Annotated in this window: 46 protein-coding genes and 2 pseudogenes; 33 read left to right on the top strand and 15 right to left on the bottom strand. The window is 64.6% G+C overall.

Annotation, left to right across the window (positions count from 1 at the left end; translation table 11 throughout):
- Window positions 1-619, top strand: a pseudogene (locus tag BraRD5C2_RS07850) (dihydroxy-acid dehydratase); the annotation flags it as partial.
- The gene (locus tag BraRD5C2_RS07845; protein WP_223967712.1) at window positions 606-1,442 is read left to right on the top strand and encodes a tetratricopeptide repeat protein; all 837 of its coding nucleotides are present in this window, start codon (window positions 606-608) and stop codon (window positions 1,440-1,442) included. The pseudogene BraRD5C2_RS07850 and the gene BraRD5C2_RS07845, both read left to right, overlap by 14 nt.
- A 53-nt stretch (window positions 1,443-1,495) precedes the next feature.
- Here the strand turns inward: BraRD5C2_RS07845 and xth are convergent, their stop codons facing one another.
- Window positions 1,496-2,287, bottom strand: a complete 792-nt coding sequence (xth, locus tag BraRD5C2_RS07840; RefSeq protein ID WP_223967711.1) for an exodeoxyribonuclease III — start codon at window positions 2,285-2,287, stop codon at window positions 1,496-1,498.
- Between the two features lie 162 nt (window positions 2,288-2,449).
- Here xth and BraRD5C2_RS07835 point away from each other — a divergent pair, with 162 nt between their 5' ends.
- A complete protein-coding gene (locus BraRD5C2_RS07835) occupies window positions 2,450-3,583 on the top strand; it encodes an efflux RND transporter periplasmic adaptor subunit (protein ID WP_374707970.1) in 1,134 nt (377 codons plus the stop codon).
- A 3-nt stretch (window positions 3,584-3,586) separates the two neighbouring features.
- A complete protein-coding gene (locus BraRD5C2_RS07830) occupies window positions 3,587-6,715 on the top strand; it encodes an efflux RND transporter permease subunit (protein ID WP_223967709.1) in 3,129 nt (1,042 codons plus the stop codon).
- 63 nt (window positions 6,716-6,778) lie between these two features.
- On the opposite strand, the gene erpA is transcribed toward BraRD5C2_RS07830, so the two are convergent.
- The gene (gene erpA, locus BraRD5C2_RS07825) at window positions 6,779-7,108 is read right to left on the bottom strand and encodes an iron-sulfur cluster insertion protein ErpA (RefSeq protein WP_021081206.1); all 330 of its coding nucleotides are present in this window, start codon (window positions 7,106-7,108) and stop codon (window positions 6,779-6,781) included.
- A 138-nt stretch (window positions 7,109-7,246) separates the two neighbouring features.
- Between erpA and BraRD5C2_RS07820 the strand changes: the two genes are divergently transcribed.
- From BraRD5C2_RS07820 to surE, 12 genes and pseudogenes are all read left to right on the top strand, one after another.
- Window positions 7,247-8,455 carry a deoxyguanosinetriphosphate triphosphohydrolase gene (locus BraRD5C2_RS07820; protein WP_223967708.1) on the top strand — a complete coding sequence of 403 codons (1,209 nt, stop codon included), beginning with the start codon at window positions 7,247-7,249 and terminating at the stop codon, window positions 8,453-8,455.
- Between the two features lie 9 nt (window positions 8,456-8,464).
- Window positions 8,465-10,261: an arginine--tRNA ligase gene (argS, locus tag BraRD5C2_RS07815; protein WP_223967707.1), complete on the top strand. Its 1,797-nt coding sequence runs from the start codon at window positions 8,465-8,467 to the stop codon at window positions 10,259-10,261.
- A 118-nt stretch (window positions 10,262-10,379) separates the two neighbouring features.
- Window positions 10,380-11,846: an SPOR domain-containing protein gene (locus BraRD5C2_RS07810; protein WP_223967706.1), complete on the top strand. Its 1,467-nt coding sequence runs from the start codon at window positions 10,380-10,382 to the stop codon at window positions 11,844-11,846.
- A 46-nt stretch (window positions 11,847-11,892) separates the two neighbouring features.
- Window positions 11,893-12,915, top strand: a complete 1,023-nt coding sequence (gene nagZ, locus BraRD5C2_RS07805) for a beta-N-acetylhexosaminidase (protein ID WP_223967705.1) — start codon at window positions 11,893-11,895, stop codon at window positions 12,913-12,915.
- The gene (locus BraRD5C2_RS07800) at window positions 12,912-13,733 is read left to right on the top strand and encodes a segregation and condensation protein A (RefSeq protein WP_097672191.1); all 822 of its coding nucleotides are present in this window, start codon (window positions 12,912-12,914) and stop codon (window positions 13,731-13,733) included. Before nagZ ends, BraRD5C2_RS07800 begins: the two co-directional genes overlap by 4 nt.
- A gap of 22 nt (window positions 13,734-13,755) precedes the next feature.
- A pseudogene (gene scpB, locus BraRD5C2_RS07795) lies at window positions 13,756-14,634 on the top strand (SMC-Scp complex subunit ScpB); the annotation flags it as partial.
- A gap of 192 nt (window positions 14,635-14,826) precedes the next feature.
- Window positions 14,827-15,060 (top strand): twin-arginine translocase TatA/TatE family subunit, encoded by a 234-nt coding sequence (locus BraRD5C2_RS07790; RefSeq protein ID WP_050400528.1) that lies wholly within the window; start codon window positions 14,827-14,829, stop codon window positions 15,058-15,060.
- 159 nt (window positions 15,061-15,219) lie between these two features.
- Window positions 15,220-15,723 carry a Sec-independent protein translocase protein TatB gene (gene tatB / locus BraRD5C2_RS07785; RefSeq protein ID WP_223967704.1) on the top strand — a complete coding sequence of 168 codons (504 nt, stop codon included), beginning with the start codon at window positions 15,220-15,222 and terminating at the stop codon, window positions 15,721-15,723.
- Window positions 15,720-16,526, top strand: a complete 807-nt coding sequence (gene tatC / locus BraRD5C2_RS07780; protein ID WP_223967703.1) for a twin-arginine translocase subunit TatC — start codon at window positions 15,720-15,722, stop codon at window positions 16,524-16,526. Before tatB ends, tatC begins: the two co-directional genes overlap by 4 nt.
- 204 nt (window positions 16,527-16,730) lie before the next feature.
- Entirely contained in the window at window positions 16,731-18,062 is a 1,332-nt protein-coding gene (serS, locus tag BraRD5C2_RS07775) for a serine--tRNA ligase (protein WP_223967702.1), read from the top strand.
- A gap of 13 nt (window positions 18,063-18,075) precedes the next feature.
- Window positions 18,076-18,990, top strand: coding sequence for a hypothetical protein (locus tag BraRD5C2_RS07770; RefSeq protein WP_223967701.1), 915 nt, complete (start codon window positions 18,076-18,078; stop codon window positions 18,988-18,990).
- A 78-nt stretch (window positions 18,991-19,068) separates the two neighbouring features.
- On the top strand, window positions 19,069-19,836 hold the full coding sequence (surE, locus tag BraRD5C2_RS07765) for a 5'/3'-nucleotidase SurE (protein WP_223967700.1): 768 nt from the start codon (window positions 19,069-19,071) through the stop codon (window positions 19,834-19,836).
- A gap of 99 nt (window positions 19,837-19,935) precedes the next feature.
- Here the strand turns inward: surE and BraRD5C2_RS07760 are convergent, their stop codons facing one another.
- The gene (locus tag BraRD5C2_RS07760) at window positions 19,936-20,313 is read right to left on the bottom strand and encodes a response regulator (protein ID WP_223967699.1); all 378 of its coding nucleotides are present in this window, start codon (window positions 20,311-20,313) and stop codon (window positions 19,936-19,938) included.
- A gap of 372 nt (window positions 20,314-20,685) precedes the next feature.
- Here BraRD5C2_RS07760 and BraRD5C2_RS07755 point away from each other — a divergent pair, with 372 nt between their 5' ends.
- Both BraRD5C2_RS07755 and BraRD5C2_RS07750 read left to right on the top strand, forming a co-directional pair.
- The gene (locus BraRD5C2_RS07755; protein ID WP_223967698.1) at window positions 20,686-21,342 is read left to right on the top strand and encodes a protein-L-isoaspartate(D-aspartate) O-methyltransferase; all 657 of its coding nucleotides are present in this window, start codon (window positions 20,686-20,688) and stop codon (window positions 21,340-21,342) included.
- Window positions 21,343-21,452: 110 nt separating this feature from the next.
- Window positions 21,453-22,826, top strand: a complete 1,374-nt coding sequence (locus BraRD5C2_RS07750; protein WP_223967697.1) for a LysM peptidoglycan-binding domain-containing M23 family metallopeptidase — start codon at window positions 21,453-21,455, stop codon at window positions 22,824-22,826.
- An 86-nt stretch (window positions 22,827-22,912) separates the two neighbouring features.
- Here the strand turns inward: BraRD5C2_RS07750 and BraRD5C2_RS07745 are convergent, their stop codons facing one another.
- The 3 genes from BraRD5C2_RS07745 to BraRD5C2_RS07735 all read right to left on the bottom strand — a co-directional run bounded on the left by BraRD5C2_RS07745 (window position 22,913) and on the right by BraRD5C2_RS07735 (window position 26,450).
- Window positions 22,913-24,550: a porin gene (locus tag BraRD5C2_RS07745; protein ID WP_223967696.1), complete on the bottom strand. Its 1,638-nt coding sequence runs from the start codon at window positions 24,548-24,550 to the stop codon at window positions 22,913-22,915.
- A gap of 357 nt (window positions 24,551-24,907) precedes the next feature.
- On the bottom strand, window positions 24,908-25,387 hold the full coding sequence (locus BraRD5C2_RS07740; protein WP_223967695.1) for a hypothetical protein: 480 nt from the start codon (window positions 25,385-25,387) through the stop codon (window positions 24,908-24,910).
- A 79-nt stretch (window positions 25,388-25,466) separates the two neighbouring features.
- Window positions 25,467-26,450, bottom strand: a complete 984-nt coding sequence (locus tag BraRD5C2_RS07735; RefSeq protein ID WP_223967694.1) for an ATP-binding protein — start codon at window positions 26,448-26,450, stop codon at window positions 25,467-25,469.
- A 190-nt stretch (window positions 26,451-26,640) separates the two neighbouring features.
- Between BraRD5C2_RS07735 and yajC the strand changes: the two genes are divergently transcribed.
- The 5 genes from yajC to BraRD5C2_RS07710 are packed head-to-tail and all read left to right on the top strand — an operon-like array spanning window position 26,641 to window position 30,937.
- Window positions 26,641-26,997 (top strand): preprotein translocase subunit YajC, encoded by a 357-nt coding sequence (yajC, locus tag BraRD5C2_RS07730; RefSeq protein WP_050400518.1) that lies wholly within the window; start codon window positions 26,641-26,643, stop codon window positions 26,995-26,997.
- A 40-nt stretch (window positions 26,998-27,037) separates the two neighbouring features.
- Window positions 27,038-28,642 carry a protein translocase subunit SecD gene (gene secD / locus BraRD5C2_RS07725; protein ID WP_223967693.1) on the top strand — a complete coding sequence of 535 codons (1,605 nt, stop codon included), beginning with the start codon at window positions 27,038-27,040 and terminating at the stop codon, window positions 28,640-28,642.
- 10 nt (window positions 28,643-28,652) lie between these two features.
- Complete coding sequence (gene secF, locus BraRD5C2_RS07720) at window positions 28,653-29,687, top strand: protein translocase subunit SecF (RefSeq protein WP_223967692.1); 1,035 nt, start codon at window positions 28,653-28,655, stop codon at window positions 29,685-29,687.
- Between the two features lie 6 nt (window positions 29,688-29,693).
- On the top strand, window positions 29,694-30,077 hold the full coding sequence (locus tag BraRD5C2_RS07715; RefSeq protein WP_223967691.1) for an Mth938-like domain-containing protein: 384 nt from the start codon (window positions 29,694-29,696) through the stop codon (window positions 30,075-30,077).
- Window positions 30,074-30,937: a phytoene/squalene synthase family protein gene (locus tag BraRD5C2_RS07710; protein ID WP_223967690.1), complete on the top strand. Its 864-nt coding sequence runs from the start codon at window positions 30,074-30,076 to the stop codon at window positions 30,935-30,937. Before BraRD5C2_RS07715 ends, BraRD5C2_RS07710 begins: the two co-directional genes overlap by 4 nt.
- Here BraRD5C2_RS07710 and BraRD5C2_RS07705 read toward each other — a convergent pair.
- From BraRD5C2_RS07705 to BraRD5C2_RS07690, 4 genes are all read right to left on the bottom strand, one after another.
- On the bottom strand, window positions 30,934-31,218 hold the full coding sequence (locus tag BraRD5C2_RS07705) for a DUF1488 family protein (protein WP_223967689.1): 285 nt from the start codon (window positions 31,216-31,218) through the stop codon (window positions 30,934-30,936). The genes BraRD5C2_RS07710 and BraRD5C2_RS07705 overlap by 4 nt on opposite strands.
- 75 nt (window positions 31,219-31,293) lie before the next feature.
- Window positions 31,294-32,397, bottom strand: coding sequence for a serine/threonine protein kinase (locus BraRD5C2_RS07700; protein ID WP_223967688.1), 1,104 nt, complete (start codon window positions 32,395-32,397; stop codon window positions 31,294-31,296).
- A gap of 5 nt (window positions 32,398-32,402) precedes the next feature.
- A complete protein-coding gene (gene trmFO, locus BraRD5C2_RS07695) occupies window positions 32,403-33,836 on the bottom strand; it encodes a methylenetetrahydrofolate--tRNA-(uracil(54)-C(5))-methyltransferase (FADH(2)-oxidizing) TrmFO (RefSeq protein ID WP_223967687.1) in 1,434 nt (477 codons plus the stop codon).
- Window positions 33,837-34,052: 216 nt separating this feature from the next.
- Window positions 34,053-34,205, bottom strand: a complete 153-nt coding sequence (locus BraRD5C2_RS07690) for a DUF1127 domain-containing protein (protein WP_016846063.1) — start codon at window positions 34,203-34,205, stop codon at window positions 34,053-34,055.
- Between the two features lie 756 nt (window positions 34,206-34,961).
- Between BraRD5C2_RS07690 and BraRD5C2_RS07685 the strand changes: the two genes are divergently transcribed.
- On the top strand, window positions 34,962-35,237 hold the full coding sequence (locus BraRD5C2_RS07685; RefSeq protein ID WP_374707969.1) for a hypothetical protein: 276 nt from the start codon (window positions 34,962-34,964) through the stop codon (window positions 35,235-35,237).
- 153 nt (window positions 35,238-35,390) lie between these two features.
- Here BraRD5C2_RS07685 and BraRD5C2_RS07680 read toward each other — a convergent pair whose 3' ends face one another.
- The gene (locus BraRD5C2_RS07680; protein ID WP_223967685.1) at window positions 35,391-36,206 is read right to left on the bottom strand and encodes a lytic murein transglycosylase; all 816 of its coding nucleotides are present in this window, start codon (window positions 36,204-36,206) and stop codon (window positions 35,391-35,393) included.
- 233 nt (window positions 36,207-36,439) lie between these two features.
- Entirely contained in the window at window positions 36,440-37,351 is a 912-nt protein-coding gene (locus BraRD5C2_RS07675) for a DUF2189 domain-containing protein (RefSeq protein WP_223967684.1), read from the bottom strand.
- Window positions 37,352-37,639: 288 nt separating this feature from the next.
- Here BraRD5C2_RS07675 and BraRD5C2_RS07670 point away from each other — a divergent pair, with 288 nt between their 5' ends.
- Both BraRD5C2_RS07670 and BraRD5C2_RS07665 read left to right on the top strand, forming a co-directional pair.
- A complete protein-coding gene (locus BraRD5C2_RS07670; protein WP_038387103.1) occupies window positions 37,640-38,053 on the top strand; it encodes a DUF3597 domain-containing protein in 414 nt (137 codons plus the stop codon).
- A 126-nt stretch (window positions 38,054-38,179) separates the two neighbouring features.
- On the top strand, window positions 38,180-38,983 hold the full coding sequence (locus BraRD5C2_RS07665) for a fumarylacetoacetate hydrolase family protein (protein ID WP_223967683.1): 804 nt from the start codon (window positions 38,180-38,182) through the stop codon (window positions 38,981-38,983).
- Between the two features lie 14 nt (window positions 38,984-38,997).
- On the opposite strand, the gene BraRD5C2_RS07660 is transcribed toward BraRD5C2_RS07665, so the two are convergent.
- The gene (locus BraRD5C2_RS07660; RefSeq protein WP_223967682.1) at window positions 38,998-39,270 is read right to left on the bottom strand and encodes a GNAT family N-acetyltransferase; all 273 of its coding nucleotides are present in this window, start codon (window positions 39,268-39,270) and stop codon (window positions 38,998-39,000) included.
- 92 nt (window positions 39,271-39,362) lie between these two features.
- Here BraRD5C2_RS07660 and BraRD5C2_RS07655 point away from each other — a divergent pair, with 92 nt between their 5' ends.
- The 4 genes from BraRD5C2_RS07655 (at window position 39,363) to BraRD5C2_RS07640 (ending at window position 43,620) form a co-directional block, all read left to right on the top strand.
- Entirely contained in the window at window positions 39,363-40,307 is a 945-nt protein-coding gene (locus BraRD5C2_RS07655; protein WP_223967681.1) for a tetratricopeptide repeat protein, read from the top strand.
- 180 nt (window positions 40,308-40,487) lie between these two features.
- Window positions 40,488-40,889, top strand: coding sequence for an SPW repeat protein (locus BraRD5C2_RS07650; RefSeq protein ID WP_223967680.1), 402 nt, complete (start codon window positions 40,488-40,490; stop codon window positions 40,887-40,889).
- A gap of 210 nt (window positions 40,890-41,099) precedes the next feature.
- Window positions 41,100-42,740, top strand: a complete 1,641-nt coding sequence (locus BraRD5C2_RS07645) for an acyl-CoA synthetase (RefSeq protein WP_223967679.1) — start codon at window positions 41,100-41,102, stop codon at window positions 42,738-42,740.
- Between the two features lie 4 nt (window positions 42,741-42,744).
- A complete protein-coding gene (locus BraRD5C2_RS07640) occupies window positions 42,745-43,620 on the top strand; it encodes a DNA-binding protein (RefSeq protein WP_223967678.1) in 876 nt (291 codons plus the stop codon).
- Between the two features lie 248 nt (window positions 43,621-43,868).
- Here BraRD5C2_RS07640 and BraRD5C2_RS07635 read toward each other — a convergent pair whose 3' ends face one another.
- Both BraRD5C2_RS07635 and BraRD5C2_RS07630 read right to left on the bottom strand, forming a co-directional pair.
- Window positions 43,869-44,192, bottom strand: a complete 324-nt coding sequence (locus BraRD5C2_RS07635) for a hypothetical protein (protein ID WP_223967677.1) — start codon at window positions 44,190-44,192, stop codon at window positions 43,869-43,871.
- A 4-nt stretch (window positions 44,193-44,196) separates the two neighbouring features.
- Complete coding sequence (locus tag BraRD5C2_RS07630; protein ID WP_223967676.1) at window positions 44,197-44,799, bottom strand: PaaI family thioesterase; 603 nt, start codon at window positions 44,797-44,799, stop codon at window positions 44,197-44,199.
- Here BraRD5C2_RS07630 and BraRD5C2_RS07625 point away from each other — a divergent pair.
- From BraRD5C2_RS07625 to BraRD5C2_RS07615, 3 genes are all read left to right on the top strand, one after another.
- The gene (locus BraRD5C2_RS07625; protein ID WP_223967675.1) at window positions 44,782-45,549 is read left to right on the top strand and encodes an AAA family ATPase; all 768 of its coding nucleotides are present in this window, start codon (window positions 44,782-44,784) and stop codon (window positions 45,547-45,549) included. The genes BraRD5C2_RS07630 and BraRD5C2_RS07625 overlap by 18 nt on opposite strands.
- A gap of 157 nt (window positions 45,550-45,706) precedes the next feature.
- Window positions 45,707-46,246, top strand: a complete 540-nt coding sequence (locus BraRD5C2_RS07620) for an SRPBCC family protein (protein ID WP_223967674.1) — start codon at window positions 45,707-45,709, stop codon at window positions 46,244-46,246.
- Window positions 46,247-46,248: 2 nt separating this feature from the next.
- Window positions 46,249-47,187 (top strand): YVTN family beta-propeller repeat protein, encoded by a 939-nt coding sequence (locus BraRD5C2_RS07615; RefSeq protein ID WP_223967673.1) that lies wholly within the window; start codon window positions 46,249-46,251, stop codon window positions 47,185-47,187.
- The last annotated feature ends 114 nt before the right edge of the window (window positions 47,188-47,301 follow it).

Here is a 47,301-nt window from a genome sequence, read left to right as displayed (position 1 = left end):
CGGGGCCCCCCCCGCCGACAATCCGATCACCGTGACAGGTGGCGTTGTCGGGCTGAAGGGTAATCTCGCTCCGGAGGGTGCGATCGTGAAGGTCGCGGGAATGTCCAACCTGAGGTTTACCGGTCCGGCCCGGTGCTTCGACCGCGAGGAAGACGCCTTCGAGGCGGTGCAGAAGCGCACCTACAAGGAAGGCGAAGTGATTGTGATCCGCTACGAGGGGCCGAAGGGCGGTCCCGGGATGCGGGAGATGCTGGCGACCACGGCGGCGCTGACCGGGCAGGGGATGGGCGGCAAGATTGCCCTGATCACCGATGGCCGGTTCTCCGGCGCCACCCGTGGCTTCTGCATCGGCCATATTGGACCTGAAGCGGCCGTCGGCGGGCCGATCGGGTTATTGCAGGACGGCGACATCATCGAGATCGATGCGGTCGCCGGCACACTTGACGTAAAATTGAGCGACGCCGAGCTCGCAAATCGTAAGACCAAATGGGCCCCTCGGGCGACTAACCACACGACTGGTGCGCTGTGGAAGTACGCCGAACAAGTGGGGCCGGCGGTGGATGGCGCAGTCACCCATCCGGGTGGCGCGTACGAGAAACAGTGTTATGCGGACGTTTAAGCGTGCGATATTTGCGTTTGCGTTAGGGGCCATCCCGGTGGCGGGCCCCGGATTCGGATTCGACGGCGCCCCGGTCAACCCCCAGGATACCGTTCTTCCGGTGGTCGCGCCGCAGCCCGGCACGACCGGCGCCCTCAAGCGGGCCGCCACGCCGGTTGCCCCTGTGGCGACCTCGCCGACCTCGTCCTTCAGCACGCTGCAGTACCAGGCCGAGGGCGGTCATCCCGTCGCGCAGTGGAAGCTCGGCAAGATGTACGCCGAGGGCGACGGCGTCATCCAGGATGACATGCGCGCCTTCGAGTATTTCAGCCGGATCGCCAATGCGCATGCCGAGGATTCGCCGTCGGCGCCGCAGGCCTCGATCGTGGCCAACGCCTTCGTGGCGCTCGGCCGCTACTATCTGAGCGGCATTCCCAATTCCAAGGTGAAGGCGGACACTGAGCGGGCGCGGGAGATGTTCTCCTATGCGGCGTCCTATTTCGGCAATGCCGACGCCCAGTACGACCTTGCGCGGCTGTACCTGAAGACGCCGGATGCCTCGCGGGACGATTTCCGCTATGGCGCACGCTGGCTCGGCCTTGCCGCTCAGAAGGGCCAGCATCAGGCGCAGGCGCTGCTTGGCCAGATGCTGTTCAACGGCGACCGGCTGCCGCCGCAGCGGGCACGTGGCCTGATGTGGCTGACCCTGGCGCGTGACAGCGCCACGCCCGACGAGGCCTGGATCAAGGAAAGCTACAACCGGGCGATCACCAAGGCGTCCGAAGACGACCGCGCGATGGCGCTGCAGATGCTCGAGCACTGGGTGCAGGGTCGTCGCGACTAGAGGCCGCCGGGATTGATATCCCCCGCGGCCGGCAGTCGCTTGGCCGGCAAGGCTCAGGCGGTCTCGAAATCGAGATCGGCCCAGACCGGAACATGGTCGGACGGCTTCTCCCAGGCGCGGACATAGCTGTCGATCCCGACATCGATCAGCCGATCGCTCGCCTGCGGCGACATCAGCAGATGGTCGATCCGCAGGCCCCAGTTCTTCTGCCAGGCGCCGGCCTGGTAGTCCCAGAACGTGTACTGGCCGGGCTCGTCGTTGACCGCCCGCAGCGCATCGGTGAGGCCGAGGCCGAGCAGCGACTGGAAAGCTTCGCGGGTCGCCGGACGGAACAGGGCATCGTCGACCCAGGCGGCTGGATGGTAGACGTCGCGGGCGGCCGGAATGACGTTGAAGTCGCCGGCCAGGATTAGCGGCTCCTCGGCCTTAAGCCGTTCCCGCGTGTACTCAAGAAGCCGCGACATCCATTTGAGCTTGTACGGATATTTGTCGGTGTTCGCAGGGTTGCCGTTGGGCAGATAAAGGCACGCGACCCGTACCACGCCCTGTTTCAGCGTAACGACGCCTTCGAGGAAGCGGGCGTGGGCGTCCTCGTCGTCGCCGGCGAGGCCCGACTTGGTCTCGTCGAACGGCAGCTTGGACAGCAGCGCGACGCCGTTGAAGGTCTTCTGGCCGTGGGTGACGACATTATATCCGAGCGCCTCGACCTCGAGCCGCGGAAATGCGTCGTCGATGCATTTGATTTCCTGCAGGCAGACGATGTCGGGGGAACACTCCTTCAGCCAGGCGACCAGAAGCTCGATTCGTTGCCGGACCGAATTGACGTTCCACGTAGCGATGCGCATGCAAGTGACCGGATTGAAGCCGCAGGATTTTACTTAGGTGGCATACCATGGGCGGTCCGCCTGTGCTAACCCTCTCCGGAAACAAGGCGTAACAATTGCCGATGGGGGAGTTGCGAAGCGTCCCGGCCCTGAAGGGAAGCGGGCGGCGCATGTACAAGACTTATGAAGAAACATAATTTGGTTCTGACTGTCGCTGTTCTCGGCATTGCGGCCGGGGCGGCTTACATGACCCGCGCTTCATGGATGGGTGGCGGTGCCGCCACCTCGCAGGGGACGGCGCGGCCGCGCGTGGTCTCGGTGGATCTCGCCAAGGCCGAACGCAGATCGGTCCCGGTCGATGTCGACGCGATCGGACAGGTCACGCCGATCTCCAGCGTGGCGCTGAAGTCGCGGCTGGAAACCACCATCGTCTCGGTGCATTTCGAGGACGGCGCCAGGGTCAATGAGGGCGACCTGCTGTTCATGCTCGACGCACGGCAGATCGACGCCCAGATCGAGCAGGCCGAGGGCGTCCTGGCGCGCGACCAGGCCCAGTTCGAGGGCGCGCAGCGCGACCTCCGCCGCTATACCGAACTGGTCGGCAAGGGTGCGACCACGCAGGTCAACCTCGACAACGCAAAAACCCAGTCCGACGTCCTGATCGGCACCATCAAGGCCGACCAATTCGCGCTGGAAAACCTCCGCGTCCAGAAGAGCTACACCGTGATCCGCGCGCCGTTCGCGGGGCGGATCAGCGCCGCTAACGTCAAGGTCGGGAACTTCGTCCGCCCCGCCGACACCCAGCCGCTCGCGGTCATCAACCAGATGGCGCCGGTCTATGTCACCTTTGCCATTCCCCAGCGTGCGCTGGTCGATCTGCGCGACGCCATGGGGAAGGACGAGCCCAAGGTGATCGCGACCATTCCCGGCCACCAGCGCTCCGAGAGCGGCAAGGTCGCGATGGTCGAAAACACCGTCGATGCGACCACCGGCATGGTCACCGTGCGCGGCATCATGAACAATGCGAACGAGACGCTGTGGCCCGGCACCATCGTGCAGACCAAGCTGATTATCCGCAGCGAGGATGCGGTCGTGGTGCCGACGGTCGCAGTCCAGCGCAGCCAAAACGGCAATTTCGTCTTCGTGGTCCAGGACGGCGTCGCCAAGGTCCGGCCGGTCAAGGTCGATCGCACCTTCCAGGGCTCATCGGTGATCTCGGACGGATTGGCCGGCGATGAGAGCATCGTCGTCGACGGCCAGTTGTTGCTGTCAGAGGGATCGCGGGTCGAACTGCGGACGCGCAAGGCCGGAGCCTGATCGATGACGCTCTCCGAGCTCTGCATCCGCCGCCCGGTCATGACGACGCTGATCACGGCGTCGATCATCGCATTCGGCGTGTTCGGCTTCCGCCTGCTGCCGGTCTCGGCGCTGCCCAAGGTGGACTTCCCGACCATCGCGGTCACCGCCACGCTGCCGGGCGCCAGCGCTGACACCATGGCCGCCTCGGTCGCCGGCATCATCGAGCGCCAGCTCTCGACCATTGCCGGCATCTCATCGATGAACTCGAACTCCTCGCAGGGCACGAGCGTCATCACCATCCAGTTCGACCTCAACCGCAACATCGATGCCGCAGCTCTCGACGTGCAGACGGCGTTGACCATCGCACAGCGCCGGCTGCCGATCGAAATGACGATTCCGCCGAGCTTCCGGAAGGTGAACCCGGCGGATTTCCCGGTGCTGTTCGTCTCGCTGGGGTCGGCGACGCTACCGCTGTCGGCGGTCAACGAATATGGCGACATCACGATCGGGCAGGCGTTGTCGCAGCTGCCGGGTGTTGCGCAGGTGCTGATCTACGGCGCGCAGAAGTTTGCGATCCGCGTTCAGGCCGATCCGGAGGCCGCGGCCGCCCGCAGCGTCTCGATGGAAGACATCCGCGCCGCGGTGTCGCGCGCCAATTCCTCGACCCCAGTCGGCACGCTGAACGGGCCCAAGCAGGACGTCGCGCTGCAGGCCTCCGGCCAGATGGACAAGGCGGCCGACTACCGCCAGATCTACGTTGCCTGGCGCAACGGCTCGCCGGTCCGCCTCGACGAGATCGCCAAGGTCTATGACAGCGTCGAGAACGACAAGATCGCGACCTGGATGAACGACGAGCGGGCGATCGTGCTCGCGATCCAGAAGCAGCCCGACGCCAACACCGTGGCGGTGGTGGACGCCGTGCTGGCGAAATTGCCGTCGCTGCGCGCCGCGATCCCGCCCTCGGTGACCATGCAGGTCATGATGGACCGCTCGGTCTCGATCCGGCAGGCGGTCAGCGACGTCGAGGAGACCCTGCTGATCGCGATCGCGCTGGTGATCCTGGTGATCTTCCTGTTCCTGCGCTCGGCGTCGGCGACCTTCATTCCGGCGCTGGCGGTGCCGATCTCGCTGTTCGGCACCTGTGCGGTGATGTACGCGCTGGATTACTCGATCAACAACATGACGCTGCTGGCGCTGACGCTCTCGGTCGGCTTCGTGGTCGACGACGCCATCGTCATGCTGGAGAACATCGTCCGCCATATCGAGCACGGCATGAAGCCGTTCGAGGCGGCGCTGAAGGGCGCCCGCGAGATCGGCTTCACAATCATCTCGATCACCTTCTCGCTGATCGCGGTGTTCATCCCGGTGTTGCTGATGGGCGGCATCGTCGGCCGCGTGTTCCGCGAATTCGCCGTCACGATCTCGGTCGCGATCATCGTGTCCGGCTTCGTGTCGCTGACCTTGACGCCGATGCTGTGCGCCCGCGTGCTGCGCGCGCATGACGCCACCAAGCGGCCGAATATCGTGCTGCGGGCGTTCGAGGCGATGTTCCAGGCCTGGCTGCGCGCCTATGAGTGGGCGCTGGACCGGGTGCTGGCCAAGAAGGCCCTGATGCTACTGGTCACGCTGGCGACGCTCGGCGGCACTGTCTATCTCTACATGATCGTGCCGAAGGGCTTCTTCCCGCAGGAGGACACCGGCTTCCTGATCGGTGTGACGGAAGCCGCGACCGATACCTCGTTTGAAGCGATGAAGGTGCGCCAGCAGGCGTTGGTCGAGGTGATGCGGACCGATCCGGCGATCGATTACATCAATTCGACGGTCGGTTCCGGCGGTCCCAATCCGACCACCAATTACGGCCGCTTGTTCATCGCGCTGAAGCCGCAGAAGACCCGCGACAACGCTGCTGTCGTGATCGGACGGCTGCGCCAGAAGGCGCGCGAGATCCCGGGCATGCAGGCGTTCTTCCAGAGCGTCCAGAACCTCAACATCGGCGGCCGCATCTCCAAGAGCCAGTATCAGTATGTGATGCAGAGCGGCGATACCGAGTCGCTGTACCGCTTAGCGCCCGAGATGCGGGACAAGATCGAGAAGATTCCGGGCCTGCTCGACGTCACCACCGACCTCTACATCAAGAACCCGCAGATGACGGTCGACATCGACCGCGAGAAGGCGGCGGTGTACGGCATCACCGTCGATCAGGTCCGCAACCAGCTCTACAACGCCTACGGTTCGCGCCAGGTCGGCACCATCTACATGCCGTCGAACGACTACCAGATCATCCTGGAGGTGCAGCCGCAGTTCCGCGTCGATCCGTCCGATCTCTCGAAGCTCTACATGAAGACCGCGAACGGCCAGACCATTCCGCTGGATGCGGTGGCGCGGCTGGTGCCGACGGTCGGGCCGCTGCAGATCAACCACCAGGGCCAGCAGCCGGCGGTGACGATCTCGTTCAATCTCGCGCCCGGCGTTTCCCTCGGCTACGCGGTCGACAAGATCACCGAGTTGGAGCAGACCGCGAATCTGCCGCCGACGATTGCGACCGGATTCTCCGGCACCGCGCAGGTGTTCCAGGATTCGCTGCGCGGGCAGGGCGTGCTGATCCTCGCCGCCGTGTTCGCGGCCTTCGTGATTCTCGGCATTCTCTACGAGAGCTTCATCCATCCGATCACGATCATCTCCGGCCTGCCGTCGGCCGGCATCGGCGCGATCCTGACGCTGATGCTGTTCGGGATGGAGCTGTCGGTGATCGCGATGATCGGCATCGTGATGCTGGTCGGCATCGTCAAGAAGAACGCGATCATGATGGTCGACTTCGCACTGGAGCGCCGCCGCGTCGGCCTCAGCGCCGAGCACGCGATCCGCGAGGCGGCGCTGCTGCGTTTCCGTCCGATCATGATGACGACGTTCGCGGCGATCTTCGGCACGCTGCCGATCGCGCTCGGTGCGGGCGCCGGCGCTGAACTGCGTCAGCCGCTCGGCGTCGCGGTGGTCGGCGGCCTCTGCGTGTCGCAGTTGCTGACGCTGTTCATCACGCCGGTGATCTACATCTATCTCGACCGCATCGACCGCAGGTTGCGGCGCAAGCTCGATCCGCAGGCGGAGGCGGGCGGCGACGTCGAGCGCCCGCAGGTGGTCGCGGCGGAATAACTTGGTCTCTGCCGCGAACCGGTTATCGGCTCGCGTCGGGACGGCGCGTCCGGCGAGGAGGCGTCAGATCGAGAAGCTGGTGCCGCAGCCGCAGGACGCGGTGGCGTTCGGATTGACGACGCGGAACGAGGCGCCGATCAGGTCGTCGACGAAGTCGACCTCCGAGCCCGCGAGGAACGGGACCGAGGCGGGGTCGATCAGCACCACGGCGCTGTCGCGCTCGATCACGAGGTCGTCATCGGCCTGGGTGCGCTCGACGTCAAACTTGTACTGGAAACCGGAGCAGCCGCCGCCCTCGACCGAAATGCGCAGCTTGGCACCGTCGCCTTCCTTGCTGAGGATCTGTCCGATCCGGCGGGCGGCCCGTTCGCTGACGGTGATGGCAGCAGTCATGGTCGGTCTCCGAAACCCAATCTGCGCATGATCTGATCGGATCATGCCCGGCGTCATGCCCAATTCATTTGGTCCGCCGCCTCAGTCATAGTTAAGTGCGTCGGACCATGGAATCAAATGGATAAGGACTAAAATACCGTGTCGGTCGGAATGGCTGCCCCCCGCGCGCCTTATGCCTGCGATCCCGACCGCAGCCGCGGCCGGCTTGTCTTGGAGCCGCCGAGCCGGACCCGCAGCCCGTTCCGGCGCGACTGTGACCGGGTGATCCATTCCACCGCGTTCCGCCGCCTCAAGCACAAGACCCAGGTCTTCGTCTTCCACGAGGGCGATCATTATCGCACCAGGCTGACCCACTCGCTGGAAGTCGCGCAGATCGCCCGCGCATTGGCGCGCCAGCTCGGGGTCGACGAGGATCTGACCGAGACGCTGGCGCTGGCGCACGATCTCGGCCATCCGCCGTTCGGGCATGCCGGGGAGCGGGCGCTCGATGACTGCCTCAAGGATGATGGCGGCTTCGACCACAATGCGCAGGCGCTGCGCGTCGTCACCTCGCTGGAACATCGCTACCCCGAATTCGGCGGGCTGAACCTGACCTGGGAGTCGCTCGAGGGCATCGTCAAGCACAACGGCCCGCTGACCGAACGCAACGGCGCACCTAGCGGGCGCTACCTCGACAGCGGACTTCCGATCGGGATCGCCGACTACAACCAGACCTACGATCTCGAGCTCTGGAGCTATGCCTCGCTCGAGGCGCAGATCGCGGCCTTCGCCGACGACATAGCCTATGACGCGCACGATATCGACGACGGCCTGCGCGCCGGGCTGTTTGCGGTCGACGACCTCAAGGAGATGCCGCTGACCGCAGAGATCATCGCCGAGATCGATCGTCATTATCCCGGGCTCGACGAGGTCCGGCGCGGCGCCGAACTGGTGCGTGAGCTGATCTCGCATTTCATCAGCGCGGTTTTCAACGAGGCGACCCGGCGGCTTGCGGCCGCGCAGCCGCAATCGGCCCAGGACGTGCGCCACCACGACGCGCCGCTGATCGCGTTTCCGCCTGAGGTGGCCGAGCAGGAGGCGGCGATCAAGGCATTCCTGTTCCGGCGGATGTATCGCCACCGGCGGGTGATGCTTGTGATGCGGGAGGCGGAGCAGGTGGTCCGCAATCTCTATGAGCGCTACCGGCAATCGCCGGGCGACCTGCCGGCGGAATGGATCGAGGGGAGCGTGCAGGAGACCGGCAGCGCGCGGAACAGGCGGATCGGCAATTTCATTGCCGGGATGACCGACCGTTTTGCCCTGATCGAGCACCAAAGGCTTTTTGACTCGACCCCGGATTTGCGTTAGCGCCCTGCCATGGCCGACACCACTGCACCATCACACCTTTTTGCCGATATGCTGGCGCGCGTGCACGCGATCTGTGCCGCTGTCGCTGCCGAGGACAACTGGCCCGCGGGCATCGACCTCGCCCGCGTCGTGGTCGAGCCGCCGCGCGATGCCAGCCATGGTGACATGGCGACCAATGCCGCGATGGTGCTTGCCAAGGAGGCCAAGGCTAAGCCGCGCGAGCTCGCCGACAAGATCGCCGAGCGGCTGCGCGCCGACGCGCTGGTGGCGTCGGTCGATGTCGCCGGGCCCGGCTTCATCAACCTGACCTTGAAGCCGCAGGTCTGGGCGGACGCGTTGCGCGCCGTGCTGGCCGCCGGCTCAGCCTACGGACGCAGCGACATCGGCAAGGCCGAGAAGGTCAATGTCGAATACGTCTCGGCCAACCCGACCGGGCCGATGCATGTCGGCCATTGCCGCGGCGCCGTGTTCGGCGATGCGCTGTGCAGCCTGCTGCAGTTCGCGGGCTTCGACGTCTGTCGCGAATATTACATCAACGACGCCGGCGCGCAGGTCGACGTGCTCGCGCGCTCTGCGTTCCTGCGTTACCGCGAGGCGCTCGGTGAGGACATCGGCGCGATCCCGGAAGGGCTCTATCCCGGCGATTACCTCGTGCCGGTCGGCGCGGCGCTCGCCAAGGAATACGGCGAGAAGCTGCTCGACAAGACGGAAGCCGCGTGGCTGCCGATCGTGCGCGACAAGGCGATCGTCATGATGATGGAGATGATCAAGGGCGATCTCGCCGCGCTCAACATCCATCACGATGTGTTCTTCTCCGAGCGCTCGCTGATCACATCGGGCAACAACAAGGTCGCCGAGACCATCGATTTCCTGCGCGCCAAGGGCGACATCTACGAGGGCCGCCTGCCGCCGCCGAAGGGCAAGCCGGTCGAGGACTACGAGGATCGCGAGCAGTCGCTGTTCCGCGCCACCGCCTACGGTGACGACGTCGATCGTCCGCTGATCAAGTCGGACGGCTCGTACACCTATTTCGCGTCTGACATCGCCAACCACCGCAACAAGTTCGAGCGCGGCTTCACCAGCATGATCGACGTGTTCGGCGCCGATCACGGCGGCTACATCAAGCGCATGCAGGCGGCCGTGAAGGCGGTCTCCGCTGGCAAGGCCGAGCTCGACGTCAAGATCGTGCAGCTCGTCAAGCTGCTGCGTGACGGCGATCCGGTGAAGATGTCGAAACGCTCCGGCGAATTCGTCACGCTGCGCGAAGTGGTCGACGAGGTCGGCTCGGACGCGGTCCGGTTCATGATGCTGTTCCGCAAGAACGACGCGGTGCTCGATTTCGACCTCGCGAAGGTGATCGAGCAGTCAAAGGACAACGCCGTCTTCTACGTGCAGTACGGTCACGCCCGCGGCCATTCGATCTTCCGCAATGCGCGGGAGGAGGCGGTTCCCGATCTGCCCGAGACCGACGAGGCGCGGCTGGCCTATCTGCGGAACGCTGCGGTCGAGCGGTTGACCGACCCGGCCGAGCTCGAGCTGCTCAGGCGGCTGGCGCTTTATCCACGGATGATCGAGGCTGCGTCGGTGGCACATGAGCCGCACCGAATCGCTTTTTATCTATATGATTTGGCCAGTGAATTTCACGCGCTGTGGACCAAGGGGCGCGATTTGCCCTATTTACGCTTCATTATCAATAATGATGCAGAGATCACGAGGGCGCGACTGGCAATGGTTCAGGGCGTCGTCTCGGTTCTGGCATCGGGCTTAGCTGTTCTAGGCGTCCACGCTCCGACCGAGATGCGGTAGGCAGGGGCATTAGGCCCTCACGAGTGGGGATTTGTGAGGGCATCTGGCAGGGGCCAACTCGTTCGGACCGGCTGTGCCGGCGATCTTGGCGCTGTCCCGAAGGGGATGCATCATCACGATGGCTGATCGATATCAGGACCGACTTTTTTCCACCGACGCGGCACCCAGGGCCGAGAGCGATCCGCTCGCCGAACTGGCTCGGCTGATCGGCCAGACGGATCCATTTGGCGCCGCGAATAAGCCGCCGCCGCGTCCGTTGCAGTCGCGCGCCAACGCGCGGCCGCAACAATATGATGCGCAGTCCGAGGACGAGGACGCGCCGCCCGCGGGCCCGCCGCCCTGGATGCAGCGCGCGCGGCAGGAGACTGTCGCTCCGCCGCCCGTGCAGCACACGGCGTACGAAGAACCCGAACAGGACTACCAGCCGAAGCCGGTGCATCCGCTGCACCGATACGCGGCCCAGCAGGCGCAGCCTTCTGCGCCCGAGCCGGTCGCGACCTATCGGCCGGTCGAGCCCCCCAGGCAACCCGAGGCCTTTGACGACGAGCCGCCCTATCAGAGCGGCGATCAGAGCCACGATCCGTCGCGCTATGACGAAGCGCTCTACGGCCAGCTGGAAGCCGGCGAACAGGATTTGCAGCGCGATCCGTCCTATCCGGACGATCCCTATGCATATGAAGCCGACGAAGAAGAGCCTGAACCGCGCCGACGGAGCAGCGGCCTGATCACGGTCGCTGCGGTGCTGGCGCTTGGCGTGTTCGGCGTCGGTGGCGCGTACGCCTACCGGACCTATGTCGGCTCGCCCCGTAGCGGCGAGCCGCCGATCATCAAGGCCGACAACACGCCGACCAAGGTGATCCCGGCCCAGGCCGATGCGCCGGCCAAGACGCCGGATCGCATGGCAGCGGGTGACGGCACCGAGAAAATCGTGTCGCGTGAAGAGACGCCGGTCGACGTCAATTCGAAGACCGCCGGACCGCGCGTCGTGTTTCCGGCGCTGAATGCGAACACGAATCCGCCGCCGGTGGCCAGTGTGCAGACGGCGCAGCCAGCGCCGGCGCCGATCACCGCGAACGGGACGCTGCCGAACAACGAGCCGCGCAAGGTTCGCACGCTCGCGGTCAAAGGCGATTCGCCCGATGGCACGCAAGCCACGGCCGCCGTGCCGGCGAAACCTCCGACGGCGGCGAAGCCACCGGTGTCGCGTGGTAATCCGGCTGCGGCCAATGCCAGCGTGAACGCGCCAATGTCGCTGGCTCCCGGGCAGACCGACGCGGCTCCGGCCACGCCTCCGACCCGGGTGGCGTCGACCTCGACTGCCTCGGTTGGTGGCGGTGGATATCTGGTTCAGGTGTCGTCGCAGAAGAACGAGGCGGACGCGCAGTCGTCCTATCGGACCCTGCAAGGCAAGTATCGCAGTGTGCTCGGTTCGCAGCCTTTGGTGGTGAAACGCGTCGATCTCGGTGAGAAGGGCGTCTACTACCGCGCCTTTGCCGGCCCGTTCGCGTCGTCGGAAGAGGCGAACCAAGTGTGCCGGAGCCTGATGTCGGCTGGTGGGCCGCAGTGCCTCATCCAAAGAAATTAACTGCCGTTTCCTTGACCCGCGAGCTGCATACGGCCTAATCGGCCGAATGGCGAACCGCGCATTCATCACGGGCGTATCCGGGCTGGTCCTCAACGACGCTGAACGCGAGTTCATTCGCGCCGAGCGGCCATGGGGCTTCATCCTGTTCAAGCGCAACATCGAGAGTCCTGCCCAAGTGGCAGCTCTTGTTAGGGAACTCAGGTCGGCGGCCGGCATGGCCGATGCCCCGGTCCTGATCGACCAGGAGGGTGGCCGGGTGCAGCGGCTCGGCCCGCCGCATTGGCCGGTCTATCCGCCGGGCGCGAGCTTCAGCGCGCTCTACGACATCGATCCGAAGCTAGGCCTGACAGCGGCCCGGCTCAGCTCACGGCTGATTGCGGCCGACCTGATCGACATCGGAATCACCGTCGATTGCCTTCCATTGGCCGACGTTCCGGTGGCCGGCGCGGATGCGGTGATCGGCAACCGGGCCTATGGAACTGAGCCGGACAAGGTCGCGGCGATCGCCCGTGCGGTCACGGACGGGCTGGAACAGGGCGGCGTGCTGCCGGTTCTCAAGCACATTCCCGGCCATGGCCGCGCCACCGCGGACAGCCATTTCCGCCTTCCGACGGTCGATACCGCGAGACTAGAGCTGGAACGGACCGATTTTGCCGCGTTTCGGCCGCTGGCGGACCTGCCGATGGCGATGACCGCACATGTTGTGTTTAGCGCGCTGGACCCCGTCCATCCGGCAACGACTTCTGCGACAATCATCGAACAGGTGATTCGCGGCCTGATCGGGTTCCAGGGTTTGTTGATGAGTGATGACGTGTCGATGAATGCGCTGGCCGGATCAATTGCCGAACGGACCCGCGCCATCGTCAACGCCGGTTGCGACATGGTTCTGCACTGCAACGGCAATATCGACGAAATGCGCGAGGTCGCGCGGGAGACGCCGGAACTGGCCGGCAAGGCGCTTGAGCGGGCCAAGGCTGTGCTCGCCGCGCGGAAGCAGCCTGAGCCGCTCGACCGGCAGGCGGCACGGGCTGAACTGGATGCGTTGTTGGATCGGGTAGGGACGGCATGACCGCTGAAATTCTATCGTTTGAGACCGGGCGGCCGGCCGATCTCGCCGACGGCGAACCGGCGCTGGTGGTCGACGTCGAGGGCTATGAAGGCCCGCTCGACCTGCTGTTGACGTTGGCGCGACAGCAAAAGGTCGATCTGTCGAAGATTTCGATCCTTGCGCTCGCCGACCAATATCTGTCGTTCATCGAGGCCGCGCGCAAAATCCGCCTCGAGCTTGCGGCCGACTATCTGGTGATGGCCGCCTGGCTTGCCTTCTTGAAGTCGCGGCTCCTGCTGCCCGAACCGCCGACTGCGGAGGGGCCGAGCGCCGAGGAAATGGCGACCGCGCTCGCCAACCAGCTGCGCCGCCTGGAGGCAATCCGCGAGGCTGCGAACCGGCTGATGAACCGGCCGCAGTTCCAGCGCGATATCTTTCCGCGCGGCAATCCGGAATCGATCGCCGAGATCAAGCATCCGAAGTTCACCGCGACCCTGTACGACCTGCTGTCGGCCTATGCCACGCAGCGCGCGTCACGCGTGCTGACCTCGGTGCATCTGGCCAAGCGGACTGTGTGGTCGCTAGCCGAAGCGCGCGCCTCGTTGGAGCGGCTGGTCGGCCTTGCCGAGGACTGGAGCTGCCTCGACGAGTACCTGATGAACTACGTCGCCGATCCCAAGCAGAAGGCGACGGTGTTCGCATCGAGCTTCGCTGCTGCCCTCGAACTGGTTCGCGAGGGCGAGATGGAAATCAACCAGAAGCAGGCGTTCGCGCCGATCTATTTCCGAAAGCGTCAAGCGCAGGCCGCAATGGCTGCGCCGGACCTTTCGGTTGAGTAAGTGGAAGAAGGAGAGCAGGCCCATGGCAAGCTTGGCGGAAGTGCGCAGAGACGAGCCCGAGGAGGAGGTTTCTCCTATGGATCATCCGGTAGCGCGTCCTGAGGAATTGCGGCTCCTTGAAGCCCTGTTGTTCGCATCGGCCGAGCCGATCGATCAGGCAACGCTGGCAAAGCGGATGCCCGACGGCGTCGATATCAAGGCGGCGCTTGCGCAGTTGCAGGCGGAATATGCGCCGCGCGGCGTCAACCTGGTTCGCGTCGCCAACAAGTGGACGTTCCGTACCGCCGGCGATCTGTCGTGGCTGATGACGCGCGAGAGCACCGAGACACGGAAGCTGTCGCGTGCCGCGATCGAGGTGCTGGCGATCGTCGCCTATCACCAGCCGGTGACCCGTGCCGAGATCGAAGAGATTCGCGGCGTGGTGACGTCGAAGGGAACGATCGACGTGCTGCTGGAGACCGGCTGGATCCGCCCGCGCGGCCGCCGCAAGACGCCGGGCCGTCCGTTGACCTTCGGAACTACCGACGCCTTTCTGACGCAGTTCAGCCTCGAAGCGCTCGGCGACCTGCCGGGACTCGAGGAGCTGAAGGGCACCGGCCTGCTCGACTCGCGGCTGCCGACCGGCTTTTCCGTTCCGTCGCCATCGGACGATGCGACGCTGCGGGAGGACGAGGAGCCGCTCGAGCCCGGCGACACGCTGGAACTGCTGCTCGCGCCGGCCGTCGAGCCGGAAGCCGAGGAACCGAAGACCGAGAGCGAAGCGGTTGCCGATGTTGCGGCTGCCGAGGTTGGGACTGTCGAGCTCGAAACGACAGCCGAGGCCGAAACCGACCTCGAAGCGGACGTTGCCGCCGAGGTCGACACGGCCGAACCTGACGCTGATGAGCCGGAAGAGCACACCGACCACGCGGGCGATGACGACAGCGCCGAGGAGAAGGGCGAATAGCCCGGAATATTCCCGGTTAAGCCTAGCAATATTACGTAGCCGCGACAGCGATTTGCCGCGGCCGAGGTCCTTGTTTTTGACACCCCGGGGGCCTAACTTCCGGCCATGTTCAGGCCGGTCCACCGGCCATTTCTGGAGGGTTGCAGGATGGGTTCGCTTAGCATTTGGCACTGGATCGTTGTGATCGCAGTGGTCCTGCTGCTGTTCGGACGCGGCAAGATTTCGGACCTGATGGGTGACGTCGCCCAAGGCATCAAGGCCTTCAAGAAAGGCATGCAGGACGACGACAAGGTCGCGGACAAGCCGGAGTCCACCAAGGCGATCGATCACAATGCGGCGCCGTCGGCCGCGCGCCAGGACGTCGGCAGCAAGGCCGTCTAACGCGCTTGTACTGACGCATATTTCGACGTTTTTCTTCGCGCGAAACGGTGACGTCGCCGTAGAGACGCGCTATGGACGCCGATGAGAAAAGGCGCCGGCAGCCCCAGATCCTGTTAGGACCGATGGGGCCGATGGCGGCGCGCTTAGGCGGAACAATTCATGTTCGATATCGGGTGGAGTGAACTGGTCGTCATCGCGGTCGTCGCGCTGATCGCCATCGGCCCGAAAGAGCTGCCGGGCGTGCTGCGCATGGTCGGGCAATGGATGGGCAAGGCCCGCAAGATGGCCTCCGAATTCCAGGGCCAGTTCCAGGAAGCCATGCGCGAGGCCGAGATGGCCGACCTCAAGAAGAGTTTTGACGAGGTCAGGGAAGCCGCAACCGGCATCACCAGCGGCAACATCATGACCTCGCTGCACAAGGACGTCAGCGACGCCCTTCAGATCGACAAGCCGGTCGATGCGCAGGTCGCCTCCGCGATCGACGCGCCGGTGACACCCACGACACCGGCTGAGCCGACGCCGGAAACCTTCGTCGAGGCCGAGACTCACGTCGCTGCCGGCGAGCCGCTCGCGATCACCGGCGAGGTGAAGCCCGAGCCGGCGCCTGCGCAGGACGAGACGCCGGCACAGCCTGACGTGCTCAAGGACGCGAGGGCGTCATGAGCGCCGAAGATATCGAGGCCAGCAAGGCCCCCTTGATGGATCATCTGATCGAGCTGCGCTCGCGGCTGATCAAGGCACTGCTCGGCTTCGCTGTGGCCTTCATCATCTGCTTCTTCTTCGCCAAGCAGATCTTCAACGTCCTGGTCTGGCCCTTCATCTGGGTTGCTGGACCGGAGAACTCGAAATTCATCTATACGGCGCTGCTCGAATATTTTCTCACCCAGCTCAAGCTTGCAATGTTCGGGGCGGCCTTCATCTCGTTCCCGATTGTTGCCGGGCAGGTCTACATGTTCGTGGCGCCCGGGCTCTACAAGCATGAGCGCAATGCGTTCCTGCCGTATTTGGTCGCCACACCGATATTCTTCGTGATGGGCGCGATGCTGGTTTATTTCGTGGTCTTCCCGATGTTGACCCGTTTTTCGCTCGGCATGCAGCAGACCGCCGGCGCGGAGACCGCGCAGATTCAGTTGCTGCCCAAGGTCGGCGAGTATCTCTCGCTGATGATGTCGCTGATCTTCGCCTTCGGCATCGCGTTCCAGCTGCCGGTGATCCTGACGCTGCTCGGCCGCATCGGCATCGTCAGCTCGAAGATGCTGAAAGAGAAGCGGCGCTACTTTATCGTGATCGCCTTCATCATCGCCGCCGTGCTGACGCCGCCCGATGTGCTGAGCCAGGCCTCGCTCGCGATCCCGCTGCTCGCGCTCTACGAGGGCGCCATCATCGCGGTCCGGATCGTGGAGAAGAAGGCCGCGGCCTCGAGCACCTCGTCCGGGGCGCCATCGGCGACCAACCCGGCCGAGTAGGGCTGTCTTCACGTCACATTCGGTGTCATACCCCGCGAAAGCGGGGTATCCAGTACGCCGCGGCTTCTCGGTGACACGCTGACGTCTCTGGAATACTGGATCGCCCGCCTTCGCGGGCGATGACAGTCGTGGTAGTGGAAACATACAACGCAAACGTTGGCATACAACGCTATCTGCCCGAGCGACGTTAGGACCCCGACTGCCATGCACGACATCAAAGCGATCCGCGACAACCCGACAGCCTTCGACGCCGGCCTGAAGCGCCGCGGACTTGGGGCTCTGTCGCCGTCGCTGCTGGCGATCGACGAGAAGCGGCGTGCGGCGATCCTGGCGTCCGAGCAAGCCCAGGCGCGGCGCAATGCGGCATCGAAGGAGATCGGCGACGCCAAGAAGGCGAAGGACGAGGCGCGCGCCGCCAAGCTGATGGCCGAAGTCGCCGAGCTGAAGACCACGATGCCGGAGCTCGAGCTGGCGGCGAAATCGTCCGATGACGAGCTGACCAAGGAGCTGTCGTCGATTCCCAACTTGCCTCTCGATGAGGTGCCCGACGGCACCGATGAGCACGGCAACGTCCAGCACCATGTGTTCGGCAAGAAGCGGGACTACGGCTTTGCACCGAAGCTGCATGACGATCTCGGCACCGCGCTCGGCTATATGGATTTCGAGGCGGCGGCGAAATTGTCCGGCGCGCGCTTCGTCGTGCTGAAGAAGGGACTGGCGCGGCTCGAGCGTGCGATCGGGCAGTTCATGCTCGATCTGCACACCGGCGAGCACGGCTACGCCGAGATCAATCCGCCGCTGCTGGTGCGCGACGCCGTGATGTTCGGCACAGGACAGTTGCCGAAATTCGAGGACGATCAGTTCTGGGCGATCAAGGGCGAATTGCTGTCGGCGCCGAATGCCGATCTGCGCAGCGAGCGCTTGGGCCTGATCCCGACTGCCGAAGTCTCGCTGACCAATCTCGCGCGCGAATCCATCCTCGACGAAAAGGAGCTGCCGATGCGGCTCACAGCGCTGACGCCGTGCTTCCGCGCCGAAGCCGGTGCGGCGGGACGCGACACGCGCGGCATGATCCGACAGCATCAGTTCACGAAGGTCGAACTGGTGTCGATCACGACGCCCGAAGCCAGCAAGGACGAGCTCGAGCGCATGCTGTCCTGCGCCGAGCAGGTTCTGCAGAAGCTCGACCTGCATTATCGTGTGATGACGCTGTGCGCCGGCGACATGGGCTTCTCCGCGCAGAAGACCTACGACATCGAGGTGTGGATGCCGGGGCAGGGCGATGGCGGCGCCTATCGCGAGATTTCGAGCTGCTCGGTGTGTGGGGATTTCCAGGCGCGTCGCATGGATGCGCGCTATCGCGGCCCCGACGGCAAGCCGCGCTTCGTGCATACGCTGAACGGCTCCGGCACGGCGGTCGGGCGCGCGTTGATCGCTGTCATGGAGACCTACCAACAGCAGGACGGCTCGATCGCGGTGCCCGATGTGCTGCAGCCCTACATGGGCGGGCTCAAAGTCATCGAGCACGGCATGTGAGGCGAGGGCCAGTGTGATGCCGCTCCACCGGGACATCCACTGGCTTGGTCGACAATGGGCCGTCACGGGCCACGGTCTGCAACTGATCAATCAGAAGCAGATGGGCTACTACGACATCGAGGCCGCGCGCTTGTGGGAAGCGCGCGTGACCGAGATACAAACGAAGGCCTGGATCGACAGGCCGGATTTCGACAAGGCGCTGGAGATTGCGCGCGGCAAGTTCGCCTATTTGGCTCCGGCCGATCTGCCCGCACCCGCAGACGTCGCGCCGCCGCCTCCGGTTCGGGCCGCGCCGCCGGCCGCGCCGCGTGCTCCGGTTGACGCGGAATCGGTGCCCTCGATCGAGGAGCTGCTGGCGAGGCTGAAATCGAGATCGGTCGCGCCCGTCGCAAAGCCGGCCGAAGAGGCGCCCGCGCGGCCGCCGCCCGGACCCGAATCGCCGAAGCTTGAAACGCCCAAGGTTGAAGCGCCGAAGCCTGAGCCTTCGAATCTTGAACCTCGGAAGATTGAATCCATCGAATCCGAGATCCTCAAGTCGGAGCTTCCGAAGGCTCCGCGGCCCGAGCTTCTCCGGGCGGCCTCGGTCACTCCCGAACAGCTCAAGCCTGAAGTTCAAAGGACTGAACCGCCCAAGGTCGAATCGCCCAGGGCTGAGCCTGCCGAACGCGAGGCTCCCAAGCCTGAGCTTCCAGAGGCCGACCCGATCAGGTCCGAAGCTCCCATATCCGAACCTCCCGAAGCTCGCCAGGCTGCGCCGGTTGAGCCGGAGGCGCCTACGCCGCCGCCCTCACCATCAGGTCCCACGTCCGTTCGGTGGCCGGCCTGGCCGGTGTTCGACCGCAAGATCGCCGGCAGCGGCAGATTCGTGCATCCATGGCGCGTCGCCTCGGCGCGATGGCAGGGGCCGGGTTTGCCTCCACGGTCCTAGCCGGTTAAGACGGCAATCAAATCAGGAGCCGCGGCCCAAGAAACCCGCGTTGGATCGAAACAAGGGGCACTTTGACGGATGCGAATTCTCTGCACCAATGATGACGGCATCCACGCCCCCGGCCTGCAGGTCGTCGAGCAGATCGCACGCTCATTGTCCGACGACGTCTGGATCGTCGCCCCCGAACTCGACCAGTCCGGCGTGTCGCATTCGCTGTCGCTCAACGATCCGTTGCGTCTGCGCGAAGTCAGCCCGCGTCACTTCGCGGTGCGCGGCACACCGACCGATTGCGTCATCATGGGCGCGCGCCACATCCTCGGAGACAAGCTGCCCGATCTCGTGCTGAGCGGCGTCAACAAGGGCCGCAACGTCGCCGAGGACGTGGTCTATTCCGGTACCATCGCCGGCGCGCTGGAGGGCACCATCCTGGGCTTTCCGTCGTTCGCGTTGTCGCAGGAGTTCTCGATCGAGACGCGCAACGCGCCGCTGTGGGAGACCGCGCTGAAATTCGGACCCGACATCATCCGCAAGGTGATCGGCGCAGGCGTTCCCCGCAACACCGTCATCAATGTCAACTTCCCGTCCTGTATGCCCGATGACGTCAAGGGCATCCGGATCACGCGGCAGGGCAAGCGCAATCAGGGTTTCCTGAAGATCGATCGCCGTCACGACGGACGCGGCAATCCGTATTTCTGGATCGGCTTCGAGCGTGCGGCGATGATGGATGCGCCGGCCGAAGGCACCGATCTCGCCGCGCTTGCCGCGCGCTACGTCTCGGTGACGCCGCTGCGGCTCGACCGCACCGATGAGGTGTTTTCGGAAGCGCTGACCGCGATGTTGAAGTGATGTTCGCGTAGCCCGGATGAGCGAAGCGATATCCGGGGGGTCTGAGTTTTGAATCCCGGATGTCGCTGCGCTCATCCGGGGTACAGACCGTTGCTCTCGCTAAACCGGCGCGCTCCGCATCGCGCTGGAGATCACCTGCGCCAGCGTTTCCAGCTGGAAGGGCTTTTGCAGCGCTGGACGATCGCGGTACTCCGGGGGAAGGCCGGACGAGCCATAGCCGGTCGCGAAGATGAAGGGGCGGTTGCGGGCGTTGATCAGTTCGGCGACCGGGGTGATCACCTTGCCATTGACGTTGACGTCCAGGATCGCGAGGTCGAATTCGGTCGATTGCGCGAGCTTGACCGCTTCGCCGATCTCGCCGGCCTCGGCCGCGATGCTATGGCCGAGCTCTTCCAGCATGTCGGCCACCATCATCCGGATCATGACCTCGTCCTCCACGAGGAAAACTGAACAGCCCGCCGGCCGTATCGCTGTCATGATGGAATCCTTGCCCGTCCCTGAAATAGGCTCGCAAATAACATTACAAGGCGCAATGCAAACGTTTGGGAATTAGTCGGTTTCCAGCACGCGACGTTGCATCGCCGGATCGTTCTGACTGACGTGTTGCGCAGGATTCGTCCAGGCTCGACGGGGTGCGAACCGCACAACCAGAGCCCCCCGCGCCTGGGCGTTAACCGCGCGTCGCCGTCGACTATATGGGAAGCTGTCGTGTTGGCGCCAACACGAAATCGGACTGCCGGTTCCTGACCGGGAACAAAAGGTGACGGGAAATTTTTCCTTAACGCGGTATTTCGGATTTCAATGGCATCAAGCCTAGGCAAGATTCCGCGCTGCCGCCCAGAGACGCTGATGAACATGGCCGTGAAGCCCGATCCGACCGAGAAGATGATGTTTCAGCTCACCCTGCGGCGACGAGGGGTCAGCGATCAGGCGGTGCTGCGCACCATGGAGGAGGTGCCGCGCGAGGTGTTCGTCGATCCGCGCGACCGCAACGAGGCCTATCGCGATAGCGCGCTTGGGATCGCCTGCGGGCAGACCATCAGCCAGCCTTTCGTCGTGGCCTACATGACCGAGCAGCTGCAGCTGCAGAAGGACCACCGTGTGCTCGAGATCGGCACCGGCTCGGGCTATCAGGCGGCCGTCCTGTCCCGGCTGTGCAAGCAGGTTCTGACCATCGAGCGCTACCGGACGCTGGCTGACGGTGCCCGCAAGCGTCTCGAAAAGCTGGGCTATTACAACATCGAGGTGCTGCTCGGCGATGGCTTCGACGTCCCGGGGGGGGCCGGCGATTTCGACCGCATCATCGTCACCGCGGCGATGGAGCAGATCCCGGAGAAGCTGCTGGAGCGGCTCGATCCGGGCGGCATCCTGATCGCCCCGGTCGGGCCGCATCAGGGTACCCAGACCCTGGTCCGCGTGGTGCGCACGGAGAGCGGCTTCGATCGCAAGGAATTGGTCGACGTCCGCTTTGTGCCGGCGCTGCCGGGAATCGCGCGCGAATTGTAAATTCGGCGATTTGCTGCTTGGCACCAACGCCTTATTCGCACGGTTAAGCGGTTATTTACTCGCGACGTGTTTACTCAAAACAGTCTTTTGTTGCGTACGAGTGAGTAACCATGTCTGGGGTTGTTGAGTTGCTTCGCTCGCGTCGCGTGCCGCAGGTTGCGGTGCTGACGCTGATGTCCATGGCTTTTGCCGGTTGCAGCGCCGATATGTCGTCGCGCTTCTCGCAAAATTCCTACTCGCAAAATCCGTTTGCGTTTGATCCGCAGCCGACCGGCACCGTGCAGGCGCCGCCGCGCGAACTGCCGCAATACGCGCGGCCACGAACGCAACCGCAGTATTCGCAGTATCAGTCACAGCCGTTGCCGCCGCCGGTTGCCGCGCCGCAGTCCTATCCGGTTGCCAACGCTGGCGTCTCCGGAGGAGGGCGCGGGCTTTCGTCCTACACGCCGCCTGCGCAGCCGCAGATCGAAGCCACCGGCACCGTTCCGCGTTCGGTCGCCGCAGCGCATGCCGGACATAGCGGCACCACCATCATCGTCGGCACCAGCGATACGCTCGAAGTGCTGGCGCGCCGCTACAACGTCTCGACTGCTGAGATCGTGCGCGCCAATGGCTACAAGGGACCGCGGGCGCTGTCGCCCGGTCAGCAGCTGGTCATTCCGCGCCCGATGGCTGCCGCCGCCGCAGCGCCGGCGATGGCAGCACCTGCGACGCGGCCCGTTGCCGTCGCAGCGGCGCCTTCCGGCGTCCACTACGTCAATCGCGGCGACACGCTGCACAGCATCGCACGCCAGCACCACATCCCCGTGGCTGAGCTTGCCCGCGCCAACAATCTCGATCAGTCGGCTCGGCTCAGCCTCGGCATGAAGCTCGTGGTGCCCGGCGCCAAGACCGCGATGGCGGCGCCTGCGCCGGTTGCGCAAGGCGTTGCTGCCGCACCTGTTGCGGTTGCCCCGGCACCGGCTATGGCGGCGCCGAAGGTCGTCGCCACGGCGCTGCCGCAGCAGAGCGCGCGGCTGGTTCAGCCGACCGCGACTGTCGAACAGCCGGTCGCCGCCGCAGAAACGCCGGTTGTCACCAAGTCGAGCGAAGCCACCGGCGCATTGCCGACGTTCCGCTGGCCGGTGCGCGGCAAGGTCATCACCGCCTACGGCTCGAAGACCAACGGCAAGGTCAACGACGGCATCAACGTCGCGGTGCCCGAAGGTACGCCGGTCAAGGCCGCCGAAGACGGCGTCGTCGCCTATTCGGGCAATGAGCTGAAGGGTTACGGCAACCTCGTGCTGGTTCGCCATTCCAACGGCTATGTCACCGCCTATGCCCATGCGAGCGAAATTCTGGTGAAGCGCGGCGATACCATCAAGCGCGGCCAGGTGATCGCCAAGTCGGGCCAGTCGGGCGAGGCGGGCTCGCCGCAGCTCCACTTCGAAATTCGCAAGGGATCGTCTCCGGTCGATCCGCTCCAGTTCCTCAACGGCGCATAAGTTACGCGCCGGGACTTCCAAGGGACTTCCAAGTCTCACAACAAAGACAACGGGGGAGGCGCAAGCCTCCCCCGTTTTGTTTCGGTTTAGAAGTCGAAGGTCATGCCTGTCGTCACAGCGCTCGCCTTGTTGCCGGCGACCACGTTGTTGTTGGCATCGCGTCCGCATATGCCATACCCGTGACCGCTCACGCCGAGGCAATAATGCGCGCCGGGGCCGTTGCGCAGGTAACTGCCGACAAGATACCAGGTCGCAAACGGGCTAAAGTGGTACTTGACGCCAGCCGCATACTGATCGGCGCTGCTGTCCACCGAGTTGAGCGCAAAGTCGGCCGATCCCGGTGCCGGAGTGACGGTGTAGTTGTTGAATACGCCGGTGCCGGGCGAGCCGGGGGAGGCGTTGGCATGGGCCCATGACGCGCTGACGTCCCAGGCGCCGACGCTCTGAGTGGCGCTGAGGAAGTAGCCGTCGCGCGACCGTTCGTTGAAGTCGGCCACGGTGTTCTCGCGCCGCATCACCTCATAGATGCCGTAGAGCTGCAGCTTGCCGATGCCGTCGTCGATGCGATACCCGGCGCCGACCTTCGCGGCCCATTCGTTGGCGATGCCGACGGCTCCCGGCGGAACGATCAGCACGCCGCCATTGCTCAACGGCGTGACGGCTTCGTCGCCGGTGCGGTTGGTGCCTTCGTGCAGCTCGTAAGCGGCGACCGCCGTGAACGGTCCCTGATTGTAGGTCAGCGACGCACTGTAGAGGTTGCCGTAGGAGCCGTCGGTGCAGCCTTCCGGTGCCGCGGTGAGCGGGAAGCCGCTGCCGCTGCCGCGCGCGGACGTGGCGGGGCAGTTGAAGTCGCCGAGCGCGAAATCGCTGTTGTCCTTTGCCGTGTTCTGTCCGGGCGAGATCATCAGCGTGGTCTGGAAGCCGTTCCAGACCGGCGATTCGTACCAGAGCGCATGGGCCGCGCGCCAATCGAACTCCGCGCGCAGGTCGCCGCCGGTATTGCCCATGATCGAGTTGTAGTCGCCGAGCGTCGCCGAGAACGGATCGAACTTCGATGTGGCTTTCTTGTAGGGCGTATCCGATTTGCCGGCCTTGATGGTGCCCCATGGCGTTGCCATCCCGATGAAGCTGTCGCGCGTTCCGAGCGCGGCGCGCTCGGTCGGAACCGCGGCGACCTCGACGAGGGATTCGAACTGGGCGACGGCGGCCCAGCCGGCGAAGCCATACGGTGTGAGATCGTGACGCGCGTGGACGCCGAAAAAGGTGAGGTTGCTTGCCACACCGAACTTGGTGCCCTGATCGAACACGCCGGCGTTGAAGACGTCGCCGGATAGATCCACGTGGCCGTAAAGCGTGACGGTGGTGTTGTCGACGAAGGCGTTGCCGCCCGGCGCCTTGCTGTAGAGCGGCGCGCCTCCGATGCTGACGACGGCATGCTCCGGAGCCGGAGCCGGAGCCGGCGTCGGGGAGGGCGCGACGCCGGCATGCTGTACCGGGTTGCCCTTTGGCGTTGAGGCTGCCGCAGGGGGCGCGGCGCTACGGCTTGAGATGTTGTTCACGCGATCCCGGAGCTGTGCATTCTCCTTCGCGAGCTTGGCATTGTTTCGTTCGAGTGCATCCAGACGCGCCATCACGTCGTCGAGCGTTGCTGCCTGCACCGGTTGTTGTGTGAGCGCCAGGCCGATCGCCGCGAGTGCGGTTCCGGCGAGAAGTCCCTTCTTCATCTAATCCCCCCTTTGTCAGAACGCCTCAGCGGTGTGCTGAGGGTCACAAAGTGGAGGGACGTTAATGTATACCACACACCAGATACATGGATGCGGATGAGGCCAGACAGATAAACCCGCGATGTGACTTATATGGTACTATGATACTGTTGCACTGCATCAATTTGTCGCATCTCTGATTCTGGAATAAGATTTGACTTACACTCATACAATTGAGTTCACGTCAGGAAAGTCGATCTATCGAATTCAGACAGGGTTGCTGACATAAGATATTGCACCGCAGAAATATCGATGCATTTTGGAATAATGGATGCCAAATTTCGGTGGATCAGAGCGAGTTCGTGCCCGGTAAGAGGCCTAGATCGGCTGCCAAGGGTCTCGCGTATCTGCGAGACGCTCGACCATGTCGCTCAGGAATTGCGGCGGTCCAAACGCGTGCCAATCCCCATCTGATTGCAGCAGCAGGGGCCGGCGCGCGACGCGGCTGAAGGCTTCCAGCCACCCGCGCGCCTTGGCTTTCGGACGAGCGCCGATGGCAACCGCGACATCGACTGGAATTGTGCGCCAGACAAAGCTTGCCGGAAGAAAGATGACATCGGATTTGTCCGGACGCATCCAGTCAGGCAGCGGGCTTGTCGGCGTCAGCCAGCCGCAGACGAAATTCCGGCAGGGATCGATCGGACGCTCGTCGTAGATCGTGCATTTGCCTGCGCTGCTGAACGGGCACGGCTGCCCCGGATGGACGTCGTGGCCACGGATCCGGATTTTCAGCCAGCCATCGCAGCAAGCGGTGCACTCGCCACATCGTCTCGCAGTCGTGCTGGGTTCGGCCGGCATGCGTCGAGTGTACCCATGCCGCAATGAATTCAGAAGGCCTGCGACTTGATTCAGCGACCTGCCGGACGTGCGGCTCGCGCTATGCGCCGCTGAGCCGCACGCCGAGCCGGCCGGCGAGTTCCTGTGTGTATTGCCAGGCGACGCGGCCGGAGCGCGATCCGCGGGTGGTCGACCATTCGAGCGCCTCGCGCTCGAGCTCGTCCTCGGCGATCTTGATGCCGTAATGGTCGCAATAGCCTTTCACCATCGCAAGGTACTCGTCCTGGCTGCAACGGTGGAAGCCGAGCCAGAGACCGAAGCGGTCCGACAGCGACACTTTCTCCTCGACGGCTTCACCCGGATTGATCGCGGTCGAGCGTTCGTTCTCGATCATCTCGCGCGCCAGGAGATGCCGCCGGTTCGAGGTCGCATAGAGGATGACGTTCTCGGGGCGTCCCTCGATACCGCCTTCCAGCACCGCCTTGAGCGATTTGTAGGAGGCGTCGTTGCCGTCAAAGGAGAGGTCGTCGCAGAACACGATGAAGCGGAAGGAGGAGCTGCGCAGACGCTCCATCAGGCCGGGCAGGCTCTCGATGTCCTCGCGGTGGATCTCGATCAGCTTCAGCCGGTCGGCCGGCTTGCGGTCGACATTGAGGCTGGCATGCGTCGCCTTGACGAGCGACGACTTGCCCATGCCGCGGGCACCCCACAGCAGCGCATTGTTGGCGGGCAGTCCGTTGGCGAAGCGCTCGGTATTCTCCATCAGGATATCGCGCATCCGGTCGACGCCCTTGAGCAGGCTGATTTCGACGCGGCTGACGCGCGGCACCGGGGCGAGGCGTCCGTCCGGATGCCAGACAAAGGCGTCGGCGGCGCCGAACGTCTCGGCCGGATCGGGGGCCGGGGAGGCGGTCGCAAGGCGGCTCGCAATGGTCTCCAGGGCGTTCGCGATCCGCTCGGCGGTGGTGCCGTCGAGCGGCATTACCGGGCGTTTTGTCGCGGCGTTTGCGACACGCTTGGCAGCAGCTTGAGGGGCGGTTTTGCGGGCTGTTTTACTGGTAGTTTTCTTGGCTTTTTTCGGCATTTGTCCAGTTCCTGACGGCGCAGCCTTATCGGGCTGGCGGCGGTCCCGCAAGCGCCCTAAATGACGGTCCGTTAACGTTGCAATTGGGACCGCGGCCGCTATAGTCCGCGCGAATTTGTCCGGACCGCCATACCGCCCCGAACCCGAGGGTGCTGCCGGTCCTTTCCCGTCTTATCCGAGGATCGTCTGAATGCTGATTACTCCTGCGTTTGCTCAGGCTGGAGCTGGCACTGATACCAACAGCATGTTGATGTCGTTGCTGCCATTCGCGCTGATCTTCGTCATCATGTACTTCCTGATTCTGCGCCCGCAGCAGCGGAAGGTGCGCGATCACGCGGATCTCGTGAAGAACATCCGCCGCGGCGACACCGTGGTGACCTCGGGCGGCCTCGTCGGCAAGGTGACCAAGGTGGTCGACGACGACCAGATCGAGTTTGAGATTTCGGACGGCGTTCGCGTGCGGCAGATGCGCCAGATGATTTCGGGCGTGCGGACCAAGGGTGAGCCGGCGAAGGGCGATGCCAAGGACGAGGCGTCCGCGAGCTGATCGCCGCGGAGCCCTTTGCCGAATCTGACAGGTCAATTCGATGTTGTATTTCACGCGGTGGCGAGCGCTGGGGATTATCCTGACAGCGCTGGTGGTCTGCCTGTGCGCCGTGCCCAATTTCTTCCCCGAGGCGCAGGTCAAGACCTGGCCGGCCTGGGCACAGCGGCGCCTCGTCCTCGGCCTCGATTTGCAGGGCGGCTCGTATCTCCTGCTCGAGGTCGACTCCAACTATGTAAAGAAGGAGAAGCTCGAGCAGATCCGCGACGATGCCCGGAAGGCGCTGCGCGATGCCCGGATCGGCTTCACCGGGGGAATCGTAATCCGCAACGACGGCGTCGAGGCCCGGATCGCGAAGGAGGCCGATGTTCCAGCGGCGTTGGCCAAACTTCGGGAGATCGCGCAGCCGATCGGCGGCCTGATCGGATCGAGCGGGCAGCGCGATCTTGAGGTGGCGGACGCCGGAGGCGGGCTGATCCGCATGACGATCCCGCAAGCGGCCATGCTCGATCGCATGCGCAAGACCATCGAGCAGTCGATCCAGATCGTCGAGAAGCGCGTCAACGAACTCGGCACCGTCGAGCCCTTGATCCAGCGTCAGGGCACCGATCGCATCCTGGTGCAGGTGCCGGGTCTGCAGGACCCGACCCATCTGAAGGAGCTGCTCGGCAAGACCGCGAAGATGGAATTCCGCATGGTCGACTCCTCGGTGTCGCCCGACCAGGCCCAACAGGGCCGGGTGCCGCCGGACTCCGAATTGCTGACGAGTGCGTCTCCGCCGCCGGTTCCGTACGTCGTCAAGAAGCAGGTGCTGGTTTCCGGAGCTGAACTCTCCGACGCTCAACCCGGTTTCGACCAGCGCACCGGCGAGGCGATCGTCAGCTTCAAGTTCAATACGTCGGGTGCCCGCAAATTCGCTCAGGCGACCGCCGATAACGTCGGCCAGCCGTTTGCGATCGTGCTTGACGGCAAGGTGATCTCGGCGCCCGTGATTCGCGAGCCGATCACCGGCGGACAGGGGCAGATCTCCGGCAGCTTCACGGTGCAGTCCGCCAACGATCTGGCGATCCTGATGCGTGCCGGCGCGCTGCCGGCGCCGTTGACCGTGGTCGAGGAGCGCACCGTCGGTCCCGGTCTCGGGCAGGACTCGATCGAGAAGGGCGAGCTCGCGGCCTATGTCGGCTCGATCCTGGTCATCGTGTTCATGCTGATCACCTACCGGCTGTTCGGGGTGTTCGCCAACATCGCGGTGGCCATCAACGTCGCCATGATCTTCGGGCTGCTGTCGCTGCTCAACGCCACGCTGACCTTGCCCGGCATCGCCGGCATCGTGCTGACGGTCGGCATTGCGGTCGATTCCAACGTGCTGATCTACGAGCGCATCCGCGAGGAATTGCGCGGCGGCCGCAACGCGATCTCGGCGATCGACGCCGGGTTCAAGCGGGCGCTGGCGACCATCCTCGACTCCAATATCACCACCTTCATCGCTGCCGCCGTGCTGTTCTACATCGGCACCGGACCGGTGCGCGGCTTTGCCGTGACGCTCGGCATCGGCATCATCACCACGGTGTTCACCGCCTTCACCATGACGCGCCTTATCGTCGCCGGGTGGGTGCGGTGGAAGCGGCCGCAAACCGTGCCGATCTGAGAGGCCTATTGTGACTCATACCGTTCTCATTGGCCTTGGCATCCTGATTGCCGTGCTGACCGTGGTCGCGGCGCTCGGCCTGCTGCCGCCGCTGCGTATCGTGCCCGACGACACGCATTTCGACTTCACGCGCTTCCGCCGCATCAGCTTCCCGATCTCGGCGCTGCTCTCGATCCTCGCCATCACGTTGTTCTTCACCCACGGCCTGAATTTCGGCATCGACTTCAAGGGCGGCACGCTGCTGGAGGTGCGGGCCAAGTCCGGCACCGCCGACATCGCCGCGATGCGCACGACGTTGAATGGTCTCGGCCTCGGCGAGGTGCAGCTGCAGCAACTCGGCGGTTCGGGCGAGGCCGACGTGCAGATTCGCGTCGCCGAGCAGCCGGGCGGCGACAAGGCACAGCAGGATGCGGTGGGCAAGATCCGCGCCTCGCTCGGCGAGTCCGTCGATTACCGCCGGGTCGAAGTGGTGGGGCCGCGCGTCTCCGGCGAGCTGCTCGCCTTCGGCATGCTCGGCCTGATGCTCGCGATCGTCGGCATCCTGATCTACCTCTGGTTCCGGTTCGAGTGGCAGTTCGCGCTCGGCGCCATGATCGCCAACGTCCACGATATCGTGCTGACGATCGGCTTCATGTCGATCACCCAGGTCGATTTCGACCTCACCAGCATCGCGGCGTTGCTGACGATTCTCGGCTACTCGCTCAACGACACCGTCGTCATCTACGACCGTATCCGCGAGATGCTGCGGCGCTACAAGAAGATGCCGATGCCGCAGCTGCTGAACGAGTCGATCAACTCGACGCTGTCGCGTTCGATCATCACCCACGTCACCGTGACTTTGGCGCTGCTCGCGCTGCTGCTGTTCGGCGGCCACGCGATCCACAGCTTCACGGCCGTGATGATGTTCGGCGTGGTGCTGGTCGGCACCTACACCTCGATCTTCATCGCGGCGCCCATCCTGATCTATCTCGGAGTTCACACCACGCGGGGCGAGGCGCAGGACGCGCCGGCCAAGAAGCCGGACGCGGCCGCAGCCAAGAAGTAGCCGGTCATGAGCAATCCCTCGGACGCTCCCCATCTTCCGAGGTCGGCGCCGATCGAGGCCTACGGCAAGGGCGGCTTCGCGTTTGCCGATATGTCGCATCGCGGCTCGCTGCTGTGCCTGCCCGACTCGATGTGGGCCTGGGCGGTGACCAGGCCGCAAGAGATCGACGAATACGCGCTGCAAAAGGTATTCGCGGCCGCAAATGCGATCGACACCCTCATCGTGGGCAGCGGCACCGAGGTCTGGGTGCCGCCAAAAGGCCTGCGCGAGGCCCTGCGCGCGGTGCGGGTGGTGCTCGACCCGATGCAGACGGGTCCGGCGATCCGCACCTACAACATCATGCTGGGCGAGCGGCGTCGCGTCGCGGCGGCGCTGATCGCGGTGCCATGAGCGCGACGGAGGCGCCGAAGGACGGCGCGGCATTCTGCGCCGATCTGGTGCGGACCCATGACTTCGTGCGCTACGCGTCGACCTTGTTCCTGCCGGGTCCGGAGCGCCGGGCGCTGCTCGCGATCTACGCCTTCAACATCGAGGTCTCGCGCGTGCACGAGCAGGTCAGCCAGCCGCTGCCCGGCGAGATGCGGCTGCAATGGTGGACCGACATGCTGGCAGGCGCCGGACACGGCGGCGTCGAGGGCAATCCGGTCGCGGCAGAGCTGCTGTACGCGATCCGCAATCACCGCCTGCCGGTCTCGCCATTGTCGCAGCTGGTCGAGGAGCATCAGTTCGATCTCTACAACGACCCGATGCCGTCGCTGGCCGCGCTCGAGGGCTACCTCGACGCCACGGCGTCGGCGCTGTTCGCGCAGGCTACCCGCGTGGTGGCGCGGCCGTCGGAGGCGATCGATCACCTGGCCCGTCATGCGGGCCTCGCCCAGGGCATGGCGCAGGTCATCGCGGCGCTGGGCCGCGACGCCTCGCGACAGCAGCTGTTTCTGCCACTCCAGCTGCTGCAGCAGCACGGCAGCAGCAAGGAGGAGGTGTTTGCCGGCAAGCCGACGCCGAATATCCGTGCTGTGATCGATCAGCTCGCGGACGAAGCCCAGGTCCATCTCAAGACCGCATTCGGGCTGCTTGCGGATGTGCCGTCCGGCGTGAGGCCGATCTTCCTGCCGCTCGCTCACGTCAGGCGCGAGCTGAACCGGGCGAGGAGGGCCGACTACGACCCGTTCCTGCCGAAGCCGGTGTCACGACTGCGTACGCTCTGGACGTTGTGGCGAGCCGCGCGCACCGAGGAGTTCGGCCGCTAGCGCTCCTCTTTCGAGATGTGCTTGGTGAAGATCCGGATCGTCGCGCCTCTGACCACCGGGCCGCCGTCAAAGATGTCGGATGCGATCATCTCGATCGCGTCGCGCAGCGCAATGAACTGCGCCTGCCGGGCCAGGCTCGGTGTTCCGCGCGTGCCGGCCAATTCGTCCATTGCGGCGTCGCTGATCTGACATTCAACTTCCTGATCGCCGTGCATCATGGTGAAGCCGAACGCCAGGCGTTCGGAATCATATCCCCCGATACGGCCACGGGTGAGTGGCATTAAGCTTGTCCCTTGAGCGCGCTAGCCCTCACAAGATTGGCGCTTCGAGCTGCGTTTGTCGAGAGTGCGCGCGCTTCAGCGCGCCGGCCGATCCATCTCGGCGACTTCAAAATTGAAGCGGTCGCGCAGATTCTTGCGTTGCTCGAGGATGTCCTTGAGGAACTCGCGATCGGCGTCGCTGCGCATCATCGGCTCGATCAAGTCGATCTGATTCATGGCGACGAGCTGCAGGATTTCGGTGCGCGGCTTGCCGGCCGCATCGCGCGGCAATGCATGCACGATCTGGATGTGTTCGGGCGGCTTGACGCCCTTGGCCCCGGCAAGCTCGCTGCGCAGCGTCTTCTCCAGCGCGGACTGGTCGGCCTCGACGAAGGCGTAGAGTCCGACGCCGACGCGCCGATCGGCAAAGGCGACGATCGCGGTGTCGCGCACGTCCGGATTCCTGCGGATCAAATCGACCAGCACCGGCGCGTCGTTGACCAGTCGCCGGCCGCCACCTTCGCGGTCGGTGAAATTGAAGATGCCGCGGGTGATCGCCTGATAGACCTTCTTGCCGGTCTTGAGCCAGACGCTGGCGACCGCGGACTTCTTCGCGAGCACCTTGCGCTCCTTCGGCGTCAACGCCTCCGGCGCGTAGCTGCGCTTGTGCTTCAACAGATGCCGCAGATCCTCATAGGCCGCGATGCGGAACAGCCGGCTTCGGGTCTTGAAGCAGGCAGCAAGCTGGAAGTCGGTGAGGTAGGCGCGGCCGTCGCGGCCGACCAGCCAGTTCTGCTCCTTGGCGAGGTCGTTGTGGCAGATGCCGGCGCGATGCAGCTTGCGCAGGGCGGCCTTGGCGGAGCGGAAATAGGCGACGTCGCCATGCGGCTTCGCCAGATGCAGCGCCGCGCCGTCGATGAAGCCGCGCACCAGCGCGCGCCTGCCTGCCCACAACAGCTTGGGGCCGACGTCGAGACCGCGCGCCAGGGTCAACGCGCGGCGTTCGCGCGAGAACAGATGCAGCGCCACGGCGAACGACCAGAACGGCACCTGATCGAGCCGGCGCAGCACGCCCTCGACCTCGCCGCCATCGGTCCGGAAACGGCCGCGCTCGACCGTCGAGAACACGTCGCGCTTGAGCAGCACGCCCTGGCTCCATCGCGCCGACAGGGTGGCGTCGTCGTCTTTCGGCAAGCTCATGACTGTCAGGCCGCTGCCGCAACGCGCAGGTGCTCTGCGATCCAGTGATCGAGGTCGGCGAGTGCCCGCGCGCTGATCGCTTGCTTCTTCGCAACCGTCTTCTCGTTGCCGCGCAGCCGCGAACCGTCCGGCTTCTTGGTCGGAGCACTCGCCAGCGGCGGGAACAGACCGAAATTGATGTTCATCGGCTGGAACGAGCGGGTCCCGGCGTCGATGGTTTCGATATGGCCACCGGTGATGTGGCCGAGCAGCGCGCCGAGCGCGGTGGTGGCGGGCGGTGGAGTCAGCGCGGCGCCGCGCATGTCGGCGGCAGCGCAGAGGCCGGCAACCAGGCCGACGCTGGCCGACTCGACGTAACCCTCGCAGCCCGTCATCTGACCGGCGAAACGCAGCCGCGGCTGCGCGCGCAGGCGCAGCTGGCTATCGAGCAGTTTCGGAGAATTCAGGAAGGTGTTGCGATGCAGGCCGCCGAGGCGCGCGAACTCCGCATTCTCGAGGCCCGGGATGGTGCGGAACACGCGCTGCTGCGCGCCATGCTTCAGCTTGGTCTGGAAACCGACGATGTTGTAGAGGGTGCCGAGCTTGTTGTCCTGCCGCAGCTGGACGATCGCATAGGCCTTGACCGTCGGATTGTGCGGATTGGTCAAGCCAACCGGCTTCATCGGCCCGTGGCGCAGCGTCTCCGGACCGCGCTCGGCCATCACTTCGACCGGCAGGCAGCCGTCGAAATAGGGCGTGTTGGTCTCCCAATCCTTGAAGTCGACCTTCTCGCCGTCGAGCAGCGCCGCGACGAAGGCGTCATATTGCTCCTTGGTCATCGGGCAGTTGATGTAATCGGCGCCGGTGCCACCCGGACCCACCTTGTCGTAGCGCGACTGAAACCAGGCCACCGACATGTCGATGGAATCCTTGTGCACGATCGGTGCTATCGCATCGAAGAAGGCCAGCGCGTTCTCGTCGGTGAGCTGCCTGATGGCGTCGGCGAGCGGCGCCGAGGTGAGGGGACCGGTAGCGACGATCACGTTGCTCCAGTCGGCCGGCGGCAGGCCCGCAACCTCCTCGCGGCTGATCTCGATCAGCGGATGTTCGTTCAGGGCTTTTGTGACGGCAGCGGAGAAGCCGTCGCGGTCGACCGCCAGCGCGCCGCCGGCGGGCACCTGGTTGGCATCGGCCGAGCGCATGATCAGCGAGCCCAGCCGCCGCATCTCGGCGTGCAGCAGCCCGACCGCGTTGTTTGCGGCATCGTCGGAGCGGAAGGAATTCGAGCAGACCAGTTCGGCGCAGCCTTCGGTCCGATGCGCCTCGGTCATCCGGTGCGGGCGCATTTCATGCAGGACGGCACGGACGCCGGAATTGGCAACCTGCCAGGCGGCTTCCGAGCCGGCGAGCCCCGCGCCCACGATGTGCACGGGTTGGGAAGAGGATTGATGCGGTGTCATCGCGCAGCGTTACCGCGTTTCGAGACCATATGCATCTGAAACTGCAGCAGTGCGTGTTCAAGCGAAGTGGGTACCGGTTCGCGTGAAGAAAACGCGTCAAGCCTAGGACCAGAGCCCATCCCGTTCCGACCCCGTTCGGAACGGGATGGGCTCTGAAAACGATAACGCCCGCTGTGTAAGCGGGCGTTATCCGTTCATTAGATGGCTTGCGGCCGATTAGCCGTTGTAGGTACCGGCGGCAACGCGCGGAATGTCCGAGCGGTCGAGGCCGATATCGGCCAGTTCGCGATCGCTGAGCTGGGACAGTTCGCTGACATTGCGCTGATAATCCCGGAAAGCCTGGATCATGCGGATGAGCGAGAGCAACATGGTAGTCTCCTAGTAATTCTAGCAATTCAGATTCAGCTTTTCAAAAGCCTCATCGTTGAAGTGAATATAGATGATATGGTGCGCCGCAGTAGTTCCAATGGTGCGATGCAGCTAGACCCAAAACGCATGGCGACGGTAAGTTTCGATTAACCGTTTGGCGCTTGCCGAGCACGCCCGTAAACGGAAGTTCCGCCGATGCGGCGCGCATTACAAAAACGTTCCTGAAATCAGTTGGTTGATAGAAATTTGGTAAGCCGGATCAGGCGTCATATATGGTAATTGAAGACCGTCCAATCAAGTTTTCCGGCGACCTCGCTGGCCGGATCACGTCGCTGTGTTCCATGCGTGATTCGCATGCGACAGGATGTCATAGAAGCGATTATATATTCATCTTATGGTACGGGCGCCCCCATGGGTCGGCGGGGCGTCAATCAGTCGCATTGACGTGAGAGGTAATTCGGTTATGCGCGACGCGCGGATCCCCGTCGCGTCCGGCCGTGTCGCACGGAACGTGCTGAGGATTATCGGAAGTGCATTCGATTGAAGTGAACGTTGGCAGCAAAGCTAATGCGGCGCCGCTTCCTTACCGACATGTAATCGAAACACTATGCAACGCATGCGCGATCCGCGTGCAGCGCCGATCACATTCGTATCGCGCGAAGTTCATTCTGAACGGTGCCGGGAACAGCGAATAATCGCGCTGCAGATTCCGCAATCACGCAGGGATCTGTCCAAGAACAAGAGATGGATCATCCCATGATTAAAACATTCATCGCCGCGGCCGCCATGGCTGCCGTTGCTTACGCTGTCGCTGCTCCCGCCCAGGCCGCTCATCGTCATCATATGGGCGTCGGCTGCAGCGGTGCCAATTTCGGCAAGACTGAAGCTGCAGTTGAAGCTATGGCCGACAATGAGGTCAAATTCGCGGCGGAGAAGGAAGTCTCGCTCGCGCAGGATGCAATGCTGAACAACAAGTGGGGCGCATGCGGCGCGCACCTCAGCAAGGCCGCCGAAGAGAGCATGGCGAAGTAAGCTTTTGATCATGGCGATAAGGGCCGATTGCCTGGGGCAATCGGCCCTTTTTGATTGATCCTAGCGGGATCGGTACTGATCGAACCGGAGGCGCGGTCCGCGTTTCGCGTTCTTGGCTCGCCGCTGGCGCAAGACGGTGTGCTCTCTAGGGCGCTACGGAGCCTTGGCGAGCTGGGTGGCGAAGTAGCCGATCGTCTTGGCGTACACCTCGCTCTTGTTCCACTGCTGGATGACTGCGAAATTCTCGCTGCCGGGCTCCCAGCCTTTGCCCTTCTTCCAGCCGTAGCTCTTCAGGAAGTTCGCCGTCGAGGCCAGCACGTCAGGCACGTTGTGCAAGAGGTCGCGTTTGCCGTTGCCGTCGAAATCGACCGCGAACTTGATGTAGGACGACGGCATGAATTGGGTCTGGCCGATCTCGCCGGCCCAGGCGCCGCGCATCTCCTGCGGTGCGAGATCGCCACGCTCGACGATGCGCAACGCATCCATCAGTTCGGCCTTGAACATGTCGGAGCGGCGGCAATCATAGGCCAGCGTCGCCAGCGAGCGCATGGTCTGAAACTTGCCGGTGTTGACGCCGAAATCGGTTTCGAGCCCCCAGATCGCGACCAGGATTTCACCGGGCACGCCGTAGGCTTCCTCGATCCGCGACAGCACCGAGCCGTAGCGCTTCATCATGTCGGAGCCGCGATTGAGCCGCGGCGGCACCATGCGACCCGAGAACTGCTCGAAGGTCTGGCTGAACACCTGCTGGGAATGGTCGCGCGCCAGGATAGCCTTGTCCTGTGTGACGCCATTCAGCCCGGCCTGGATTGCGTTCTGCGAAATACCCTTGGTCACGGCCTCCTTCTTGAAGTCGTCGAGCCAGGACTCGAACGTGCCCGTGCCGCATTGGGCGGCGAGCGCAGACGCGGTCGAGGTCAAGAGCCACGCCCCGATGGCGAGCGCGCGAATGGAAAAACGAGAGGTCATAGGCAATTTCACTCCGGAGTCTGCGATGTCATCGATTGGTCGCGAAACCCGGCGGGTATGTTCGCGGCAACAGCGGCCAAAACATGGCTCGTGATCGAGCCGTTTATCTCGGGCAACGCTGCAAATGCCACGCCAATTTCACACCCATTTGACGATCCGGAACGACAAACCGCCGGCCGAATATAATCGGCCGGCGGTTGCTTTGGCGTTTACGCGTTCGGGTTAACGGGCGCTTAGCCGCGATCGCTGCGCCGCCACGGGAACAGGTTGGCCGGGAAGTCGGCGGCGGGCTTGCGTTCGCGCGGCTCGGGGATCACCGGCCGAGCGTTCGGATCCTTGACGATGACCTCGCGATACAGATGCCAGGTGGCGTGACCGAGCAGGGGGATCACGACGGCAAGGCCGAGGAAGAACGGGATCGTGCCGAGCAACAGCAACACCGCGACGATAAGACCCCAGGCCGCCATCGGCACCGGGTTTTGTGCAACGGCGCGCATCGACGTCACCATGGCTTCGCCGGCGCTTGCCTGGCGGTCGAGCATCATGGGGAAGGCGACCACGCTGATGCAAAGCGCGACGAGCGCGAACAGGAAGCCGACACTGCAGCCGACCACGATCAGCCACCAGCCTTGCGTGGTGGTCAGCACGCGCGTGGCAAAATCGGGAATGTCGGCCGCAACCGCATAGCCGAACACAGCGGTGTAGATCGCCTGCGCGGTGGCGATCCAGGTCACGAACAGTGCGAACAGCAACGTTCCGACTCCGAGCATCGCGCCGAACGACGGCGAGCGGAAGACCTGAATGGCATCCCACGCGGATGCCTCACCGCCATCCTCGCGGCGGCGGCTCATCTCGTAGAGGCCGATTGCGGCGAACGGGCCGAGCAGGGCAAAGCCCGCGGCCAGCGGAAACAGCAGGGGCAGCACGGAATAGCCGTGCACAGTGCGCGCAAGCACGATGCCGAGCACCGGATAGATCAGACAGAGGATGATGGCGTGGCTTGGTACTGCCTTGAAGTCTTCCCAGCCGAGACGCAGCGCTTGATGCAAATCGGACAGGCCGATGGTGCGAATAACCGGCGCAGATGCGGCGCCTTGTCCGCTCTGCGTCATCGATGTCACATTGCCTTGGTATGGAGTGGCCATGGTCGTTGTCTCCCTCTCGGCGGGCGCATTCTGCGCCCGGCGCGCGGGCACAAACGTACCGTCTCTCGAAGCGATCACGAGCAAGCCAGACGCGAAAGACAAAGCAGGGAACTGGCCGTGTCGCGAACTGTGCAATGAGGGTACTCCCAAACCGCGGCAAAAGCACTCACGCTTAGGTGAATGTCGCATTGGCAAGGTATTGAGGGGGCGATAGACTTAAACTGCGACCTCGGTCAGCCGGCGGATTGCCGTGTGGCCTTCACATCTCAACTCTCTTGGGAGCGAACGATGAGCATTTTCGGAAAAATCATGGGCGCGATCTTCGGCAGCAGCGCCAGCGCCGCGCCCGCCGGCGGAACGGCCACAAGCGCAGCTCCCGCCGGTGGATCCGGTAGCGCATCGTCGTCTCCTGCCGCGGTGCCCGCCGGCGCAGCGCCCGCGCAGTCCGTTGATGTCGCCCCCATCCTCGACAAGGCGGTTGCCGCGAAGGGTGAGAAGCTCGAGTGGCGGACCTCGATCGTCGACCTGATGAAGGCGCTCGACATCGACTCCAGCCTGTCGGCGCGCAAGGAGCTCGCCAAGGAGCTCGGCTACACCGGCGACACCAACGATTCCGCCAGCATGAACATCTGGCTGCACAAGCAGGTGATGACGAAGCTCGCGGCCAATGGCGGCAAGCTGCCTCCGGATATCAAGCACTGACGGGATCATCATCCCGCACACCGCCAGGGCCCGCGCCAGCGCGGGCCCTTTTTTATGGGCTGGCGAGCATCTATAGATCGGCGGACAAGAAGGAGAACGCCCATGAAAACTCCCAAGAGAACTCCCATGAAAACTTCCACGATTGATCTCGACCGCCGGACGATGCTTGCGACCGGCGCCCTCGCGCTAGCCGGCGCCGCCGCGCAATCCGTGCCGGCCCATGCCGAAGCTGCGCCGAAGGCGATGTTTCCGGTCCCGGCCGTGACGATCCCGATCGTCGGCGCTAGCGAGGTGTTCCAGGTCCGCCGCATCTACTGCATCGGCCGCAACTACGCCGCGCATGCGATCGAGCGCGGCTCCGATCCGACGCGCGAGCCGCCGTTCTTCTTCCAGAAGCCGACCGATGCGATCCAAAATGTCGCGATCGGCACGGTTGCCGATCATCCCTATCCGTCGCTGACCAAGAACTATCACCATGAGGTCGAGCTGGTCGCCGCGCTGAAGTCCGGCGGTGCCAACATTCCCGCGGACAAGGCGCTCGATCACGTCTATGGCTACGCGCTCGGCCTCGACATGACGCGGCGCGATTTGCAGAACGGCATGGCGGCGGAGAAGAAGCCGTGGGAGATCGGCAAGAGCTTTGACCACGCCGCGGTGCTCGGGCCGATCCATCCGGCTGATAAGACCGGCCATTTCACGCAAGGCGCGATCTCGCTCGCGGTCAACGGCGCGGTGCGGCAGAACTCGGATCTGAAGAACATGATCTGGAGCGTCGCCGAGCAGATCGCAAAGCTCTCCGAGGCCTTCGAGCTGAAGGCCGGTGACATCATCTATTCCGGAACGCCGGAGAATGTCGGCCCGGTCGTCAAGGGCGACGTGCTGCTCTGCAAGCTCGAGGGCCTGCCTGACATGTCGATCAAGATCGTTTGACGCCGGGCAGGGCGCTATCCGGCAAGGTCCGCAAATTCCGGATGCTTGTCGAGGTAGTCCACCACGAAGCCGCAGCCGGCGATCACCTTGTGGCCGTCGGCGCGGATCAGCTCCAGCGCGCCCCTGACCAGCTCCGATGCGATGCCGCGGCCGCGCAGGGCGCGCGGTGTCTCGGTATGGGTGATGATGACGGCCGAGGGCGTCTGCCGGTAATTCGCAAAGGCTGTGCCGCCCTCGGTGTCGAGTTCGAAGCGCCTCTCGGCCTTGTTGTCGCGGACGGCAGCCATCGCAAAATCCCGGTTGATTCACAGGCCTTGATCTAAGCGCGTGAACCCGCCGGTGCGACCAACCCGCAAATTGGCATTTGTGGATTGACGAGATGCGCATTTTGGCCTGCCTGACCGCCGGATTGCTGGGCGCCGCGCTGACGCTGCCGCACCCTCCGCAAGCCGCCGCCGGTGACGATCCGAGCTGGCAGACCTGCGTAGGCCAAGCGACGGCGCCCGGCGACCGCGTGGGGGCCTGCACCACGGTGATCGACGGCAAGACCGAGACCGGCAGGCGGCTGGCCGGGGCCTATTGCAACCGCGGCCACGGACTGACCGAAAAGCACGAATTCGACGCCGCGCTCGCCGACCTCAACGAGGCGATCAAGCTCGATCCCGCCTATGCCTGCGCCTACACCAATCGCGGCCGGGTCTACGCTTTCAAACAAGACCTGGATCATGCAATCGCCAACTACGACGAGGCGATCCGGATCGATCCGGCCTTCGCGCTGGCCTACAACAACCGCGGCGATGCCTGGCTCAACAAGGGCGATCTCGACCGCGCGCTGGCCGACCTCAGCCTCGCCATCAAATATAACCCGCAACTCGCTGTGGCCTATGGCAATCGCGGCTTCGTCTACTACCGCAAGCGCGACGCGGCGCATGCGATCGCCGACTTCACCACCGAGATCAGGCTCGAGCCCAACGCGCTCGCCTACATCAACCGCGGCAATGTCTATCGCGACACCGAGCAGCTCGATCGGGCCGCCGCCGACTACGGCGAGGCGGCGAAGATTGCGCCGACCGATGCGCGCGGCTGGCGCAACCGCGGCATGGTCCGGCTGTTTCAGGGCGACAACAAGGGCGGGCTCGCCGATTACGACAAGGCGCTGCAATACGATCCTGCCGACGTCTATTCCTGGAACAACCGCGGCCAGGCCAAGCTACGGCTCGGCGACAAGAAGGGCGCGGCGGACGATTTCCGCAAGGCGCTGGAGCTGCAGCCCGATCTGAAGTCCGCTAGGGAGGCGCCGGCCCGGCTCGGCGGGGCCCGCTGACTGTGGCCGCTGGCCGGCGATCCTGCCGCATCGCACATACGCGGATCGGGCTTGCGGGCCGATGCAATTCGATTAGGCTTGTTCCCAGACATACGCCCCCGGATGCGGCCCAATGGTCGTCTGGTACCGAGTGGTGAGGCCGGCCGCTGACGTATGCCCCTTGTCGCAAGGAGGTTCGTCATGTCGGACAATCGTTTCTTCGGCACACACCGCCCCTGGGAGGACTGGCTCGGCATGCTGCTCGGCGTGCTGATCATGGTCTCGCCCTGGTTTCCGATGCAGGTCAGCGACGTCGTCGATGTCGAGCGCAGCCACCTGGTGCTCAACAGCTTCGTGGTCGGCATGCTGGTGCTGGGCCTCGCCCAGCTTGAATATGTCGCGCTGCATCGCTGGGAGGAGGTGGCGAGCATCGTGCTCGGCCTCTGGCTGATCGCGTCGCCCAATATCTTCGGCTATTCGGAAGACCAGGCGCTGCAGCTGTGGCACATCCTCCTCGGAGGGCTGGTCGCGATGATCGGCGCCTTGCAGCTCTGGCAGGACTGGAACCTGAGCGAGCAGGACCTGGCCAAGCATCCGCAATAGCGGTCTCGGGCCAAGTATTGTCGGGTTGGCGGCCGCCGGCGCGGTATCATCGCGCCGCGCCCGGCGGGCCTTGCCGAGGCGCGCTGCTTGGCGATAAACCGGGGCGCACCAATCCGTTGCGGCGCTTGAAGACGCCCGGTTCTGACCGAGGAAACACCTGATGACCGTCCTGACCATGCCCTGTCTGTTGTGCGTATCGGCGGGGCGGCAATGAGCGGGTCGGCTGAGACCGCGCCGCGCGGCGGGATCGCGCGGGTGTCGCGCCGGGTGATGAACCTCGCCTACATCCTGACCCAGAACGCCCGCCGCCATGGCGACCGTCCCGGCTTTATCTGGAACGAGAAGGCCTGGTCGTGGCGCCATATCGACCAGAACGTCTCGGCGTTGGCAGCGGCGCTCGCCGCGCGCGGCATCGGCAAGGGCGACCGCATCCTGGTGCATTCCAAGAACTGCGACGAGATGTTCTGGTCGATGTTTGCGGCCTTCCGGCTCGGCGCGGTCTGGGTGCCGACCAATTTCCGCCTGATGCCGGATGAGGTCGCCTATCTGGCGGCGGCCTCCGGCGCCAAGGGGTTTCTGTGCCACGCCGATTTCCCGGAGCACGCCAAGGCGGCCGCCAATCCCTCGCTCGAATTCGTTTGGCGGATCGGCGAGGAGGGGACCTTCGGCGAGGCGACCGTTGGCGACGTGATCGCCAAACATGCCGGCGCCGCGGTCGAGAACACGCCGGTCGAGTACGACGATCCCTGCTGGTTCTTTTTCACCTCCGGCACCACCGGCCGCTCCAAGGCCGCGGTGCTGACCCACGGCCAGATGGCCTTCGTGATCACCAACCATCTCGCCGACCTGATGCCCGGCACCACCGAACGGGACGCCTCGCTGGTGGTGGCGCCGCTGTCGCATGGCGCCGGCGTGCATCAGCTGGTGCAGACCGCGCGCGGCGTGCCGACCATCCTGCTGCCGTCGGAGAAGTTCGACATCGCCGAGGCGTTCCGGCTGATCGCCAAATATCGCGTCAGCAACATGTTCACGGTGCCGACCATCCTGAAGATGATGGTCGAACATCCCGCCGCCGACCAGCACGACCATTCCTCGCTGCGCTATATCATCTATGCCGGCGCGCCGATGTATCGCGAGGACCAGAAGGCGGCGCTGAACAAGCTCGGCGGCGTGCTGGTGCAGTATTTCGGCCTCGGCGAGGTCACCGGCAACATCACGGTGCTGCCGCCTGGCCTGCACGATCCCGAGGACGGACCGTATGCGCGGATCGGCACCTGCGGCTTTGAGCGCACCGGCATGCAGGTCTCGATCCAGGGCGACGACGGACGCGAGTTGAAGGCGCACGAGACCGGCGAGATCTGCGTGATCGGGCCCGGCGTGTTCGCGGGCTATTACGATAACCCCGAGGCCAATGCGAAGGCGTTCCGCGACGGCTGGTTCCGTACCGGCGATCTCGGCCACATGGACGATGAGGGCTTCGTCTACATCACCGGCCGCGCCTCCGACATGTACATCTCCGGCGGCTCCAACATCTATCCGCGCGAGATCGAGGAGAAGCTCTTGACCCATCCCGCGGTCGGCGAGGTCGCCGTGCTCGGCGTGCCCGACCCGTTCTGGGGCGAGGTCGGTATCGCCGTCTGCGTCGCGCGCGAGGGCACCGAGGCGGTCGCGGAGGCGGAGCTTGCCGCGTACCTCGCGCCAAAGGTGCCGCGCTACAAGATGCCGAAACGCTTCTTCTTCTGGGAGGCGCTGCCGAAGTCCGGCTACGGGAAGGTACCGAAGCGGCTGATCCGCGACGAGCTCGAAGCGCGGGGGCTGCTCGAGGTAACAGCCAAATCAACGGGCGCGTGAGGCGATGCGCAGCATCGCCCAGCCTGGCGCTCCCATACCCGAGCGCATCCAATGGGTCGCCGCGCGCGGCCGCGCCTTTTCGTTCGTGCTCGCGGCCGGCATACCCTTGCGCGAAGCCGTGCGCCGCGGCTTTGCGGCGGAAGGATTTTCCGGCGGCGTGCTGAGCGCGACGGGTGGGGCGCTCGGGCCGTTCGCCTATGTGATGCCGGCGCTGTCGAAGGACGGCGTCAATGCCGCGTTCTACAGCGACACGTTCCGTCCCGATGGCGTGACGCGGCTCAAGCTCGCGGCGCTGACCTTCGGCGAACGCGACGGCGCACCGTTCTTCCACTGCCATGGCTTGTGGACCGAGGCCGACGGACGCTTCAGCGGCGGACACATGCTGCCCGATGAAACCATCGTCGCCGAGCCGTTCGAGGTCAGCGCGTTCGGGATCGATGGTGCGACATTTGTGGCCGAGCCCGACAGCGAGACCAATTTCAAGCTGTTCGGCCCGGTCGAAAGCGCGCCGGCGGGTGCGAAGACCACGAGCCATGCCTTCGCGTTGCGGTTGCGGCCGAACCAGGATTTCGCCTGTGCTCTGGAGGGCTTCTGCCGTGAGCACGGCATTCTGCGGGCGCGGCTGCATGGCGGCGTCGGCTCGACCATCGGCGCGGTCTTCAGCGGTGGCCACAGCGTGGTGCCGTTCGCGACCGAGCTTGCGGTGACCGCGGGGCAGATCGCGCCCGACGCCAATCGCCGGGTGCGCGCCAGTCTCGACGTCGCGCTGGTCGACTATCTCGGCGGCATCGCCGAGGGACGTCTGGTGCGCGGCGATAATCCCGTGCTGATGACGATGGAGCTGGTGCTGGAAGTGCTGGAAGAGGCGGAGCGGCCGTAGGGGGCATGCGTTCTCCCCACGGTCGTCCTGGCGTTTGCGGAGTCGATACCGCGCCACATCCTTCGCCGGGACGACGATGGAGGTGGGGTGCGATTCAAGTTGTCACAGACGTGATGTCATCACCCGCGAAAGCGGGTGATCCAGTATTCCAGAGACGCCGGTGCCTGAGCCGAGAGGCTGCGGCGTACTGGATCGCCCGGTCGAGCCGGGCGATGACAGGTGTGGTGAGGACGCAGTTTCGCATTCGCTCAACGCCGCTTGCGGACGTGAACGTTGATGTCGAGGTCGATCGCACTGACGCAGGTCTGCTCGGTGCGGTGCGAGCCGCCCTCGTGCCAGGCGCCCTTGCGCAGGCTGATGGCGGTGACCTGGGCAAGCCGCAGGCAGCGCCATTGCGGCAGCTTGCCCGAACTCTCGCCGGCGAACTGCCAGGCCAGCACGACCTCTTCGCCGCTTTTGTTGTGGCCGATGATATGCGGGCAGAGCTCGCGCGGCCGACCATCATAGATGCAGACCGCTTGCTGCTCGGTGAGGATCGCCTTGCGGAAGAGCATGTAGGTGCGACTTGGCATCGGCTCAGTCGTCGAAGACGCGGAAGACGGCGGCGGCCGTCACCAGCAGCTTGTCGTCGGCGAAGGCTTCCGCATCGACGAAAGCGAAAGTCCGCGTCACCTTCTTCAAGGTCGTGCGGCCAATAATCCATGGACCCGGCGCGGCGCCGCCGACGAAGCGGGTGTCCAGCGAAACGGTCGCGCATTTGCGGTTGGTTGCCATGAACACGGCACTGCCGAGGGCGGTATCGAGAAAGCCGAGGATCGCCCCGCCATGAATGTAGCCGTAGGGATTGCCGTGCCGGTCGTCGCTCTGAAATCCCCATTCGGGCGCGGCGTCGCCGGTCTCGCGCCAGTAGTAGGGGCCATTATGGTCGATGAATCCTGGGCGGCTCGGCAGGAGCTTGAACCCTTCCGGAGGCGAGGTTGTTATTTCGGGGATCCCAACAAGGCTTGCTGATTCCGCGTCGCATGCGCGGGACGTTGAACCTAGCATTGTGCGCCGACGTGCGCGCCAGACCAGTCCGTGCGTTCCCGTTGTGTTCTTGACGGGTTCACCTCGATCTGGGATCGTGGTTGGCGCCGCCGCGGCGTGCCGGAAGCAGGACGAATGGCCAGAGGACGACACCGCCCGATCAACATGCCCGCGCCGTATCTGAGGCGCGTCTGGCTCGATCCGGAGCGCATTCCCAATCGCAACGCATATCCGTTCGTGCTGCCGCTGCTACGCGACGAATTCGAACTCAGCTTCGACAAGGCGATCACCATCATCGTCGGCGAGAACGGCACCGGCAAGTCGACGCTGCTGGAAGGCATCGCCGTGATGGCCGGCTATGACGATGCCGGCGGCGGCAAGGGCTATCGCGCGGTCGACCACAGCAATGCTGTGGAGAAGATGGGCGGCTCGCTGGCGTCAGCGCTTCGTGCCAGCTGGCTGCCCAAAATCACCAATGGCTGGTTCTTCCGCGCCGAGAGCTTTTTCTCGGTGGCGCGCTATGTCGACGAGGCCGCGCTGGATGTCGGAGACACGCCGCCGAACTTCCTGTCCTATTCGCACGGCGAGGGCTTCCTACGCTTTTTCGAGGAGCGCTGCCAACGGCAGGGCATCTTCATTTTCGACGAGCGGGAATCCGCCCTATCGCCGTCACGGCAGATTGAATTCCTCAAGCTGCTGCACCGGATGAACGGCACCGGCCACTGCCAGGTGATCATGGCCACGCATGCGCCGGTCCTGATGGCCTATCCCGACGCGACGCTGCTGCGGCTGAGCAAAAGCGGGCTCGAGCCGGTCAACCTGCGGGACACCGATCACTACCGGCTGATGCGGGAGTTCTGCGACGACCCGAAGGGGTTCGTTGCGGCGGCGATCGAGGAGTGACGCCGATCCCGGCAGGCTTGTCTCCCGGAGAAGCCCGCGGCCGCGACTTCGCTCTGGTGCAAGAAGCCGGTCCCCGATCTAGTCTAGAACCTCGAACCATAAACTGCGGCATGCGCCAGGCGGCGCAGGGCCGACAGACATCGGGAGAGAAACAAGGATGAGGCTGACGATCGCGAAGGCTGGCGTCGTGGTGGCGGCATTGGCCGTATTGGGGGCCGCCTGGGCCCATGGGCCGACCCGTCAGAAGGTGCGGGAATCCATCGAGATCGATGCGCCGCAGGCCAAGGTGTGGGCGGTGATCGGCAATTTTCAGGACATGAGCTGGCTTGCCGGTGTCGCCAAGACCGAGGGCGAGAAGGGCAACGAGATCGGCGCCACACGGCGGCTGACACTGGCACCCGGCATTACCATCGACGAGGAGCTCTACAAATACGAGCCCGAGATGATGAGCTATTCATACCGGATCACGGCTGTCGACGTGAAGGTGCTGCCGGTCACAAATTACTCCTCGACGCTGTCGGTGTCGCCGGCGCCTGGCGGCAAGACGAAGCTGGAATGGGCCGGCGCGTTCTATCGCGGCTTTCCGAACAACGATCCGCCGCCGGACCTGAACGACGAGGCTGCGGTGAAGGCAGTGAGTGAGCTCTACCGGGGCGGGCTGGCGGCGCTGAAGAAGAAGATTGAGAGCGGAAGCTGAGCATGCGCGCGATCGCGCTGCTGGCGCTGCTCGCCAGTCTCAGCGGCGCGCGGGCCGAGGAGGCCTTCGTCACCAACCAGCTCAGCGACGATCTGACGGTGGTCGATCTTGCGACCTCGAAGGCGGTCGCGACCATCCCGATCGGGGGCAAGCCCGCGGGCATTGCCGTCAGCAACGACGGCCGCTTCGCCTATGTGACGAGCCCGGACGCCAAGGCGGTCACGGTGGTCGACGCGTCGGCGCGAAAGGTGGTCGGCCGGGTCGAGGTCGGCGGCGGGCCGCTCGGCATTGCGGTGGCCCCCGACGGCGCAACTGTCTATGTCGCCGACTGGTACGCCGCCGCGGTGCGGGTGATCGATGCCAGGGAGCAGCGCGTCGTCGCCAGTCTTGCGGTCGGCGCATCGCCGTCCGGGCTTGCCGTGACGCCGGACGGGCGGCTGCTGCTCTCGGCCGACCGTGACGACGACAGCGTGTCGATATCAGACATTTCCGCGCACGAGCGGCGAGGGATCGTGAAGGTCGGGACCCGTCCGTTCGGCGTCACCATCGATGCCGACGGCAAGCGCGCCTACACCGCCAATGTCGGCTCCAACGACGTCTCGGTGATCGACATCTCAACCGCGAGCGAGATCGGCCGCGTCCATGTCGGCCTGCGCCCCTATGCGGTGGCGCTGGCGCAGGGCCGCGGCTTCGTCACCGACCAGTATGACGGCAAGGTCAGCGTGTTCGACCTCGCAACCTTGCAGCCGGTGAAGCGGATCACGGTCGGCGATTACCCCGAAGGCATCGAGGCGACCGCCGACGGCAAGCGCATCGTGGTCGCGAACTGGGAGAGTAATACGCTGAGTGTGATTGATGCCGCCGAGCTGAAGGTGGTCGGCGAGGTCAAGGTCGGCGACGGCCCGCGCGCGTTCGGGGCGTTTCTCAGAAGGACGGAGTAGGTGCGAAGCACGGTGCGTAGGGTGGGTTAACTGTGGAATCTCAGGAGGTCGTCCATCGGAAGGCCGAGGCGGCTGATGGGTGGTTTGGCTTGCAGACTACCGTGCGGACGATGC

It is taken from the genome of Bradyrhizobium sp. RD5-C2, from assembly GCF_019972155.1.
Lineage (GTDB): Bacteria > Pseudomonadota > Alphaproteobacteria > Rhizobiales > Xanthobacteraceae > Bradyrhizobium.
Note: the sequence above shows the minus strand (reverse complement) of the source record. Positions and strands in the feature narration are given on the sequence as shown.

Bases quoted from the DNA above. Each gene is read 5' to 3' on its own strand.
- BraRD5C2_RS07845 (WP_223967712.1), top strand. From the start codon at position 606: ATGCGGACGTTTAAGCGTGCGATATTTGCGTTTGCGTTAGGGGCCATC.
- xth (WP_223967711.1), bottom strand. From the start codon at position 2,287: ATGCGCATCGCTACGTGGAACGTCAATTCGGTCCGGCAACGAATCGAG.
- BraRD5C2_RS07835 (WP_374707970.1), top strand. From the start codon at position 2,450: ATGAAGAAACATAATTTGGTTCTGACTGTCGCTGTTCTCGGCATTGCG.
- BraRD5C2_RS07830 (WP_223967709.1), top strand. From the start codon at position 3,587: ATGACGCTCTCCGAGCTCTGCATCCGCCGCCCGGTCATGACGACGCTG.
- erpA (WP_021081206.1), bottom strand. From the start codon at position 7,108: ATGACTGCTGCCATCACCGTCAGCGAACGGGCCGCCCGCCGGATCGGA.
- argS (WP_223967707.1), top strand. From the start codon at position 8,465: ATGGCCGACACCACTGCACCATCACACCTTTTTGCCGATATGCTGGCG.
- BraRD5C2_RS07810 (WP_223967706.1), top strand. From the start codon at position 10,380: ATGGCTGATCGATATCAGGACCGACTTTTTTCCACCGACGCGGCACCC.
- nagZ (WP_223967705.1), top strand. From the start codon at position 11,893: ATGGCGAACCGCGCATTCATCACGGGCGTATCCGGGCTGGTCCTCAAC.
- BraRD5C2_RS07800 (WP_097672191.1), top strand. From the start codon at position 12,912: ATGACCGCTGAAATTCTATCGTTTGAGACCGGGCGGCCGGCCGATCTC.
- BraRD5C2_RS07790 (WP_050400528.1), top strand. From the start codon at position 14,827: ATGGGTTCGCTTAGCATTTGGCACTGGATCGTTGTGATCGCAGTGGTC.
- tatB (WP_223967704.1), top strand. From the start codon at position 15,220: ATGTTCGATATCGGGTGGAGTGAACTGGTCGTCATCGCGGTCGTCGCG.
- tatC (WP_223967703.1), top strand. From the start codon at position 15,720: ATGAGCGCCGAAGATATCGAGGCCAGCAAGGCCCCCTTGATGGATCAT.
- serS (WP_223967702.1), top strand. From the start codon at position 16,731: ATGCACGACATCAAAGCGATCCGCGACAACCCGACAGCCTTCGACGCC.
- surE (WP_223967700.1), top strand. From the start codon at position 19,069: ATGCGAATTCTCTGCACCAATGATGACGGCATCCACGCCCCCGGCCTG.
- BraRD5C2_RS07760 (WP_223967699.1), bottom strand. From the start codon at position 20,313: ATGACAGCGATACGGCCGGCGGGCTGTTCAGTTTTCCTCGTGGAGGAC.
- BraRD5C2_RS07755 (WP_223967698.1), top strand. From the start codon at position 20,686: ATGAACATGGCCGTGAAGCCCGATCCGACCGAGAAGATGATGTTTCAG.
- BraRD5C2_RS07750 (WP_223967697.1), top strand. From the start codon at position 21,453: ATGTCTGGGGTTGTTGAGTTGCTTCGCTCGCGTCGCGTGCCGCAGGTT.
- BraRD5C2_RS07745 (WP_223967696.1), bottom strand. From the start codon at position 24,550: ATGAAGAAGGGACTTCTCGCCGGAACCGCACTCGCGGCGATCGGCCTG.
- BraRD5C2_RS07740 (WP_223967695.1), bottom strand. From the start codon at position 25,387: ATGCCGGCCGAACCCAGCACGACTGCGAGACGATGTGGCGAGTGCACC.
- BraRD5C2_RS07735 (WP_223967694.1), bottom strand. From the start codon at position 26,450: ATGCCGAAAAAAGCCAAGAAAACTACCAGTAAAACAGCCCGCAAAACC.
- yajC (WP_050400518.1), top strand. From the start codon at position 26,641: ATGCTGATTACTCCTGCGTTTGCTCAGGCTGGAGCTGGCACTGATACC.
- secD (WP_223967693.1), top strand. From the start codon at position 27,038: ATGTTGTATTTCACGCGGTGGCGAGCGCTGGGGATTATCCTGACAGCG.
- BraRD5C2_RS07715 (WP_223967691.1), top strand. From the start codon at position 29,694: ATGAGCAATCCCTCGGACGCTCCCCATCTTCCGAGGTCGGCGCCGATC.
- BraRD5C2_RS07710 (WP_223967690.1), top strand. From the start codon at position 30,074: ATGAGCGCGACGGAGGCGCCGAAGGACGGCGCGGCATTCTGCGCCGAT.
- BraRD5C2_RS07705 (WP_223967689.1), bottom strand. From the start codon at position 31,218: ATGCCACTCACCCGTGGCCGTATCGGGGGATATGATTCCGAACGCCTG.
- BraRD5C2_RS07700 (WP_223967688.1), bottom strand. From the start codon at position 32,397: ATGAGCTTGCCGAAAGACGACGACGCCACCCTGTCGGCGCGATGGAGC.
- trmFO (WP_223967687.1), bottom strand. From the start codon at position 33,836: ATGACACCGCATCAATCCTCTTCCCAACCCGTGCACATCGTGGGCGCG.
- BraRD5C2_RS07690 (WP_016846063.1), bottom strand. From the start codon at position 34,205: ATGTTGCTCTCGCTCATCCGCATGATCCAGGCTTTCCGGGATTATCAG.
- BraRD5C2_RS07685 (WP_374707969.1), top strand. From the start codon at position 34,962: ATGATTAAAACATTCATCGCCGCGGCCGCCATGGCTGCCGTTGCTTAC.
- BraRD5C2_RS07680 (WP_223967685.1), bottom strand. From the start codon at position 36,206: ATGACCTCTCGTTTTTCCATTCGCGCGCTCGCCATCGGGGCGTGGCTC.
- BraRD5C2_RS07675 (WP_223967684.1), bottom strand. From the start codon at position 37,351: ATGGCCACTCCATACCAAGGCAATGTGACATCGATGACGCAGAGCGGA.
- BraRD5C2_RS07670 (WP_038387103.1), top strand. From the start codon at position 37,640: ATGAGCATTTTCGGAAAAATCATGGGCGCGATCTTCGGCAGCAGCGCC.
- BraRD5C2_RS07665 (WP_223967683.1), top strand. From the start codon at position 38,180: ATGAAAACTTCCACGATTGATCTCGACCGCCGGACGATGCTTGCGACC.
- BraRD5C2_RS07660 (WP_223967682.1), bottom strand. From the start codon at position 39,270: ATGGCTGCCGTCCGCGACAACAAGGCCGAGAGGCGCTTCGAACTCGAC.
- BraRD5C2_RS07655 (WP_223967681.1), top strand. From the start codon at position 39,363: ATGCGCATTTTGGCCTGCCTGACCGCCGGATTGCTGGGCGCCGCGCTG.
- BraRD5C2_RS07650 (WP_223967680.1), top strand. From the start codon at position 40,488: ATGTCGGACAATCGTTTCTTCGGCACACACCGCCCCTGGGAGGACTGG.
- BraRD5C2_RS07645 (WP_223967679.1), top strand. From the start codon at position 41,100: ATGAGCGGGTCGGCTGAGACCGCGCCGCGCGGCGGGATCGCGCGGGTG.
- BraRD5C2_RS07640 (WP_223967678.1), top strand. From the start codon at position 42,745: ATGCGCAGCATCGCCCAGCCTGGCGCTCCCATACCCGAGCGCATCCAA.
- BraRD5C2_RS07635 (WP_223967677.1), bottom strand. From the start codon at position 44,192: ATGCCAAGTCGCACCTACATGCTCTTCCGCAAGGCGATCCTCACCGAG.
- BraRD5C2_RS07625 (WP_223967675.1), top strand. From the start codon at position 44,782: ATGGCCAGAGGACGACACCGCCCGATCAACATGCCCGCGCCGTATCTG.
- BraRD5C2_RS07620 (WP_223967674.1), top strand. From the start codon at position 45,707: ATGAGGCTGACGATCGCGAAGGCTGGCGTCGTGGTGGCGGCATTGGCC.
- BraRD5C2_RS07615 (WP_223967673.1), top strand. From the start codon at position 46,249: ATGCGCGCGATCGCGCTGCTGGCGCTGCTCGCCAGTCTCAGCGGCGCG.